The following is a 47,728-nucleotide window of genomic DNA, read 5'->3' as shown; positions in this document are numbered from 1 at the left end:
AGTAACGACCACCATGCTTTAAAAAAAATGATACAGATGGGTCGTTAGCTCAGTCGGTAGAGCAGTTGACTTTTAATCAATTGGTCGCTGGTTCGAATCCAGCACGACCCACCATCATTTAGCCTTATCCCAGGTCGTTTAGCTCAGCTGGGAGAGCACCTCCCTTACAAGGAGGGGGTCACTGGTTCGAGCCCAGTAACGACCACCATGACTTGCAAACAAGAAGGCCCGCTCTCCAGTGCGGGCCTTCTTGTTTTAGCTGCAGCTGGCTCCCTGTCTGGTGATCGCGATTTGTTGATGGGTTTGTGCGCGGCTTCTGGTTATAATTTTGGCCTTTCCAAGCGTTGATGGAACAGTCGCAATGAGCAATGCACTGAGCAGTGTCCCTCCGGTCATCGAGATGGACTATCCCTTTCCGGTCAAACCGGCTCCCCTGACTGCCGAACAGAAGGCGGCCCTGATCATCGAGATCAAGGCGCTGCTCGAGGCGCGTCAGGCCGTGCTGGTTGCCCACTACTACACGGATCCCGAGATCCAGGCGCTGGCCGAGGCCACCGGCGGTTTCGTCGGCGACTCCCTCGAGATGGCTCGCTTCGGTCGTGATCACGCCGCCCAGACCCTGATCGTGGCCGGTGTGCGCTTCATGGGGGAGACCTCCAAGATCCTGAGCCCCCACAAACGGGTGCTGATGCCGACCCTGGAGGCGGAGTGCTCCCTGGATCTGGGCTGCCCCATCGATAAATTCTCCGCCTTCTGCGATGCCCATCCCGACCATATAGTCGTGGTCTATGCCAATACCTCTGCGGCGGTGAAAGCCCGGGCCGACTGGGTGGTCACCTCCAGCATAGCGCTGGAGATAGTCGAGCACCTGGACAGCCAGGGCCACAAGATCATCTGGGGTCCGGACAGACACCTGGGTGCCTACATCGAGAAGAAGACGGGCGCCGAGATGCTGCGCTGGCAGGGTCACTGCATAGTCCATGACGAGTTCAAGGCCAAGGCCCTGCGCGAACTCAAGGCCCAGAACCCGGACGCGGCCGTGCTGGTGCACCCGGAGTCCCCGGCTTCCGTCATCGAACTGGCTGATGCGGTGGGTTCTACCAGCCAACTCATCAAGGCGGCCCGTGAGCTGCCCCAGCAGAAGCTGATAGTGGCGACCGATCGCGGCATCTTCTACAAGATGCAGCAGGCCTGCCCGGACAAGGAGATGGTGGAGGCACCGACCGGTGGTGATGGTGCCACCTGCCGCAGCTGCGCCCACTGTCCCTGGATGGCGATGAACGGTCTGGTTGCGATCAAGGAGGCACTGACCGATGGCGCCGAGCGTCACGAGATCCTGGTGGATGAGGAGTTGCGGGTGAAGGCGCTGATCCCGCTGGATCGCATGCTGAACTTCGCTGCCGAGCTCAAGCTCAAGACCCAGGGCAACGCCTGAGTGTGCGAAGCGTTGAATAGAAAGGCTGAATAGAAGAGGGCACCCGTTGGGGTGCCCTCTTTCGTTACGGGTTTCGCGAAGACAAAGATCAGATGATCACGGTAGAGAAGCTGTGCTCCTCATCCGGCGCGATAACGACGCCAGCCTCGGCCGTGATGGCCGCCTCGACGCAGAGCATGGTGCGGTAGCCATCGTCGCTCATGTCCGCCATGGCGGTGGCCCCTTCCAGCCAGGGGGTCCAGACCACGACGCTGTCGTTGTTGCCGCTCACCACTTTAGTGGTGCGATCGCCGTCCTTGACCATCACCATGGCCTCGGCTTGGTGGTAGACCCGATCAATGGCAGCTGTGAGCGTCAGAGCGCCCTGCTGCTGCCCATCCTGACCCGTCAGCTTGTCGGCATAAGGCTCACCCAGCCCGGTCACGCTGACGGCCTCTGGGCGGCTTATCTGCAGATAGGTGTGCAGGGCCGCATTGTAGGTGAGGGGCGTCTTGCCGGTGTTGCGGGTGGTCAACACCAGGGAGAGCTCCTTGCCCACCAGCACATCCAGCTCCAGCTCGAAGGCGTGGGGCCAGAGGGCGCGGCTGGCGTCGGTGTCGCGCAGAGACAGATGGACCAGGGTGCCATCCCCGTGATCGGAGACGCCATCCAGGGTCCACAGGCTGGTGCGGGCGAAGCCATGGGCCGGCTTGCCGCTGCCGACGCGAGCGGGGGAGGGGCCGAACCAGGGCCAGCACAGGGGGATGCCGCCCCGGATCGGCTTGCTGCCATCCAGCACGGCCTTGTCGCTGAGCCAGATCGAGGCGGGTTCGCCGTGGCGCTGATAGCTCAGTACATGGGCGCCAAACAGGCTGATCTCCGCCCTGGCATGCTCGTTGTCGATGGTCAGCAGAGGCTGGCCACCCGCGGGGTGACTGAGGGTACAGTGGGCTGTCAGAGTACGTGTCGGTTGCATGGAGACTCCTGTGCTCGCGCACATTCAAGAAAGAGGTCGGCAGATCCAGAATACAAAAAGGCGGCCAATGGCCGCCTTTTTTCAAGCTACGCGATTGCGCATCCCAAATTACTTGGAGATGTGAGCGATCAGGTCCAGAACCTTGCTGGAGTAGCCCATTTCGTTGTCGTACCAGGATACAACTTTAACGAATTTGTCGTTCAGTGCGATACCAGCCTTGGCATCGAACACTGAAGTCTGACGCTCACCCAGGAAGTCGGTGGAAACCACTTGATCTTCGGTGTAGCCCAGCACGCCCTTCATGGAGCCTTCGGAGGCTGCTTTCATGGCTGCGCAGATTTCTGCGTAGGTGGCAGCTTTCTTCAGGTTGACGGTCAGGTCAACAACGGACACGTCCGGAGTCGGTACGCGGAAAGCCATACCGGTCAGTTTGCCGTTCAGTTCCGGGATAACAACGCCAACAGCCTTGGCAGCACCGGTAGAGGACGGGATGATGTTCTGAGCCGCACCGCGGCCACCGCGCCAGTCTTTGGCAGACGGACCATCAACGGTCTTCTGGGTAGCAGTGGTAGCGTGGACAGTGGTCATCAGGCCGGATTCGATACCGAAGGTATCGTTCAGAACCTTGGCGATCGGGGCCAGGCAGTTGGTGGTGCAGGAAGCGTTGGAAACGATGTCCTGGCCAGCGTAGGTAGCGTCGTTAACACCCATGACGAACATAGGGGTAGCGTCTTTGGACGGACCGGTCAGTACGACTTTCTTGGCGCCGGCAGCGATGTGCTTGCGAGCAGTGGCGTCGTCCAGGAACAGACCGGTAGCTTCGGCAACAACGTCAACACCGATGGCATCCCATTTCAGGTTTGCCGGGTCACGCTCAGCGGTAACACGTACGGTTTTGCCGTTAACAACCAGGTTGCCGTCTTTAACTTCAACGGTACCGTTGAAACGACCGTGAGTTGAATCGTACTTCAGCATGTAAGCCATGTAGTCAACGTCGATCAGGTCGTTGATACCAACCACTTCGATGTCAGCACGCTCAGCGGCCAGACGGAACACGAAACGACCGATGCGGCCAAAACCGTTAATACCTACTTTGATAGTCATATTTGGTTACCTAACTGTTCAGTAGTCAAAGAAAATTCCGTTTGTAAATTTACTAGAACTCACCGGTGAGTCAACCAACAATCTGCGCGAAATTGCGCTATATCATGAAAAACTGTGAAATTTATTTTCGTTTTATGTAACTGGCTACCAACTTTTGTCGAATGCATCATCAGCGGATCCGGTCGCAGAGATCAACAATAGTGCCTGTTCGGTCACACAACCAGCCGGGGAGATATGTAAAAATGTGCGCGGTTTAGCATGGCCAAAGAGCCACTGTTCAAGTACCACCCATAAAAATTAATCACAAATAGTGTAGATAGAATCCACAGCGGGAATTCTCAAACTATGACCACCCTGATTGAACAGCTGGCTGCCGCAAAAGGTATCGCCAGTGAGTATGTTGATGCCTGGGGCCACCCGGCCCAGGTATCCGAAGAGAGCAAGGCCGCCATGCTGGGCGCCATGGGCTACCGCGTCGACGACGAGGCCGCCCTGACCGAACAGCTGGAGCAGGAGCACCGTCAGCACTGGTTGCGACCTCTGGATCCCGTGATGGTAGTGCGCAGTGGCGACCCCATCAGCCTCGAGGTTCGTCTGCCCATAGAGTTCGTCAACGACGCCCTCCACTGGCAGATAGTGCTGGAGCAGGGAGCCCTGTTGTCCGGCCAGCTGACCCCCATCGAAGGGGAACTGGTCGGCGTCGCCGAATTCGAGGAGATGGAGTGTCAGGCCTATAGGGTCGCGCTGGATGTGCAGCCGGAGCTCGGCTATCACCAGTTGGTGCTGCTGGAAGAGGGCAACGACGAGCCACTCGCCACCATGCGCCTCATAGTCGCGCCCAAGTCCTGCTACAAGCAGGCGCCCATCGCCAACGGCCGCAAGGTGTGGGGCCCGAGCGTGCAGCTCTACTGCCTGCGCAGCCGCCACAACTGGGGCATAGGTGATTTCAGCGACCTTGGCCAGCTGGTCGAGCAGGCCGCCGCCTGGGGAGCCCATTTCGTGGGGCTGAACCCCATCCATGCCCTCTATCCTGCGAATCCCGAGAGTGCCAGCCCCTACAGCCCCTCTTCCCGCCGCTGGCTCAACGTGGCCTACATCAATGTGGAAGCCGTGCCCGAGTTTCTGGCCAACGAGCGGCTCAAGGCCGATGTGGCGAGCCCGGCCTTCCAGCAGCATCTGGCCTCCCTGCGGGCCAAGGAGAACGTGGATTACACCGGCGTCATCGAGACCAAGATAGGCATGCTGCGCCAGGTGTTCGATGAGGCCAGGCTCAGCGCCGAGCGTCAGGCCGCCTTCGATGCCTTCGTGGCCGCCGGTGGCGACAGCCTGCAACAGCAGGCCGCCTTTGATGCCCTGCAGGCCCATTTCTATGGCAAGGGTGAGAACGCCTGGGGCTGGCCGGTCTGGCCGGATGCCTTCCGCGATTACCACAACCCGGAAGTGGCTGCCTGGATGCAGGATCACAGCCAGGATGTGAATTTCTACCTCTATCTGCAGTTCCTGGCCGATGAGCAGCTGGCGCAAGCCGATGCCCGCGCCAAGGCCGCCGGCATGGTGATGGGGATCTACCGGGATCTGGCGGTGGGCGTCTCCGAAGGCTCCACCGAGATCTGGGCCAACCGGGATCTCTACTGCCCGAAAGCCTCGGTCGGTGCGCCCCCCGACATCCTGGGCCCCCTCGGTCAGAACTGGGGTCTTCCCCCCATGAACCCGAACCAGCTGTTCGAGGCAGCCTATCAGCCCATGGTGGATCTGTTCCGCGCCAACATGCGTGCCTGCGGCGCGCTGCGCATCGACCATGTGATGGCCTTGCTGCGCCTGTGGTGGGTTCCGCCCGGAGCGTCCGCCGCCAAGGGCGCCTACATCTACTATCCGGTCAACGACCTGCTGGGGATACTTGCCCTCGAGTCCCACCGCAACCAGTGCCTGCTGATCGGTGAAGATCTCGGCACAGTGCCGGAAGGCATAGACGTCACGCTCAAAGAGAACGGCGTCCACTCCTACAAGGTGTTCTTCTTCGAGCGCTCCAAGGGGGACGGCGGTTTCATCTCCCCGGCGCACTACACCGAGCAGGCGATGTCGGCCCTGACCACCCACGACATGCCGACCCTGAAGGGCTTCTGGCATTGCGACGATCTGGCGCTGGGCCGCGAGCTGGGCCTGTACCCGGATGAAGAGGTACTCAAGACCCTGTATGCTGATCGCCACCAGGCCAAGCAGCGGATCCTTGACAGCCTGCATGCCCATGGGGTCATCTCTGGCAACATCAGCCATGACGTGAACTGGGTCGGGATGAACACCGAACTCAACCATGGCCTGCAACTGCACATGTCCCGCGGCAGCTGTGCCCTGTTCAGTACCCAGCTGGAAGACTGGCTGGAGATGGACAAGCCGGTCAACGTGCCGGGCACCAGTTACGAATACCCGAACTGGCGTCGCAAGCTTTCAAAGGATCTGGAAGATATTTTTGCCGATGAGGCGCTCAAGGCGCTGGCGGGCAAGATGAGCCAGGCCCGTGACGAGGCCAGTCGTTGAGCCCTTGCTGTCAACATGTGACTCACTTTCATCCGCTTCGGCCCAGGCCGGAGCGGATGTTCAGCCATGAAAGGAAATGTCGATGCCCGTTGAACGTTTGGTTGCCGCCCGCTGTGCCGATCCCTTCTCCCATCTAGGCCTGCTGGCCAATCCGGATGGGCCAGGCCTGAAACTGACGGCCTGGTTGCCGGATGCCCTCGAGGTCCGGGTCAGGGACCTCAAGTCAGGCAAGATAGTTGCCACCCTGACCGCCGCCGACGAAGCGGGCCTTTTTGAAACTGTTTTCACTCGCCGCAAGAATCCCTTCCCCTATCAGCTGATCGCCAGCTACCCCGATGCCAGTGCCGAATCCATCGACCCTTACCAATTCCAGGCTGCCGCCTGGGAAGGCTTGGCTGAGCTCAGCTTCCAGCCGGAAAACCTCTACCACACCCTGGGCGCGCAGCTGCGCACCGTGGAGCATCTCGGTCAGCAGGTGGCAGGGGTGCGCTTCGCCGTCTATGCGCCGAGCGCCACGGCGGTGAGCCTGATCGGCGATTTCAACTTCTGGGATGGGCGTCGCCACCCCATGCAGCGGAGCCAGTGCGGTCACTGGGTGCTGTTCGTGCCTGGCCTCAAGGCCGGGGACCGTTACAAGTTCGAACTGAAAGATCCGGCCGGCCATCGCCTGCCCCACAAGAGCGATCCGGTCGGCTTCTACTGCGAGCAGTACCCGTCGTTCGCCTCCGTCATCCACGACCACGAGCAGTACCAGTGGCAGGATGCCGCCTGGCGCGAGAGCCAGCGCAATGACAAGCGGGAGCAGCCGCTCTCCATCTACGAGCTGCACGTGGGCTCCTGGAAGCGTCATCCCAACGGGGACAGCCTGAACTGGCGCGAGCTGGCGGTGGAGCTGGTCAACTACGTCACCGAGATGGGCTACACCCATATCGAGCTGATGCCGGTCTCCGAGCACCCCTTCAGCGGCTCCTGGGGCTATCAGCCGGTGGGCATGTTCTCCCCCACCAGTCGCTACGGCAGTGCCGATGACTTCAAGCATTTCGTCGACGCCTGCCACCAGGCTGGCATAGGCGTCATTCTCGACTGGGTGCCTGCCCACTTCCCGGCCGATGCCCATGGTCTCGCCCGCTTCGACGGCACTCCGCTCTACGAGTACGAGGATCCGCGCCGTGGCTGGCACCCGGACTGGAACTCCTACATCTACGATTTCGGTCGCAACAACGTGCGCCAGTTCCTGGTGGCGAGCGCCCTGTTCTGGCTCGACAAGTTCCACATCGACGGTCTGCGGGTGGATGCGGTGGCCTCCATGCTCTATCTGGATTATTCCCGCAACGCCGGTGAGTGGGTGCCAAACGTCGACGGGGGCAACCACAACTACGAGGCCATCAGCCTCTTGAAGTGGACCAACGAGGAGGTATACGGCAAGTATCCCCACACCATGACCATAGCCGAGGAGTCCACCGCCTTTGCCGGTGTCTCCAAACCCACCTTCCTGGGTGGCCTCGGGTTTGGCTTCAAGTGGAACATGGGCTGGATGCACGACACCCTGAGCTACATGCAGAAGGAGCCTATCCACCGCCGTTATCACCACAACGAGATGACCTTCTCCATGGTCTATCACTATGACGAGAACTTCATCCTGGCCCTGTCCCACGACGAGGTGGTACACGGCAAGCACTCCCTGCTTTACAAGATGCCGGGTGACGAGTGGCAGCAGGCCGCGAACCTGCGGGCCTACATGGGCTTCATGTATGGCCATCCGGGCAAGAAGCTCAACTTCATGGGCACCGAAATCGCCCAGAGCAACGAGTGGAATCACGATGCCCAGTTGCCCTGGCACCTGCTGCAATTCCCCAAGCACGGCGGCCAGCAACGGCTGATCCGCGATCTCAACCGGCTCTATCGTCATGAAGCTGCCTTGTATCAGGCGGATTATGAGCAGAGCGGCTTCCGCTGGCTGGATCACAACGACGCCGACAACAGCATCTTCGCCTGGCTGCGCGCCGACAAGCAGGGGGCCAATCCTGTGATGATCGCCTCCAACTTCACCCCTGTGCCGCGCCTCGCCTATCGCCTCGGGGTGCCAGAGGCGGGCCGCTATGCCGTGGTGCTCAACACAGATAGCGAGCATTACTGGGGCAGCAACTATGATGTGGGTTTGACCTTAGTCGCCGAGCCGACCCCCTGGCAGGGGATGGCGCACAGCATAGTGCTGGACTTGCCGCCGCTCGCGACCTTGTTCATCAAACAGGAGTCCTGATGTTTGTAATGGAAAATGGGGTGGACTACCCGCTGGGGGCCCGGCTCGACGAGGCAGGCTGCCACTTCTGCGTCTGGGCCCCCCAATCGGACAAGGTGGAGCTCTGTCTGTTCGACGAGCAGGAGCAGGAGCTGGTCCGGCTGGCCCTGCCCGGTCGGCGCGGCCAATACAGATTCGGCTATGTGCGCGGGGTGAAGGCCGGTCAGCGTTACGGCTACCGGGTCCATGGCATGCCCCAGGAGGGCATGCTGTTCGACCCGGACAAGCTGCTGATCGACCCCTATGCCAGGGCACTCAGCCGGGCGACCCGTTGGAATGACGACCTCTATCAGGGGGACAGCGCGGCCATGGTGGCCAAGTCTGTGGTGGTGGACGATGCCTTCGACTGGCAGGGGGTCGGCAAGCCCGGGATCCCGCCCGAGCGGGTGGTGCTCTACGAGACCCACGTCAAGGGTTTCACCCGCCAGCATCCCGGGGTGCCCGAGGCGCTGCGGGGCACCTACCTCGGCATCAGTCATCCGCTGATGATAGAGCACCTGCTCTCTCTCGGGGTCACCTCGGTGCAGCTGATGCCGGTGGCTGCCTTCATGTCGGAGCCCCGCCTGGAGCAGCTTGGCCTCACCAACTACTGGGGCTACAACCCCATCGCCTTCTTCGCCCCCGAGCCGCGCTATGGCGCGGGGGAGGCGGTGACCGAGTTCAAGACCATGGTGCGCGAGCTGCACCGGGTCGGGCTCGAAGTGATACTGGATGTGGTCTACAACCATACCGCCGAATCTGGTGTCGACGGCCCCATGCTGTCCCTCAAGGGGTTCGACAACGCGGGTTACTACGCCTTCGAGACCGGGGCCCACGGCCCTGACTACCACCGCCATGCCAACGTCACCGGCTGCGGCAACAGCGTCAACCTGGATCACCCCAACAGCCTGCGACTGGTGCTCGATGCCCTGCGCTACTGGGTCACCGAGATGCAGGTGGACGGTTTCCGCTTCGATCTGGCGGTCACCCTGGCGCGGGAGGCGGGGGAGTTCGATCCCATGAGCGCCTTCTTCAAGGCCCTGCTGGCGGATCCCGTGCTGGCGCGGGTCAGGCTGATTGCCGAGCCCTGGGACATAGGCCCCTTCGGCTATCGCCTGGGCCAGTTCCCGAGCCAGTGGCTGGAGATCAACGACCGCTATCGCGACACCGTTCGCGCCTTCTGGCGCGGCGACGCGGGCAAGATGGGAGACTTCGCCACCCGGCTGGCGGGGTCGCGGGATCTCTTCCCGAAGAACTGGCGCTCCCCCCACACCAGCGTCAACTACCTCTGCTATCACGACGGCTTCACCCTGGAGGATCTGGTCTCCTACAACCAGCGCCACAACCAGGCCAACGGCGAAGACAACAGAGATGGCCACGGCAACAACCTCTCCTACAACCACGGGGTGGAGGGGCCGACCCTGGACCCCAGGGTCAACAACCTGCGCCAGCAGCAGAAGCGCAACCTCATTGCCACCCTGCTGCTCTCCCAGGGCACGCCGCACTTCCTGGCCGGGGACGAGATGGGCCGCAGCCAGCTTGGCAACAACAACGCCTACTGCCAGGACAACCAGATAAGCTGGGTCAACTGGCAGTTGCGCCCCGAGGATGAACGGCTGCTCGCCTTCACCCGCCAGATGATGGCGCTGCGGGCCGAGTCGGGGGTCTTCGCCAACCTGCAACTGAGTGACGACAGCTGGAACGGCGCCTCGACCAGTTGCCACAGCGTCAACTGGTATCACCCCGATGGCCATCAGCTCACCGATCAGGACTGGCACGCCCCCATGGGGCAGGCGTTCGCCATGGACATCGGCATGCTGGCGTGCGGCGGGGAGCGCTGGTACGTGCTGTTCAACGCCAGCGACTACGACATCCAGTTCCGCCTGCCGCCGCCGGGGGAAGGGCTGGAGTGGATCCAGACCATAGACACGGCCACCAACGACGGCCTGCCTTTCCTGCCGGACGACATCAAGCGGCAGGTGGCGGTGGGGCGTGCCCACTCCCTCAAATTGCTGGAGCGGGTTTCGCTGCCTGGGGTGGCGCTGGCCAAAGAAGGGGTGGTCGCCACGCCGGATGTTGCCGCCGTGTTGCCAACGGGATCACAGTTCCCGCTGGCGGGGTAGAGTCGGGGCGTGTGAGTGGGTATGCTGGGCGCCGTGATAAAAGGCAAGGAGTCAGTATGAAGGGCAACAATCCCGAGCAATGGCGCAGCAAGTTGAGTGCAGAGCAGTTTCACGTCTGCTGGGAGAAGGGCACAGAGCGCCCTTACAGCGGCGCTCTGCTGCACAATCGCAAGAGCGGTGACTACCTCTGCGTCTGCTGCAAGAGCGTACTGTTCCATGCGGATGCCAAGTTTGACTCCGGTTGCGGCTGGCCCTCCTTCGATCGGGCCATCGAGGGGACAGTGACCTACACAGAGGATCGCAGCCACGGCATGGCAAGGGTGGAGATCACCTGCAGCCAGTGCGGCTCCCACCTGGGTCATGTCTTCCCGGACGGGCCGACCGAGACAGGCCAGCGCTACTGCGTCAATAGCCTGAGTCTGGACTTCGAGCCCGATACCGACGCCTGAAAGCGTCAGAAATGAAAAATGGCGCCTCCGCTTGCGGAGGCGCCATTTTTTATGGGGTCCTGGTTGGCCCTCAGATCAGCAGTAGGCTGGCCCCCACCAGCAGGGCGGCGAGCGCCAGTATGGGCAGCCTGATGACGCGCAGCAGATAGAAGGCGACGGCGGCCAGCGCCAGATCGGCCGGTGCCAGCACGGCGCTCTGCCACACAGGCTGATAGAGGGCGGCCAGCAGCAGCCCCACCACGGCGGCGTTGATGCCGGCCACGGCCCCCGCCAGCCTGGGGTGGGCCAGCCAGCTCTGCCAGCAGGGGCCCAGGGCCCACAGCAGCAAAAAGCCCGGCAAAAATAGTGCGAGGGTTGCCAGCAGGGCGCCCGCCAGCGGCGTGGCGGGCAGCAGCTGGGCGCCGAGGTAGCTGGCCAGGGTGAACATGGGGCCGGGCACCAGCTGGGCCAGGCCGTAACCGGTCAGGAATTGCTGCTGGCTGAGGCTGTGGCCGACGCTCTCTTGCAACAGGGGCAGCACCACGTGGCCGCCGCCGAACACCAGGCTGCCCGCCCGATAGAAGTCGGCGACCAGCTGGCTGGCGGGACCCTGGGCCAGCAGCGGCAGGCCGACAAACAGCAGGGCAAACAGCAGCAGGGTCGGCCAGTGGGGGACGCGACGGGCTTGTGGCGCCGCAGGAGAGGCGCCGACCGCCTCCCGCTGGGCGCAGAGCAGGGCCGCCCCCAAAAGCATTCCCAGCTGGGTCAGCAGACCGGGCTGCCACCAGAGGGCGGCGGCGGTTGCCACCATGACTCCCTGTTGCAGCACCGTCTTGCAGAACTGGCGGCTCATGGTGAGCACGGCATCCGCCACCACCACCAGCGCCAATAGCTTGAGGCCGTGCAGGGCCCCATCCAGCCAGAGGTTATTGCCTAGCTGGCCCACGCCGATGGCGGCGGCCAGCAACAGCAGGAAGGAGGGCAGGGTGAAGCCGATGAAGGCGGCGAGCGCTCCCCCAAGGCCGGCCCGGTGGCGGCCGATGGCGAAGCCGAGCTGGCTGGAGGCAGGGCCGGGCAACAGCTGGCACAGGGCCAGCAGCTGGGCATACTCGGCCTGGCTGAGCCAGCCGAGGCGCTGGACAAAGGTGCGCTGGAAGTAGCCGATATGGGCGGCCGGCCCGCCGAAGCTGATGCAGCCCAGCCACAGAAATTGAAGGAATACCTGTCCCACCACTTACTCCCTGTCGTCATCGCAGATGGACAGGGATGATATGACAGAGTGATGACTTTTTTATGACATTTCGGGCTGGGTTGCTGGTAGCGGCAGATAGCAGCGTCCGGCCAGCCAGCAGGGGATGGGGATTAGGCCGGCTGGCCCGGTTGCGGCAGATAGCAGCGTCCCGCCAGCCAGCAGGGGATGGGGGTTAGGCCGGCTGGCCCGGCTGCGGCAGATAGCAGCGCCCGGCCAGCCAGCAGGGGATGGGGATTAGGTCGGCTGGCCCGGCTGTGGCAGATAGCAGCGTCCGGCCAGCCAGCAGGCGATGGGATTAGGTCGGCTGGCCTGGTTGCGGCAGATAGCAGCGCCCGGCCAGCCAGCAGGCGATGGACTGGCGGCTGGCATCGAAGTGGGGTTCGGGCAGCGCGTGGGGATCGCACCAGACCCAGCCCTCGCACTTGTCCGGCTCCAGCAGTTGCGGCTCGCCCTCCACCTCGGCCAGCAGGGTGACAGAGATGTAGTGCAGCCCGCTCTCGCGCCAGGTCTCCAGGTTGTTGGTGACGGCGATGACGCTGGGGTTGGTGATGAGAAAACCTGTCTCCTCGGCTACCTCCCGGATGGCCGCCGACTCGAAGCTCTCGCCAAGCTCCAGGTGGCCGCCGGCGATGGACCAGTAGGGGGCGTGGCTCCCCTTGCGCTTGCCAAGCAGCACCTGGCCCTGATGGTTGACGAGGATGACACCGACCCCGACGCGAGGATAGGGAGTGGACAATATGGAGAGCTCCTTGTTGTGGCTATGCAGGTGAACTGTTTGGTCAGGATGACACTGTTATCGAGCCCCGACGCGAGGATTGGGAGTGGACATTATGAAGAGCTCCTTGCTGTGGTTGTGCTGCCAGGGGTGACCCCCGGATGACTTATCGACCCCCGACGCCGGTACAGGGTGTGCTGGAGATGGGCAGGGCTCCTTGCCGACACGGCATAGCACCATAAAAAACGGGCCCACCTTAGGACGGATGGGCCCGTTTCGCAAGTTGCCGCTGGATGATCCCGGGGACACGGTAGCTTGCCGTTTCTCTATCTGCCAATCAGATGGCTATCGCGATATCACATCTGCTTGGCAGATGGTAAATACAAGGCCAGGGGCCCCACTGTGGCTGGCAGGCCGTCAGTCCAGCTTGATCTGCATCTTGCCGGCGCTATGCCCTCGGCTTGCCACTGTCGATAAAGGCCAGGGCCGGCCGCTTGTCAGCCCAGCTTGACCAGCATCTTGCCGGCGCTGTGCCCCTCGATTTGTGGCTGGTTGTCAGTCCAGCTTGATCTGCATCTTGCCGGCGCTGTGCCCCTCGATTTGTGGCTGGCCGTCAGCCCAGCTTGACCAGCATCTTGCCGGTGTTGCGGCCCTCGAACAGCCCGATAAAGGCCTGCGGCATGCTGGCCAGCCCCTCGCTGATGGTCTCCTCGGCCTGCAGGGCGCCAGCCTCGAAGGCGGGGATGGCCTCGGCCAGGAAGTCCCCGTAGTGCTGCCAGTGATCGGAGACCAGCAGCCCCTGCATCAGGATGCGCTTGCGGATCATCTGGGAGAGGTTGCGCGGGCCGCTCCCTTGGCCATTGCTGTTGTACTGCTCAATGAGGCCACACAGCACGATGCGCCCGTGCAGCGCCATGTTGTTGAGGGCTGCGTCCAGCAGGGCGCCCCCCACGTTCTCGAAATAGACCTGAATGCCTTCCGGGGCGAGGCGGGCCAGCTCGGCGTCGAGATCTGGCGTCTCCCTGTAGTTGATCACCGCATCGGCGCCCAGGGTCTTGAGATAGGCGACCTTGTCGGCTGATCCGGTGGAGCCGATCACCCGGGCACCGGCCCGCTTGGCGAGCTGCACCGCCATGGTGCCGACCGCGCCCGAGGCGGCCGAGACCAGCAGGGTCTCACCGGCTTGCAGGCGGGCGACCTTGTGCAAGCCCGCCCAGGCGGTCATGCCCGGCATGCCGAGGGCGCCGAGGAAGAGTTGGGACGGCAGCGCCGTGGCGGGCAATCGGGTCAGCTGATCCCCCTTGGCGACGAAGGCATCCCGCCAGCCCAGCATGCTGCTCACCTGGTCACCCACCTTGAAGTCGGGGTGACGGGAGGCCTGTACGGTGCCGATGGCGCCGCCGTCGAGGGGGCCGTTCAGGGGGAAGGGGGGCACATAGCTCTTGGCCTCGCTCATGCGACCACGCATGTAAGGGTCCACCGACAGCCACTGGTTGGCCACCTGCACCTCTCCCTCCTGAAGTGCGGGCAAGGGCACCTCCTTCAAGATGAAGTCGCTCTGGACGGGCAGGCCGGTCGGGCGACGGAGCAGTTGAATCTGATGGCTGATCGGGGTCATGGTCGTTCTCCAGCGGGGTAGGGGGTCGTCGGCGCGGCGCCAGCCAGTGGGCTGAGGCGGCGGCTCGGGCATTCTGTTTGTGTGCAAACTAAAATCAGGTTAATCCCGAAAAGACGGGGTGACAACTGTTTTGTGTGCAAATTATTCAGACCTCAGTTGTCCTGGGGTATACTGGCCCCAGTCGTCAGCGAGGTGCCCCATGAGTGAATTGAAAAAGCAGGTCTGTTTTGCCCTCTACAGCGCCTCCAATGCGGTGATGCGTGCCTATAGGCCGCTCTTGGACAAGCTGGATCTGACCTACACCCAGTACCTGGTGATGCTGTCGCTCTGGGCGCGGGACGAGGTCAGTCTCAAGGAGATTGGCCAGGAAACCGGCCTGGATGCGGGCACCCTGACCCCCATCGTCAAGCGGCTGGAGAGCAAGGGCTGGCTGACCCGCACCGTCTCCAGCGAAGACGAGCGGCAAAAATGCATCCGCCTGACCGAGGCGGGACGCCAGTTGCAGCAGGGGGTCAGGGAGTGCTGTCTGGCGGACAACTTGCGCAATCAGGTGGATCTGGCCGATGCCGAACTGGCCGAGCTCAAGCGACTCTGTGATCGCGTGGCGGCCCAGCTCGGGCGCTGAATCCTCTTCCCCTTGTCTGGAGCCATCCGATGAAACCCTGGTTACCCCTGTTTGCTCTGCTGCTAAGTAGCTGCGCCGGTGGCCCTCACTCCCCATCCGAGTTGCAGATCGACGATGCGGATGCCTGGCAGGCCCTCTGCAAGGATGGCGTCCGGGTTCGGGCCGTCACTGACGAGGGGATCTGCGCGGATCACCGCGGTTTGGCCATGTGGACGAATAAGCCAAGGGCGGTTCGAATGGCAGAGGAAGCCGCCAAATAGTGTGATCCAGACGCCATAAAATGACACAACCGGCCCCTTGGCCGGTTTTTTTCGCGATCTCGCCTGCACTTTGCGGCCTTGTTCATGGTGCACTCATGCTTCCCTTTCCATACTGGCCCCACAGTTTCATGAGAGGAGAGAGAGATGCAGTCATCCATCGTCGGGCTCTCCATTCTGTGGGGGCTGGCCAGTTTTGGTGTTCAGGGGGATTTCATCGAGAGCCGTGATTCCGTTGCGCCGTCCTGGCAAGCCGAGTCCAGAGTGGAGATGGAAGGTTATCTGATTGAGTCGCTCGGCGAAGATCGCTGGGTGTTCGACAACGGCAGCGAGAGTCTGCTGGTCTCCCTGCCCGAGGGGCAGTGGGTGTCAGAGGGCGAGCGGTTGCGACTGAGCGGTGAACCCCAGCAGGAGCAGGCCGGCTGGCTGTTGCAGGTGCAGGACGTCAGCCAGGTCGGTGTCTGACCCTGTCATTCCCTGACATCAGAGACGACAAAGAGGAGGCCTGGGCCTCCTCTTGCTTTTTGCGCCTCTGGCCCTCAGCCCGGGGGCCGGGCTGTCAGCCCAGGTGGTTGAGGGGCAGCGCCGTCTTGTGCTTGATGCGGCGCAGCACGAAGCTGGAGCGCACCCCGGTCACGCCGGAGATGTGGGTCAGCTTGTCCAGCAGGAAGTGCTGGTAGTGCTCCATATCCCGCACCACCACCTTGAGCTGGTAGTCGGCGTCGTTGCCGGTGATGAGGTCGCATTCGAGCACCTCTGGCAGATCCTGGATGGCCCGATCGAAGTTTTCGAACCGCTCCGGGGTGTGCCTGTCCATGGAGATGTGAATGTAGGCGGTGAGGGTGAGCCCCAGCTGGCGGGCGTTGAGCAGGGTGACGTGGGTATCGATGAGACCGGCATCCTCCAGCGCCTTGACCCGGCGCGAGCAGGGAGAGGGGGAGAGCCCGACCAGTTCGGCCAGCTCCAGGTTGCTGATGCGGCCATTCTCCTGCATCAACTCCAGAATATGCCTGTCTATGCGATCAAGTTTCAGCATTCTCCGTTCCTCATTGCAATTACTGATTCACTTTTCCTAGATTAAGGGTGAACTATTGCAAAAACAACTGAAAATACCTACTACTTCACAACCACTCACCGCACCGGCAGGAGTACCATGGTTTCATCTTCCGGTGGCAAGACAGATGCCCAACCAGGCCTCTGTGGTGAAGGACCTTACCGGGTCAACAACCCCATCAGCCGTCCGACCTTATCGGGAAACGACGGGCTGGAACGAGAGCATCCCCTCCCCGAAGGCAACAAAGCAGGCATCCCGGCGCCTGCTTTGTTGTTTTTGCGCTCCGGCATCCTCAGGCCTGCGGCGGCCGGATGCGATAGAGGCAGCGCCTGTCCCCGTCCAGCAGGTATTGCTCCCGCTCCACCCCGGCCGGTGCCAGCAACTGGCGAAACAGCGCCAGCTCGCTGCGGCAAAAGCCCCGGCAGGCCCGCGCCGCGGCGCAGATGGGGCAGTGACTCTCCCACCATAACCAGCTGCCATCCTCCTCCTGGCTCATGTCCGCCATATAGCCTTCCCGGCTGCGCAGATCCTTGAGCGCGGTCAGCCGATCCGCCAGCGCCGGCTGGGTCAGTCTGGCCTGATAACGGCTCAGCATCTGCTGCTCCCGCCGCGCTATCAGTTGATCCAGGCCGCTCTCGCCAAACAGCTGCTGCACGTCGTCGATAAGCTGCAGGGTCAGCTCGCTGTGGGTGTCGGGGAAGCGCTGCCAGGCCTGCTCTGTCAGGTGCCAGAGCCGTATCGGGCGACCTCGGCCCCGCGCCTCGTCGCTAAAGCCCACCCAGCCGTCTGCCTCCAGCGCCGTCAGATGCTGGCGGGCGCCCATGGAGGTCATCTGCAACTGCTCCCCCAGCGCGGCGGCACTCTGGGGGCCCTGAGTCTTCAGCAGATGGAGGATCTTGTCGGTACTGGCGTTCATGGGGTGGCTCCGGTTGTCGGCTCGGGTTCTCGACAGGCGTTCGCTGCGGGAAAGCCAGGGCGGCACTGGCGTTGATAGGGTCATTATGGGCAGCGGCCTCATTTAAATCAATAATTCACTTTACTTAATGCCGTTCTCTTCGCAGTATAAATAAACCAATAACTTTATTTAATGAGGCAAGGATGGAAGGGATCAAGGGACAGGCGACCCTCTGGGTATTGGTGATGACGGTGACCCTGGCGGTGGCGGGCTTCAGTCTGCCCTCACCTGTGCTGGCGCCGCTGATGCTGGATCCGGCCCAGGGCATGTTGACGCCACAAGCGTCTGACTGGAGTCGCAAGCTGTGGCTCGGGGTCATCATGGGGCTCTATCCGCTGTTTCAACTGCTGGGGGCCCCCTGGCTGGGCAAGCTGTCGGATCGTCATGGTCGCAAGCCGGTGCTGACCCTCTGCCTGGTCGGGGTGCTGGCGGGTTATGTGCTGATGGCCCTGGGGATCGCCTGGCGCTCCCTGCCGCTCTTGCTGCTGAGCCGGGTGGTGGAGGGCTTCTTCAACGGCGACATCGCCATAGTGCAGGCGATGGCGGCGGACATGAGCACCACCAGGACCAAGGCGCGCAACTTCGCCCGCATCAACATCGGCATGAACCTGGGCTGGGTGCTGGGCCCCATGATAGGGGGCTATGCCGCCGTGGTGTCCGGGGATTACAGCCTGGCGGCCTGGCTGGCGGTGGCCATGACGGTGGGCAACCTGCTGCTGGTGCTCTGGCTGCTGCCCAACCGGCCGCCGGTGCCCGCCGAGCAGGAGCTGGCCTCCCTCTCGACCCGCCAACTGCTGCTGCAACCTCGCCTGCTGCCCTACTTTGTGCTGACCCTGCTCAGCTACGGGGCCGTGCAGCTCTACTTCACCTACTTCAACGTCTGGTTGGTGGAGCGGCTGGCCTGGGGTCCGGTGCAGCTGGCGCAGGCCGCCGTGCTGGTGAGCGTGCCCATGATGCTGGGTTCCTGGCTGGGGGAGCAGCTTGCCCGCCACTGGCGCGGCAGCTCCCTTGGCATAGTCGGGCATCTGGTGATGGCGGCGGGCATGCTGATGTTCATTCTGCCGACCCAGTGGTGGGGGCTGGCGCTCACCTTCATTCCGGCCGGCATCGGCATGAGCCTGGGGGAGCTTGCCACCTCGGTGGCCATCTCCAACCGCAGCCATGCCAGCCAGCAGGGGCAGGCGATGGGGATCTACCGCGGCCTGGCGGTGGGCAGCGAGATCCTGGCGGTGGTGCTGGGCAGCCTGGCGCTGCTGGCAGGCACCGAGTGGCCCTTCTATCTGGCAGCGCTTTGCGGCGTGATTTGCGCCCTCGGTTTCTACGGGTTGCGCAGACGGGCGGACAGACGAAGTGCTGTGGCCGCCTGCGTCGAGCAGGGCTGAGGCGGCTGGATCACAGATCGGCGCCGGGGTGGCAGGCGGGGCTTGCATCCCGGCGCCGAGTTTGGGACGGTATGGCTCTTTGTCCCCTTTTACCCCATCGCCCGGCGAACCTGGCCAGCACAGGCCTTCATCATGCGCCCCGCGATACACAGTCTTTGGAGGTGATATGAGTCATTATCAAGCCATTGCGCTGGACGCGGGATTGTACGGTGCCGTATTCGTTTCGACATTCTTGGAGGTGATATGAGTCGTTTTCAGGCCATTGCTTTGGATATGGACGGTACCCTGCTGACCCGGGATCACAAGATCTCGTCCGCGACCCGGGCCGCCCTGGCCCAGGCCCGCGCCCACGGCATCAAGGTGCTGCTGGTGACGGGCCGCCACTTCATGACGGCCCGTCCCTTCCATCACGAGCTGGCCCTCGACACCCCCCTCATCTGCAGCAACGGCGCCTACCTCTATGATCCGGCTCAAGGCAGGATCCTGGCCGGGGATCCCCTGGCGGTGGCGCCGCTGACCGCCCTGCTGGCCGAGGTGCAGGCGCAACAGATGGGCGCCCTGTTCCACCTGGACGGGGGCATAGGCTATCTCGGCTGCGAGGAGCATGTGGGCCGGATGCGGCGCTGGTCGGCGAACCAGCCGGATCACCTCAAGGTCTCCCTGCTGCCCGCCGAGGATATCGACAGCTGGCTGCAAAAGCCCATCTGGAAGCTGGAGCTGTTCAATCAGGATCCCGGCCTGCTGCACCGCTTCGTGGGGGAGGTGGTGCAGAAACTGCCCTTCACCCAGGACTGGGCGGCGCCCTATGCGGTGGAGCTGGTGCAGCCCGGGTGCAGCAAGGGCAACCGGCTGGCCCAGTGGGCGGCGAGCGAGGGGATAGCGATGGAGAAAGTGGTGGCCTTTGGCGACAACAACAACGACATCAGCATGTTCGAGCAGGTGGGGCTGGCGGTGGCCATGGGCAACGCGGCGCCCCAGATCCAGGCCCATGCGGACAGGGTCACCGCCGATCACAACGAAGACGGCATAGCGCTGGCGCTGCAGCGCTGGGTCCTGCCCTCCTGAGCGGCAACAGAAAGGGGCCAGTGCGGCCCCTTGTTTGTCAGCTCCCGAAGGAGAACTGGATCACCCGGTCCGGGAAGCGGATCCGGTTGTAGTCACGGCGTACCCCCTCGTAGTGGCGGATGGCGCGCTCGCGCTGGGCCCGGTAGTAGTCCCGCTGCTTGCTGTCGCTCTCGCCCCGGATCTGCTGATCCAGCTGATAGATGGTCCGCTCGGTGCGCTCCAGCTCCTGTTGCAGCTCGCCGAGGCGCTGCTCCAGCAGGAACTCCTTGCGGCCGCGCTCGAACTGGGTGAGGAAGCTGGTGTCGTTGGGGCAGACCCCCAGGTATTCGTTCCCCTCCCGCCCCTTGCTGTAGGCAAGCTCCGGGATGCAATAGAGCTCGAGCCCCTTGGCGTAGCCGCGCTGCCACTCGTCTTCGTCCACCCTGAGGCCGTACTCCCCGCAGGTCTGCTTGTAGTCACGGGTGGCCGTCCGGGTCTTGCCCTGCTCCCCGTCCTGATAGCCCTGGTTGTACCAGCTCATGGCGCGGCACTCCTCCTCCGACAGGGAGCTGCACCCGGCGAGCAGCAGGGGGAGGGTCAACAGCAGGATCTTGGGGGACATGAAGGGGCTCCGACAGCAAGGATGGTGGGGCATTCTAGAAGAGGAAGCCCGCCCGGGACAAGCACCGGGCGAGGGGGCCGTATCATGATGTTTTTATCACTATTTTCAAGCCGTTGTGAACGGGCTTCCGGCGACCTTTTCTTGCCGGGGGAGGCAGGGTAAACTGCGCCTACTTTTAACTGGCACGTAACAAAAACAATGAAAGTCCTGACCGTCGATTATCGCTCCCCCGACGCGGCCGAGCGCTTCACCGAATCCCTGCGCACCACCGGCTTCGGGGTGCTGACCCATCACCCCATCCCGAAGGAGCTGGTGCAGTCCATCTATGACAACTGGTATCGCTTCTTCATGAGCGAGCAGAAGCAGGATTTCCTGTTCAACCGCGAGACCCAGGACGGCTACTTCCCGCCCTCGGTGTCCGAGGTGGCCAAGGGCAACACCCAGAAGGACATCAAGGAGTACTTCCACCTCTACCCCTGGGGCCAGATGCCGGAAGAGCTGAGGGCGCAGGCGATGGAGTACTACCGCCTCGCCAACGATCTGGCCGCCGAGCTGCTCTCCTGGGTGGAGCAATACACCCCGGCCGACATCGCCGCCCACTACAGCTGCCCGCTCTCCTCCATGATTGAAGAGAGCCAGAAGACCCTGCTGCGGGTGCTGCACTATCCGCCGTTCGACGGCACCGAAGCGCCGGGGGCCATCCGCGCCGCGGCCCATGAAGACATCAACCTGCTGACCATTTTGCCCGCCGCGAGCGAGCCCGGCCTGCAGGTGAAGGGCTCTGACGGGGAGTGGATGGACGTGCCCTGCGACTTTGGCACTCTCATCATCAACATAGGTGACATGCTGCAGGAGGCCTCCCACGGCTATTACCCCTCCACCACCCACCGCGTCATCAACCCGACCGGCGGCAGCGTCAGCAAGTCCCGCATCTCCTTGCCGCTCTTCCTGCACCCGCGCCCGGACGTGGTGCTCTCCGAGCGTCACACAGCCCAAAGCTACCTGATGGAGCGGCTGCGGGAGCTGGGGGTCATCTAGTCCCAAAACCCACACTCATGACAGCAAGAACCGGAGCAAAAACGCTCCGGTTTTTATTTTGTGGCACGATTGGTTGGTTATCCGAATTTTATTGGCAACTTGTGCCAATAAGGCAGTTTTAAGACGGATATTCGCCGAGTGATTGCGCGCCCCCGGGCGTACTCTGAGCGCCATTTCTCGGGCCCCGCTGGCGGGCCCCTCGATTGGAGTTCCCATGAAGCAGTCCCAATGGTCATCCCGGCTCGGTTATATCCTGGCCGCCGCAGGTTCGGCGGTCGGTCTCGGCGCCATCTGGAAGTTCCCCTATGTGACTGCCGCCAACGGTGGCGGCGCCTTCCTGCTGGTGTTCCTGCTGTTCAGCTTCACCCTGGGGGTGGCGGTGCTGATGGGGGAGACTCTGCTCGGCAGCCTGACCCGGCGCGGGGTGGTGGGGGCCTTCGATGAGTTGATGGGCAAGCGCTGGCGCTGGGTCGGCGCCATGGGGCTCTTGTGCAGCCTGCTCATCTTCAGCTTCTACAGCGTGGTGGGGGGCTGGACCCTGGGCTACACCGGCATGGCGCTGGCGGGTAGCCTGCAACAGGGGGATGGCGCTGCGCTGACCGCCCGCTTCAACGACTATGTGGGGGATCCGCTCTGGCCCGTGCTGACCCACCTGCTGTTCGCCGCCCTCACCTGGTGGTTCGTGCAGGGCGGGGTGCAGAAGGGGGTGGAGCGCACCCTGCGCTGGATGATGCCGGCCCTCTTCATCATGATCTTGCTGCTGGTGGCCTTCGGTCTCACCCTGCCCAATGCCATGGCCGGGGTGCGCCACTTCCTGATGCCGGACTTCAGCAAGCTCGGCATGTCAGGTGTGCTCGACGCCATGGGGTTGGCCTTCTTCTCCCTCTCCATCGGCCTTGGCATCCACACCACCTATGGCGCCTACCTGCCCTCCAGCGAAGGGGTGGGCCGCTCCAGTCTCTGGGTGGTGCTGCTGGCGAGCCTGATCGCCGTGCTGGCGGGCTTGATGATCTTCCCCGTGCTGGCGGCGACCGGCATAGATCCCGCCTCAGGCCCCGGCCTCACCTTCATGACAATGCCGGCGGTGTTCCAGCAACTGCCCTTCGGCCAGGGGTTGGCTGTGGTCTTCTTCGCCCTGCTGGTGGTGGCGGCGCTCTCGTCTTCCATCTCCCTGCTGGAGCACCTGCAGTGCTTCGTCTGCGAGAGCCTGGGCTGGTCGCGCCGTGCTGCCTGCAGCCTGATCACAGCCCTGGTGATGGCGGGGGGCATCCCGGTCAGCCTGTCGTTCGGCCCCTGGGCGCAGGTGACCCTGTTTGGCAAGAACATCTTCGAGCTTCTGGACTTCATCACTTCCAATCTGATGATGCCCCTGTTCGGGCTGGCGCTCACCCTGCTGCTGGGCTGGCAGCTGGGCCTGCGGGCCTTGCCCCAGGGGCTGGCACCGCACTGGCGCACCCTGCTGATGGGCTGCTGGCGCTGGCTGGCGCCCCTGCTCATCGGCGGCATCCTGGTGCGGGGTCTGCTGTAACCCCTGCCGCATGGGTGGGCCCCGGGCCCGCCCGTTACCCGGACCCGCCCGTTACCCGGGCCCGCCCGTTACCCGGGCACACAGAGCATCCTCGCTGGCAGGATTGACTGCCTCGAAAAATCCATGAAATAGAGGTTTGTCAAAATATTGATTCGCCAATCGACATTTGGGTTGGTAAATATTCTGTATTGCGGGCGAAAATGGACTATTGGCTGTCAACTTCTCTTGCCGTGGTTTAGGCTGTGGCTCCTTTTTTGCGCCCAGGTTACCCATAGCATGTCACCCCTCATCGCCCGGTTCGGCCGATTTTTCAGCTCGCAAGAGAGGTGACCCTGCACGCGCACTCAGTCTGAATGTTCATTGCAAAGGTCGCCCCCGGGCGGCCTTTTTGTTGCGACCCAGGTTGCACTTACCCATGGAGTATCGATTCGATGTTGTCTTCCCCGGAGGTTGTATGAGCCAGGTTCAGTGGTCTTCCCGTCTCGGTCATGTGCTGGCGGCGGCCGGCACGGCCATCGGCCTCGGCGCCATCTGGAAGTTTCCCTATGTGACCGCCACCAATGGCGGCGGCGCCTTCCTGCTGGTGTTCCTGCTGTTCAGCTTCACCCTGGGGGTGGCTGTGCTGGTGGGGGAGACCCTGCTCGGCAGCCGCAGCCAGCGCGGGGTGCTCGGCGCCTTCCACCGGCTGGTGGGACCGAACTGGCGCTGGATGGGTTACATGGGGATCCTCTGCGGCTTCTTCATCTACAGCTTCTACAGCGTGGTGGGGGGCTGGACCGTGGGCTATGCGGCGCTGGCGGTGATGGGCAAGCTCAACCTCGGCGAGGGTTCGGCGCTGACCGCCCTGTTCAACGGCTATGTCAGCCATCCCTGGTGGCCCGTGCTGACCCATCTGGTGTTTGCCGGGCTGACCTGGTGGTTCGTGCAGGGGGGCATCCAGAAAGGGGTGGAGCGGGCGCTGCGCTGGATGATGCCGGCCCTCTTCATCATGATGCTGCTGCTGGTGGGGGTGGGTCTCTCCATGCCGGGGGCCATGGTCGGGGTGCGTCAGCTGCTGCTGCCTGACTTCTCCATGCTGACCGGCCAGAGCGTGCTGGACGCCCTGGGGCTCGCCTTCTTCTCCCTCTCCATCGGCCTGGGAGTACACACCACCTACGGCGCCTACCTGCCCAATAGCGAGGGTGTGCTGCGCTCCGGTGTCTGGGTAGTGACCCTGGCGAGCCTTATCTCTGTGCTGGCTGGGCTGATGATATTCCCGGCGTTGGCCTCCACTGGCATAGACCCCACTGCCGGGCCAGGGCTCACCTTTATGACAATGCCCGCCGTGTTCAGCCACCTGCCGTTCGGTCAGGGGCTGGGGGTGGTCTTCTTCCTGCTGCTGCTGGTGGCGGCGCTCTCCTCTTCCATCTCCATGCTGGAGCACCTGGTGCGCTTCACCTGCGAGGAGTGGGGCTGGTCGCGCCGTGGCGCCTGCCGGGTGCTGACCCTGCTGATCATGGCCTCCGGCATTCCGGTCAGCCTGTCGTTCGGTCCCTGGGCCGACTACACCCTGTTTGGCAAGACGATTTTCGATCTGCTGGACTACCTCACCTCCAACCTGATGATGCCGCTATTCGGCCTGGTGCTGACCCTGCTGCTGGGCTGGCGACTGGGGGAGAGCATACTGCCCGAGGGGCTCTCCCCGGCCCTGCGTCTGTGCCTGCTCTGGTGCTGGCGGCTGGTGGCGCCGCTCTTGATCGCCGGTATCCTGGTGCGGGGTCTGATCTAGCCGTCGCCCTGTGGCGGATGCCGGAGTCCGGAGTCGGGCGGATCGAGTCGTAGATGAACACAGGGGTTGGCCACAGGCCAACCCCTGATCACATCTGGGGCGGGATCACTGCAGGCCGGGCCCTTTGGCGGAGAAGGGGCAGTCGCGCTGCTGGATCAGCAGATCTCCGGCCCCCGTTTCTCCCTGCCAGGCGAGCTCGAGCTGGCCGAGGCGACCGAGGTGGCGCAGCTCGAACTCGTAGCGCAGGCAGGGGTTGTCCGTGGGCAGCCGGGTCATTGTGGTTGGCAGGCGGTAGTCGTAGCGCAGCAGGGGACCGTTCTGCAGCTGGCTCTGGGCGGGCACCAGGCCCTCCGCCGTGGGGGAGGGGGCGCTCAGGTAGCGGCGCAGGGCCAGGGGGGCGTCTATGGCCTTCTGGTAGTGGAGCCCGTTCATGGCGGCCAGCTCCTCCTCCAGCCGCTGCAACTCCCCTTCCAGTCCACTCAGGGCCTGGCCAAGCTGCTGATGTGCGGGGGAGGCGCAGCCTCCCAGCAACAGGGTGATGAGCAGCAGGACGGGGCGGACGGGCAGCATGGTCACTCCTTCGGGGTCAGGGCCACTGACTATAGCAGGGGATTGGTGGGCGGCGCCGCGCGCAGCAGCCCGGCGAGGCGCTCCAGCCCCTCGGCGACCCGGGCGTCGGTGGCGGGCTGGCTCAGGCTCAGGCGCACCCCTTGCGGGGCGGCAAACTGGCCGGCGGCAAAGTGTTCTCCGCTCGCGACCCCGACGTCAAGGGCGTTGGCCGCCTCGGCGAACTCCTGACTGCGCCAGGGTTCGGGCAGCGGCAGCCAGGCGTGCATGGAGCCCGGCTGCCAGCGGGCCCCCGGCAGCAGGTGGCGCAGCAGCTCTCCCCGACGCGCCAGGACCCGTCTCTGCTGCTCGATGAGCGGCATGATCTGGTGCTGGCTCACCAGCTTGCAGGCCAGCTCGATGAGCAGGGGGCTCACCATCCAGCTCGACAGCCGCATCGCCTGGGCGAAGCCGTTGCGAAGGGCGGGGGGAGCCAGCACGAAGCCGACCCGCAGGCCGCCGCAGGCGATCTTGGCCAGGCTGCCGAGGTAGATGACCCGCTCCGGCGCCAGGTTGACCAGGGGCGGGAGCGAGACCTCGGGCAGCAGGCCGTTGACGTCATCCTCGACGATCAGCAGATCATGGCGGCGGGCGATGGCGACTATCTCCTCTCGCCGCGCCAGGCTCATGGTGGCCGTGGTGGGGTTCTGCAGGGTGGGGGTCAGGTAGAGCAGCTTGGCCCGCCGCTGGCGACAGGCGGCTTCTAGGGCGGCGGGGATCAGCCCCTCCTCGTCCATCGCCAGCCCCATCACCTGATTCTTCAGCTGGCGCGCATTGCCCAGCATGCCAGGGTAGCTGAGCCCCTCGCAGAAGATAGTCTCCCCCACGCAGCCGGTGGCCAGCAGGGCCAGCATGATGCCGTGCTGGGCGCCATGGCTGAACAGCAGCCTCTCCTCGCTCCCCCTGATGCCCTGCTCGGCGAGCCAGTCGACGAACAGCTGGCGCTGCGGGGCACGCCCGGCCTCCTTGTCATAGCCCAGCAACCCGTTGAGATCCCCGTCCGCCAGCTCGGTCAGCATGGGTTTGATGATGGCGGCCCTGTCCAGCTGCACCGGCAAGTTCTGCCACAGCTCGATGCGCTGATTGTCTTCGTTACGGATCACCCATTCGTTGGCGGGATCCGCCGCGGCCCTGACCCAGGTGCCATGACCCACCCTGGCCGCCAGCAGACCCCGCCGCTCGGCTTCGGTGTAGGCGCGGGTGATGGTACCCACAGTCACTCCCAGCCGGTCCGCCAGCGCCCTGTGGGTGGGCAGCCGGGTCTGGGGAGGCAGGGCGCCATCGGCAATGGCCTGCTCTATGGCCTTGACCAGTTTCAGGTAGAGGGGGCCCTCGAAGGGGGTGAGGTCGGGTGTCCAGATTGTCATGGTGACAATAAATCCATTGATCCAATATTGTCCCCAATATAGCGTGATATTCAGCCTGTTAACAACCCGATAGCTCACATTGTACCGATACAATGTGGCAAGAAAGGAGTCACCCCATGACCATTGAATGGTATGCCACCCTGTTTGGCTTCGCCCTGCTCACCTGCGGCACCCCGGGGCCCAACAATCTGATGTTGACGGCATCCGGTGCCAACTTCGGGGTGCGCCGCACCCTGCCGCATCTGATAGGTGTGGTGGTGGGCCAGCCGGTGCTGCAACTGGTGCTGGCGCTCGGTTTCTATCCGCTGTTCGAGCGCTGGCCCTTGCTCAAGCTGAGCCTGCAGGTGCTGGGCAGCCTTTATCTGCTGTGGCTGGCCTGGCGCATCGCCGTGGCCGGTGCCCCCGGCGATCCGGCGAGGCGCGCCCGCCCGCTGACCCTGCTGGAAGGCCTGGGCTTTCAGTTCCTCAACCCCAAGGCCTGGATGATGGGGATTTCCGCCATCAGTCTGTTCAGCCTGCCGGGGAGCGACTACTGGGCGAGTATGTGGGGCATCATGTCCGTCTTCCCCATGGCGGGGCTGCCGGTCTGCTTCGCCTGGGTGCTGTTCGGTCATCAGCTCAGCCGCTGGATCAACTCGGACAGAGGCTGGCGCCGTCTCAATGGCAGCCTGGGCGCGCTCACCGCCCTGTGCGTGGTGATGCTCTGGTATTAATGACCGCCTGATTATTCATGCAAAGAAAATGCATTGCTGACCTTGTCGTCAGGGCAGAGGCTCTGCATATTAGGAGGCTTGCCGTATCTGAATGAGGTTGAGATGGATCTGAACTGGTTGTTTCCCCTGGCGGGCTTTGCCCTGATCACCTGTGGCACCCCTGGCCCCAACAACATGCTGCTCACCAGCGCCGGGGCCGCTCAGGGGTTTCGCCGCTCCATCCCCCTGCTGGTGGGTGTGGTGGGGGGCATCAACCTGATGATCCTGGCCACGGCCCTGGGGCTGGGGGTGGTGTTCGAGAAGGTGCCGCTGCTGCACGACGGCCTCAAGCTGGTGGGCTCGGCCTACCTGCTCTGGCTGGCCTGGAAGGTGGCCACCGCCAGCGGCCCGGCGGATGGCAGTAGGCCGCTCATCCCGGCCCATCAGGGGGCCATGCTGCAGTTGCTCAACCCCAAGGCCTGGATGATGGCGCTCTCCGCCATCAGCGGCTTCACCCTGGCGGGGGAGGCTTACTGGCCGTCCGCCGGCTGGGTGCTCGGCATCTTCTTCGTGACCGGTCTCTATACCGGGGCCTTCTGGGTGCTGTTTGGTGCCCAGGTGCGCCGCCTCATCCGCACCGCCAGAGGCTGGCGTCGTTTTAACCTCGGCATGGGGATCGCCACGGCGGCCTGCGTGCTGATGATCTGGATTTAGGCCCTTGGCCTTACCTTCTGTCTTGTTGGCCCTTCGGGGCCTTTTTTGTCTGTGGGTGGCCGTCACCCGATGTGAAAAGGAGCGGTTATGAAATGTATCGGTCTGCTGGGTGGCATGAGCTGGGAGTCCACCGTCAGCTACTACCAGGCGCTCAACCGGGGCGTGCGGGCGCGGCTCGGCGGCCTGCACTCAGCGCGGGTGTTGCTCAATAGCGTCGATTTTGCCGAGATAGAGCGGCTGCAACATGCCGGTGACTGGCCCGCTACCGCCCGTCTGCTGGCGGCCGAGGCCCGCGCACTCCAGGCCGGTGGCGCCGATTTCCTGATGATAGGCACCAACACCATGCACAAGGTGGCCCCCGAGATCGAAGCCGCCATCGAGATCCCGCTGCTGCATATCGCCGACGCCACCGCCCGCCGTCTGCAAGCCGACGGGGTGACCCGGGTCGGCTTGCTCGGTACCCGCTTCACCATGGAGCAGGATTTCTACAAGGGACGGCTGCAAGAGCTGTTCGGGCTGGAGGTGCTGGTGCCGCAGGAGGCTGCGCGGGAGCGGGTGCACAGCATCATCTATGACGAGCTCTGCCTCGGCGACATTCGCGAGTCGTCCCGGGCCGAGTATCTGGCCATCATCGCCGAACTGGCCCGGGCCGGGGCTCAGGCGGTGATCCTCGGCTGCACCGAGATCGCCCTGCTGGTGGGGGAGTGTCAGGCCGCAGTGCCGCTCTACGACACCACCACCATTCACGCCGACGCCGCCGTGGCGTGGGCGCTGGAGTAGGGCAGAGAGAGAATCCCGTGGAGGTGCTCCGGCGCCTCCCTCTTCCTTTCTGCCCGTCATCCCCCAAATCCTGACTGTGAGTCAGCCTTCACTTCAGCAAGCCCATTGACGCTTTTATTGTCAAACGGCTCACATTTCCCTCTTTTGTCCCTTGAGTCTGGTGCGTCAGGCGCCTAGTTTTCGATCACTGAAACGATTCAGCTTTCACGAAAACCACTCACAAGAACAAGAGACACGAGGATAAAGCCATGTTGAAGAGACTCTCCATTGCCGTGCTGCTCGCCCTGGGCGCGAGCTCTGCTCAGGCCGCCGAATTCCTGCTGACCGATTCCCAGCAGGGGCTGGATGTGGGGGACTGGAAGATCACCAGCGACAAGCTGGGGATCAAGAGCCCGGTACCCTTCTCCATCGAGAAGAAGCGCCTGCACGGCGGGCGTCAGGAGGGGGTGGATCTGCTCATCGTCGACAACGGGGTGATGAAGATCACCCTGGTACCGACCCGTGGCATGGGGATCAAGGAGGTCAAGGGGGCCGATGTGCGCCTCGGCTGGGATTCCCCGGTCAAGGAGGTGGTCAACCCGGCCTTCATCGATCTGGAGAGCCGCGCCGGTCTCGGCTGGCTCGATGGCTTCAACGAGATGCTGGTACGTTGCGGCTATGAGTGGACAGGCCACCCCGGGGTGGATGACGACGGCCGCCTCAAGAGCCTGCACGGCCGGGTGCAGAACATACCGGCCTCAGTGGTCAGCGTGACAGTGGACGAGGAGCCGCCCTACGCCATCCACGTGCGGGGCCGGGTGGACGAGCGCACCTTCAAGATGAGCGAGCTGGTCACCTGGACCCAGCTGAGCGTAGTGCCCGGTCAGGCGGAGTTTGCCCTGCAGGACAAGCTGACCAACCACGCCGACTACGAGAACGAGTACCAGATCATCTATCACGGCAACTTCGGGGCGCCCATCCTGGAGGAGGGGGCGCGGGTCAGCACCCCGGTGAAGCAGATCTCCCCGTTCAACGACTACGCCAAGGCGGGGCTCAAGGGCTGGCAAACCTACCTGGGGCCGACCAAGGGCTTCGACGAGATGGTGTTCAACCTGGTGCCCTACAGCGATGCCGAGGGCAATACCCTGGCGGTGCTCAACAACAAAGCGGGCAATGTCGGGGTGGCTGTGGGTTACAACACGCACCAGCTGCCTGTGTTGACCCTCTGGAAGAACACCGATACCCGCGCCCAGGGCTATGTGACCGGCATAGAGCCCGGCACCAGCTATGCCTACAGCACCAAGTACCAGCGTCCGCTGGGGCTGGTTCCCAGGATCCAGCCGGGGGAGACCAAGACCTTCGATCTGACCTATCGCCTGCTGCGCAATGGGGAAGAGGTGAAGCAGGCCCTGGCCCAGGTGGAGAAGATCCAGGATGGTCGCCCCACAGAGCTGCGGGAGCAGCCCCTGGTCAAGCTGCCCTAAGTGGCAGGCAGACAGCAAAAAGCCGCTCCATGAGCGGCTTTTTCATGCCAGATGAGGGATCAGCCTAGGCTGTGCTCAGACATGGCTATACATGGCCTCGATCTCGCTCTGGTACTTGGATTCGATGATCTTGCGGCGCAGCTTCATGGTGGGGGTGATCTCCCCGAGCTCCATGGAGAAGGCGCTCGGCAGCAGGGTGAACTTCTTCACCTGCTCGAACTTGGCCAGCTCCTGTTGCAGATCCGCGATCCGAGCCTCGAAGAACTCCACCACCTTGGAGTGACGCAGCAGCTCCGTCTTGCACTGGTACTGCAGGTTGATGGAGCGAGCGTACTCCTCCAGGGACTCGAAGCAGGGGACTATCAGCGCCGAGACGAAGTGGCGGGCGTCGGCGACGATGGCGATCTGCTCGATGAAGCGATCCTTGCCCAGGGTCCCCTCCACCAGCTGCGGCGCCACGTACTTGCCGTTGGAGGTCTTCATCAGCTCCTTGAGGCGCTCGGTGAAGTAGATGTTGCCCTCGCCGTCCAGCTCGCCGGCATCGCCGGTGCGCAGGAAGCCATCGGCCGTCATCACTTCGGCCGTGGCCTCCGGCTTGTTGTAGTAGCCGCGCATCACTGTGGGTGAGCGCACCAGCAGCTCGTTGTTCTCGCCGAGTTTGACCTCTATGCCGTCCATGACGGTGCCGATGGATCCCAGCTTGAACTGGCTGTCCTCGTAGCAGCAGACGGTGGCCGTGGTCTCTGTCATGCCGTAGCCGTACTTGAGGTTGAGCCCCATGGCCTGGAAGAAGAGGTTGACGTCGTCCGCCAGGCGAGCGCCCGCCACCGGCAGGAAGCGGGTACGGCCGCCGAAGCGGGCACGCAGCTTGCGAAACACCAGGCGCTCGGCCAGGGCCAACTGCAGGTAGAGCAGGGGGTAGGCGGACTTGCCGGCCTGGCGGGTGGCGACCATCCGCTTGCCGACCCCGGTGGCCCAGCCGAACAGGGCGCGGCGCAGGCGCGGGGCCTGGGCCACCTTGGCCTGGATCATGGCGTAGGCCTTCTCGTAGAGGCGCGGCACGGCGCACATCACGGTCGGCTGCACCTCGCCAATCACCTCCATCACCTTCTGCGGGTCGCGGATATAGACGTTCTCGGCGCCGCAATAGAGCACGTAGTAGCTCCAGGCGCGCTCGAACACGTGGCTCAGCGGCAGCATGCAGAGGGACACATCCTGCTCGCCAAGATCCAGGCGGCGGTCGTGCATCTCGAAGCAGGCGGCGATGTTGTTGAAGTCGAGCATGACCCCCTTGGGTTCACCCGTGGTGCCCGAGGTGTAGATCAGGGTCAGCAGATCATCCATGCGGTAGTGCTGTTCACGCATCCGCAGTGCCAGCTCGCTCGGCTGATGGTTGCCGGAGGAGAGGAAGGTCTGGAAGTGGCTTGCCTGCTCGCAGCCGCGCAGATCGACTGTGCCGTCCAGGGTGACTATCTGGTTGATCTCGCCACTCTCGAGCAGCAGGAGCGCCTGATCGAACTGGGGCTGCTCCCCCACGAACAGCAGCTTGATGCCGGCGTCCTTCACTATGTAGCGCAACTGATCCAGGGTGCTGGTGGGGTAGATGGGCACGCTGACGCCGCGAGCGGCCAGGATGCCGAGATCGGCCTGGGTCCATTCCGGCATGTTGCGGGCATAGATGCCGACCATCTCGGTGGGCTGGTGGCCGGCGCGGATCAGCGCTTGGGCACAGTAGTCCATGGCCTGGCCCAGGGTACGCCAGCCGATGGCGCGCCACTGGCCATCCTGCTGGACGCGCAGGGCGGCCTTGTTGCCAAGGCGGGCAATACGCTCACGCATCACTCTAACCAGATGAAGCTGCGACATCTAAATCATCCTCAAGTAACAGTTGTGCGCCCGCAGGGGCACTAAAATCGGGGCTGGAGTTTAAACTCTAACATTACAGCTTACAAGTGTGCGCCATTTGTCCTGGATCACAAAGTCGTCAACTCGGGGAGAGTCAGGCATGATAAGGACGAGGGTCGGATTCATTCAGGGAGGTGCGCCATGGGGATCGGAGTCAAGAGTCTGCTGACGGGCATGTTGCTGCTGCTGGCGGGAGCCGGTGCACTCTGGTTTGTCCTTGGGGGATCCGAGGGGCAGGACAATCCCTGGCTGAGCGGGGCCGAGGGCTATGAGCAGGCGCAGCGGCTGGCGCTGAGGGAGGGATACCCATTGCTCTACGTGATAGAGCGCGCCAAATGCCGACGCTGCAAGGCGCTCGATAACGAGCTGTGGCGCGCCCCCGAGATGCAGTCCGCCCTGGCGGGGCTGGCCAAGGTGCGGCTCAACCCGGATGCGGGGGATGGCAGCGAGCACATACTGCGGCGTTTCCCGCAGGTGGCGACAGCGCCCGGCATCTATGTGCAGCGACCGGGGGAGCCGCTTAGGCCCATCAAGGTGGTGGTGGATATCCAGCAGATCTGGATGCCCGGCGTCACCTACGGGCGCGGCTTCTTCATGCCGCTCTCGGGGGCGGCCTTCGAGGCGGTGCTGAGGGTCACCCTCAGCCTGGAGGACCCCGCCATCGACAATGCCCCCCTGCCCTGAGGGGTGACCGGGGTGTCGGGATGAGGAGAGCGACAAGGGGACGGTATAGTCCCCTTGTCCATTGCGGGCGGCCTCCCGGCCCAAGCCGGGGGGATCAGCCGAAGTCGAACAGGCGGGACATCAGCACGGCGTCTTCCCGATCCTGGCCGGTGCCGTAGTAGTCGGCGCGGCGGCAATACTCGGCAAACCCCTCGCTCTCGTAGAGGCTGATGGCGGTGCGGTTGCCCGCCCGCACCTCCAGGAACCAGGCCTCGGCCCCCTTCCCCTTGCTGCGGACCAGATATTCTTTCAGTAGCGCCCGGCCCAGCCCCTTGCCCTGAAACTCGGGGTGCACGCAGATGTTCATCAGGGAGCTGTCTCCCGCCACCAGATCCGAGATATAGAAGCCGGCGGGGCGGCCCTCCACCAGCATCAGGCAATTGAGATAGCGTGGCCCGAAGCAGGAGAGCAGGTTGGCCTGGCTCCAGGGCTCCTGGTGGGCGGCCTGCTCTATGGGATAGATGGCATCGAAATCGGATTCGAGCAGGGGACGAAAGCTGGGCAAGAGGTCAGACATGGTTACTCCGGACGGGATTCGGACTTGCGACGGACGGCATGGTCATGCCATGGTCGTGGCTTCAAGGGATTTGGCGGGCGGACGCTTCAACCGGGCTGGTGCTGCCGGCACTGCTGCCACAGGGCGCGCTTGTGCGCCGCGCTGGGCTTGAGCGGGCAGACGAGGGCATGGGGCCAGCGCGGATCCGGGGCCGTCAGCCAGAGCAGGGGGGGCGTCATCCCCTCGGGCAGCTCGCCGAGCAAGGAGACCTCGTCCGTGCCTATGCCGAGGCACTGGCAGATATCCCCGAGCAGGGAGGGCGCGGGCAGCGCCTCGGCCTGCAGCCACAGCTTGCCGGTCGGCACCGCCACCGGCTGGCGTGGGGTCGCCGCATCCTCTGCCGCCAGGGTCACTGGCGGGTGCTGGGTTGCCGCATCCTCTGCCGCCATGTTTACCGGCGGCTGGGTTGCAGCAGCTTCTGCCGGTTTGCCTGGCAGGCCCCGGGCTCTCAGTTGCCAGAGGGGGATGCCCATCCTGGCCAGGATGCGCTGACGCAGTGGGTCCAGCAGGGGATCTTGCATGCGAAGGCTCACTCTTGATCTGCGTTGGGGTAAATTCTGATGCGCAGAGTACACTCTCGCAGGTTTTGCTGCACCCCCTTGCGTGCCGGGATTGTCCCGCCAGGGCCGTGCAGGATCCCGACCCCGACCGCGGGATGAACAGATTCAACAGACTATGACAGTGAGGCGGGGCCTGAGGCCGGACCCCGCAGACACTGATGACAATACCAGCTTCGGAACTGTGCCTATGCCGCCTTTAGCCCAGAATACTGTTCGTGCCACCCCCATCCATGAGCGCCTGCCACGGCTGCTGGCCGCCCTCGGGGAGGGGCTCTATGAGCGCCAGGACGCCCTGCGGCTCGGCCTGCTGGCGGCCTTGAGTGGCGAGAGCGTCTTCCTGCTGGGCCCACCCGGCATCGCCAAGAGCCTGATCGCGCGGCGCCTCAAGCTCGCCTTTCACGATGCCCGCCACTTCGAATATCTGATGACCCGCTTCAGCACGCCGGAGGAGGTGTTCGGCCCCCTCTCCATCCAGGCGCTAAAGGAGGATGGCAAGTACCTGAGGCTGACTCACGGCTACCTGCCGGAGGCCGAGGTGGTCTTCCTCGACGAGATCTGGAAGGCGGGCCCGGCCATCCTCAACACCCTGCTCACCGCCATCAACGAGCGGCAGTTCCGCAACGGCGACAGCCAGCACCCCATTCCCATGCGGCTGCTGGTGACCGCCTCCAACGAGTTGCCCGCCCCGGACAGCGGGCTGGAGGCGCTCTACGATCGCATGCTGGTGCGGATCTGGATGGACAGGGTGCAGGAGAAGTCCAACTTCCAGGCCATGCTGGCGAGCGATGGCCAATCCCACCAGAACCTGCCCCCCTCGGTGCAGATCCGGGGGGAGGAGTACGACGCCTGGCAGGAGGAGATCGAGCAGGTGCGCCTGCCCGACGCCTGCTTCGAGCTTATCTACCAGCTGCGCCAGCAGCTCGACAGCCAGCTGGGTCACGGCTGCTATGTGTCGGATCGGCGCTGGAAGAAGGCGGTCAGGCTCATCAAGGCGAGCGCCTTCTTCAACGGCCGCGACGAAGTGGCCCCGCTGGATCTGTTGCTGTTCAAGGATTGCCTCTGGCACGACGAGGCCTCCCGCACCGCCTTGCTGGAGATGATCGGCGAGTTCTCCCGCCTCTACGGCTACCAGCAGCTGGTGCTGACCCGCGAGCTGCTGGCCCTGCGCGAGCGCTTCAAGCAGTTGAGGGGGGTCGTCGCCCAGCGCCTCGCCTGCAAGGCGGTCAAGCGCAAGCAGTGGTTCGGCCGCCGCGCCCGCGGCACCGAGTTGCCGCTCGCCAACGCCAAACCCTTCGGCAAGCAGGTGCACTTCCAGCTGCTCACCCCGGCGCCCCTGGATGGCGGGGATCCCGAACGGCTGACCGAGACCCTCACCTTCGATCGCACCCTGCTCTCCCACTGGCACCCCAACGGTGAGGCACTGGTGGGCTGGCCCCTTGGCAACCCCAAGGAGGGGCACTACGAGCTGGTGCTGGACGAGCAGCTGCGGCTGCACGTGCTGGATGTCCAGCGCCAGCCCGTGCCCCTGGTGCTGGTGGAGCGAACCCCCATCCCCGAGGTGGTGACGGCCCCCTGGCAGGCCGAGCTAGGTGAGCTGGCGAGCCAGGTTGTCCGGGTGCAGCAGAGCCTCAAGGGCCAGCGCAGCCTGTTCGATCGTCACCAGCCCCATCTCTTTGTCGGGGAGCACTGGCTGCGCCAGGTGGAGGACAGCTTCTTCGTGCTGAACCGGGACTTGGAGCGGCTGGGCGAGGAGCTGCAGCAGTGGCGGGATCGCCTGCCCAGGCTGGATGCCTGATGCTCTCTGGACTGACATGGGACCAAGTGTTTGGCCGCCTGCCGTACCGGCAGCATGGCTTTGTGCGTCCCTTGCATAGGAAGTGCCCATGCTAGAGATCGGCATGATGGATCTGGGGCTCCTCATTGGTGAGGGGGAGCTGGCGGGGGAGATGGCGCTGCTGCTGGCGTCCACCCCCAAGATCTCCGAGTTCCTCAAACGCTCCCCGCTGCAGGGCAAGCTGCTGAAAAAACGCATCCAGCACTGGAGCGAGCAGCTCGGCGAGGAGATGCGCCACAAGCCGGTGCCGGTGGCCCTCGAACGAGAGTACCTGCTCTATCAGTCCCACAGATTGCTGCCTTTGCCCGAGCTGGTGGGGCGGCTGCCGGCCCTGCTGGAGGCGCTGGAGCAGCACAGCCCCTTCGCCGGGGATGCCCGCAGCCTGGTGCGCCAGATCATGGTGCAGCCGACCGAGGGGCTGCGTCAGCTGTTCGTGGAGAAGTGGCGGGCCAGCCTGGTGGGCAGCCTGCTGCAGTTGCAGCAGCAGATCGCCGAGGCGGAGCGGGAGAAGCAGCGCCAGGAGATAGAGGATCAGTTGCTGGCGAACCGGACCCTGGCCGATGCCCTGGATCCGCACCAGATCTCGGCGGGTGGACTCTGGGATCTGGCCCAGGGCAGCTGGCACAAGCGCAGCCTGGTGCTGGTGCAGCAATATGCCCGCATGCTGCAGCGCGAGCCCCTGCTGGGGGAGATAGCGGCCCTGCTGGGACGCAGCGAGCGGGATCGGCGGACCGACACCCGGACGCTGCCCCCTGTGCCGATGCACGAGCTGGAAGAGGTGCAGACCGACGACGTGCCTGACGATCTGGTGGGGGTGCACCCGGCCAGCGATCTGATGCGGCTGTTGCCGAGCGAGGCCGTGATGCTGGCCCTGCCGGAGCTGGAGCTGGAGTTCTATCGCCGCTATCTGGAGCGGCGCCTGCTGAGCTATCAGTCTCGCGGCACATTGCCGCGCCAGCGCCTGATGCAGCGCTCCCCGGAGCAGGGCGGGCAGGAGGTGCAACCGCGGGGCCCCTTCATCGTCTGCGTCGATACCTCGGGTTCCATGGGGGGCTATCCGGAGGAGTGCGCCAAGGCGCTCTTCCTGGCCCTGCTCAAGCTGGCGATGGACGAGAAGCGGGGCTGCTATCTAATGTTATTTTCCACCGAGGTGGCGACCCTGGAGATCACCGCAGACACGGGTCTGGACAAGGCGGAGCGCTTCCTCTCCATGAGTTTCCACGGCGGCACCGATCTGGTGCCCTGCCTGGATCAGGCGCTGGTGCAGCTGGAGCAACCGGACTTTGCCAAGGCCGACGTGCTGGTGATCTCTGACTTCATCGCCCAGAGTCTGCCCCATGCCCTGCTCGATCGGATGAACCGGCGGCGAGCGCAGCAGACCCGCTTCCACGCCGTCGCCATGTCCAGGCATGCCAAGTCGGCCATCCTGCGGGTGTTCGACAACAGCTGGTTGCTGGACTGCGGCCTGCGGGGCCGGTTGCTCAGGCGCTGGCAACGCAGCTAGGGGCAGGTCGGCGTCAGCCGCCTTGCCTGTGGTAGAGGCCCCGCTCGCTGACCTGATCCTGATCCAGCAGCGGCTGGCCGCTCGGCCTGGCGATATAGAATCCCCGTTTGCCGCTGCGCTTGACCCTGTACATGGCCTGATCGGCCCGGGCCAGCGCCGTGCTGAAATCATCCTGGGGCCGGATGGCCGCTATCCCCATGCTCATGCCCACGGCCGCCTCCCCATTGGACAGCTCGAACGGGGTGGCTATGGTGTCGACACACTGGCGGGCCAGGTGGCTGGTCCTGGGATCCTCGCTGGGCCAGGGCAGCAGCAGCACGAACTCATCCCCCCCGAGCCGACCCAGCCTGACCTCCTCGCCGCAGCAGTGACGCAGCCGCTGGCTGAGGGCCACCAGCAGCTCGTCCCCGGCGCGGTGGCCCAGGTTGTCGTTCACCTGCTTGAAGTCATCGAGATCGATGAAGCAGATGGCCCTGTGCTCCCCCGGGAACTGGCGGTGCATGGCGGTGCGATTGAGCAGGCCGGTGAGGGGATCCCGGTGGGCCAGCTGGGCCAGCTGCTGCTCGTACTCCTTCTCGTGGGTGATGTCGATGTGGGTGCCCATCACCCGCACGGCGTTGCCCTCTTCATCGCGCTCCACCACCCGGCCGCGGTCCAGCACCCAGGTGGTCTTGCCATCCTTGCCGATCATCCTGTGCATCACCTGATAGAAGGGGCTCTTGCCCTCCAGGTGGTCGAAGAAGGCCTGCAGCACCCGCTCCCTGTCTTCCGGGTGCAGATGCTCGCGCCAGATGTCGAAGTGGGCGGACAGCTCCTTGGGCTGATAGCCGAGCATGGATCCCCAGCGTCGGTTGAAGATGATGAGCTTGCCGGTGGGAACATGGTTCTGCCAGATGCACAGGCCTGTGCCGTCCATGGCGGCATCCAGCTTCTCCCGTGCGTCATCCGCGATGCGTTTGAGGCGCTCGTTCTCCAGCAACAACCTGTCGTAAGCCTCCCGCAGCTCCTCGTAGGTCATTCATCATCCCTTCCCTTGTGTCAGTTCGCTTATAGTCGATGCAGACTTTCCTTCTGTAAAGAATGAGATAGCGGGAGTGAGCGCTGACACGGCAATGCATGCCTTGGCTGTGCGCCCATGACAAGGAGGGATATGATTGGGGCGGTGGGCACGGCGTCCGGGCCATCGAACGGGGAGACTGAATCTGCATGAAGATCCTGACGGGCATTAGCCTGCTGTTATGGCTGGGAGTGACACCCGCCTTCGCTGTGTCTCCCCGGCTGACCGAGCCCGCGCTCTCCCTGGAGCTGCAGCAGCTGGAGGATGATGCCCCACCCCTGCAGGTGTTTCGCGACCGTGTCGCCGCCCTGGTTGCCCACCTCGATGACTACCCGCCCGAGGTGCAGGGGCGCATCGCCCGCCTGCAGTGCTGGGCCCAGCCGAGCGAGCGGGACGAGGAGTTCCTGCGCGCCGTGCAGTTTGCCGACAAGGCGTTGGCTGAGGTGAGGGGCCGCAAGGACAGGGTCACCGAGAGCGGTCTGCTCGCCTGTCGCGGTTATCATCAGCAACTGCTCGGCAACATGGACGAGGCGCGGCAGGACTACGACGCCGCCCTGACCCTGGCGCGCAGGCTGGGGGATGAGCGGCAGCGGGCCGACATCCTCAACTTGCGGGGGGAGATGTACTCCTACCAGGGGGAGCTGGCCGAGGGGCTGATGGAGCTGATCGATGCCCATCGCCGTTACGAGACCCTGGGGCTGGAGAGCAAGGGGCGCGAGGTGCTGGCCAGGATCGCCAATGCCTATCGCCGGATGGGACTCTTCGAGCGGGCCGAGGGCTATTTCCAGGAGCTGGAGCACGACTACCGGACGCTGGGGGATCAGGAGCGGCTGGTGGATATCCACACCCAGCAGGGGCTGCTCTATGTGGACACGGCAGAGTACGACAAGGCGCTGCCCCTGATGGTGGAGGCCGAGCGCTACTATGAGGCGCAGCGGCAGGACGGTGTGCTGGCCTGGAGCAGGATAGAGCTGGCCACCATATTGCTCAGGCAGGGCAAGACAGCGCAGGCCATGGCCAAGCTGGAACAGGCCGCCACCTTGCTGCATCAGGGGGAGGGGGCGGACAGCGTGACCCTGGGTCACTGGCACATCGTCATGGCCACCGTGCTGGATGCCATGGGCAAACCGGCCGAGGCGCTGCGGCACCTGGACGAGGCCGAGCCGATTTTTGCCCGGGAGCAGAACCTGCGCTTCCTCGCCTGGGTGCACGAGGTGCGCGCCCGGGTGCTGGAACATCAGGGGCGGATCGCGGAGGCCCTGGCCAGCCTCAAGGCCTTCGTGCAGACCCGTCATGCACTGGATCAGCGGCTGCGGGAGCAGCGGGCCCTGCAGATGCGCTTCGAGTTCGATCTGGCGCGCAAGGAGCTGGAGAACCAGACCCTCAGATCCAGCCAGCAGTTGCAGGCAGAAAAGCTCAAGCAGTTGCAGGAGCGGCGCTACTGGCAATATCTGGTGGTGGTCCTGTCGTTGCTGGTCATGGGGGTACTGGTGCTCCATCAGCGCAGCCGCACCCGCAAGATGCAGCACCTCGCCATGACGGACGAGCTGACGGGCATTCACAACCGGCGTCAGATCCAGGCCAAGGGGCGCAAATGGTTCAGCCAGGCGCGCGAGAGCGGCAAACCCCTGTGCGTGCTGCTGCTGGACATAGATCACTTCAAGAAGGTGAACGACCGGCTCGGCCACCAGGTGGGGGATCAGGTGCTGACCGCGGTGGCCCATTGCATCGAGGAGCAGGTGCGCAGCCTGGACAGGGTAGGGCGCAACGGAGGGGAGGAGTTTCTGGTGCTGCTGCCCGATACCGAGCTTGAGGAGGCGGCCGAGGTGGCGGAGCGGGTCAGGATTGCGGTCTCCCGCCTCGTCATCGAGGGAGTGCCTGAGGATCACCCCATCCACGTCAGCATCGGCTGTGCCGAGTACAGGGCAGAGGATGACAATCTCGGGGAGCTGATACGCCGGGCCGACGAGGCCATGTACGCAGCCAAGCTGGCGGGGCGCAACCGGGTGGTGAAGGCGGCCTGATCCCGAACCGGCCTTCTGCCCCCTCATGCCGGGCTGGGTATTTTTCACTCGCGCGGGTATAATGTCGCGCAATTTTGCTTTGACTCAGGCGAGAAGGCCCATGTAACGCAGCGCTCCTCCTTTTTCCACCTGCGGGTTCCATGACCCGGCTGCGTGGCGTCGTTGTGTGCATGGGAGCCCTGATCCCAAGGTGCTGTCCCGCATTTATTCCCACGGGGGCCAAGGCCGCCGCTCAATAGAAGAACGTCGAATTATGTCAGCTGAATTTCTGAGTGAAGTCTCCAAGAGACGCACTTTCGCGATCATCTCGCACCCGGATGCGGGTAAAACCACCATCACCGAAAAAGTCCTGCTGTTCGGACAGGCCATACAGCGCGCCGGTACCGTCAAGGGCCGTGGCTCGGGCCAGCACGCCAAATCCGACTGGATGGAGATGGAGAAGCAGCGTGGTATCTCCATCACCACGTCTGTGATGCAGTTCCCCTATGCGGACTGTCTGGTCAACCTGCTCGACACCCCGGGTCACGAGGACTTCTCCGAAGATACCTACCGTACCCTGACCGCGGTCGACTGCTGCCTGATGGTCATCGATGCCGCCAAGGGTGTCGAAGATCGGACCCGCAAGCTGATGGAAGTCACCCGGCTGCGGGACACCCCCATCCTCACCTTCATGAACAAGCTGGACCGCGAAGTGCGCGATCCCATGGAAGTGATGGACGAGGTGGAGCGCGAGCTGAAGATCATGTGCGCCCCCATCACCTGGCCCATCGGCTGCGGCAAGTCCTTCAAGGGGGTCTATCACCTCTACAAGGATGAGACCTATCTGTATCAGACTGGTCAGGGCCACACCATCCAGGAGAAGCGGGTGGTCAAGGGTCTGAACAACCCGGAACTGGACGCCGCCATAGGTGAAGATCTGGCTGCCCAGCTGCGCGGCGAACTGGAGCTGGTGCAGGGCGCCTCTCCCGAGTTCGATCACGAGGCCTTCATCGCCGGCGAGATGACCCCTGTGTTCTTCGGTACCGCCCTTGGCAACTTTGGCGTCGACCACATGCTGGACGGCCTGACCGACTGGGCGCCGTCCCCCATGCCGCGCAAGGCAGAGAGCCGCGAAGTGGTGGCGACCGAGGAGAAGTTCTCCGGCTTCGTGTTCAAGATCCAGGCGAACATGGATCCCAAGCACCGCGACCGTATCGCCTTTATGCGTATAGTGTCAGGGACTTACAGCAAGGGCATGAAGATGCGCCACGTGCGCATCGGCAAGGACGTGAACATCTCCGACGCCGTCACCTTCATGGCCGGTGACCGCGAGCAGGCCGTCGAAGCCTGCGCCGGTGACATCATAGGGTTGCACAACCACGGCACCATCCAGATCGGCGACACCTTCACCCAGGGTGAAGATCTCAAGTTCACCGGCATCCCGAACTTTGCCCCCGAACTGTTCCGCCGCATCCGCCTGCGCGACCCCCTCAAGCAGAAGCAGCTGCTCAAGGGGCTGGTGCAGCTCTCCGAAGAGGGCGCCGTGCAGGTGTTCCGTCCGCTTATCAGCAACGATCTCATCGTCGGTGCCGTCGGTGTGCTGCAGTTCGATGTTGTGGTCTCGCGCCTCAAGAGCGAGTACAACGTCGAGGCCATCTACGAGGCGGTCAACGTCTCCACCGCCCGCTGGGTGGAAGGGACAGACGTCAAGAAGTTCGAGGAGTTCAAGCGCAAGAACGAGGTCAACCTGGCCCTGGATGGCGGTGACAACCTCACCTACATAGCCCCGACCATGGTCAACCTGCGCCTGGCTCAGGAGCGTCACCCGGACGTTCAGTTCCGCCAGACCCGCGAGCATTGATAACTGCGTCTTTGCCTGCTGGCTGACAAAAAAGAGACCCCGCTTCGGCGGGGTCTCTTTTTTGTGTCGTTTAGCCTGATAAGGACATGCGCCGGGGGCTATGGTCCAGCCTATTGCCGGTAGCAAACGGCCCTCACCCTGGCCCTCTCCCGGAGGGAGAGGGAACCATCTGATGCCTACCCGAAAGAGAGCGGAATCCTGTTTTTCACCCTTCTCCCCTCGCGGGAGAAGGGCTGGGGATGAGGGGGCGCTCTACTCCAGATCCAGCACCATGCAGATCTCGCAGGCGTCGTGGCCGGTGCAACCCAGCGGGCCCGGCAGGTGCTCGAAGCCGAGCGACTCGTAGAGGCTGGTGGCTTCTCGCAGATCGGCGGTGGTCTCCAGATAGCAGCGCAGGTATCCGAGGGTGCGTGCCTCCGCCAGGGCCTGCAGCACCAGCCGCCGCCCCAGCCCCAGGCCGCGCAGGGCGGGCAGGAAGTACATCTTCTGCAGCTCGCAGGTCCCGGCTTCCCCCGCCAGGGGGGCTATGCCGCCGCCGCCGAGAATGGCGCCGTCCGGCCCCTCTATGACCCAATACCGGCTCTGCTCGCCCTGATAGGTCTCATGGAGGAAGTCGAGATTGGGATCCGCCACCCCGTAGCCCTTGTCGGCGGTGAGGCCGTACTCGGCGGAGACGGCCCGGATCACGGCGGCGATGGCGGCATTGTCCTCAGGCGCTATGGGCCTGATGCGATAGCCCTGCTGGCGGCGGGCGCGGGAGAGGGCGCTGCGATAGAGCCGCATGCCCTCCCAGAGCCGCTCGCGCTCCTCGGGGGCGAGCTGGGCCAGGGTCTCGGCCATGGCCTCATCCATCTGCCGGTGCAGATCGTGGAGTTGCGTGCATCCCTGATCGGTGAGGGTCGCCTGCTTGCTGCGCCCGTCCGAGGGGTGCGGCTGCCAGGCGATCAGCTCCCGCTCTGCGAGGCGGGCCAGGGGGCGGCTGGCATTGGACTTGTCGATGCGCAGCCGCTCGGCCAGTTGCTGATTGGTGGCGGGGCCGCTCTCCAGCTCGATGAGCAGGTGTGCCTCCAGGGGGCTGAGGGCCAAAGAGCCGCACTGCTGGGAGAGCATGCCGAGTTCGCGTACCAGTTCCCGTGACAGGGCGCGCAGGGGGCGGGGATCCATCTTGTGAGTGTCCTTCTGGTTGTTACCTTCAACCAATATAGCCAACTGGTTGTTGATGGCAACTACTTTCCGAGGCAAAAGACGGGCACAAAAAAGGGCCCGGGAGAGGGGCCCAAACATTGGAAACCCGCGCCAGGGCGCGGATCCCATCCTTGGTCAGGAACAAGCTGGCCGGGCAACGGCGGCCCGGCCTGTGTATGGCTCGGATCTGGCGGCTTGCACCAGCTTCGACAGCATGGTGCCGGCCACAGAGCTGTCTCAGGGCGCGGCGCGGTTTATACCAATTCCGCCAGCATGGCCTCCGAGTAGGGCACCAGGGGCTCGGCGGCCTTGAGCTTGCTCAGGTAATCCGGGTTGGCGATGAGGGGGCGACCGATGGCGACGAGGTCGAAGCGATCCGCCTTGATCGCCTCGGAGGCGGTCTCGGCACTGTAGTTGCCGACCCCCACCAGGTGGCCGTCGTAGTGGGCGCGCAGGTAGTCGGAGGCGCGGCCATCCAGGTAGTCGAAGGTGAGGCTGTCATCGAAGATGCCGAGGTGCAGATAGGCCAGGGCGCGCTTGTTCAGCTCGGCCAGCAGATGGTCGAACACGGCGCGATCTGCCGGGCTGCCCGCCAGATGGACATAGGCGCCGGGGGAGAGGCGCAGGCCCACCCGCTCGCTGCCGATGCGGGCGTTGATGGCGTCCACCACCTCCAGGGCGAAGCGGCTCATGTTCTCCGGGGTCTGGCCGTACTGGTCGGTGCGCAGGTTGCTCGAATGGTGCAGGAACTGGTCGATGAGGTAGCCGTTGGCACCGTGGATCTCCACACCATCAAAGCCCGCCTCTATGGCGTTGGCGGCGGCCTGGGCGTAATCCTCGACCAGCTGGCCAATCTCGGCCACCGTCAGGGCGCGGGGCACCTGATACACCAGCTCGCGCATGCGCGGCACAGTGCCTTCATGGGCGACTGCGGACGGTGCCAGCACCTCGGCATGGTGGAAGAAGGGGTGGGAGAGGCGACCCACGTGCCACAGCTGGGCGAAGATCTTGCCCCCCTTGGCGTGCACGGCCTCGGTGACCTGTTTCCAGCCTGCGATCTGCTCAGGGCTGTAGATACCCGGGGTGTTGGGATAGCCCTGGCCGTCCGGGCGAATGATGGTGGCCTCGGAGATGATGAGGCCTATGTCGGCGCGGCGGCCATAGTAGGCGGCCATCTGCTCGGTCGGCACCAGTCCCGGGCCCGCCATGCAGCGGGTGAGGGGGGCCATCATGAAGCGATTCGCGAGGGTGAGGGTGCCGTTGAGGCGGTAAGGTTGAAACAGGGTATCCATGCAGAGCGTCCTCAGGGGGTGATTCTTGAATGGGCATTCAAGACGTTTTTTGGTTTGTACGCAAGTCTTTTTTGAACAAGCATTCAACATGGATTGGTCTTGCCTGCCTGCTGGGGTAAACTTGCCGCCCTGTTCCCCGGTACGCCGGGTCCTTGCCAGCGGAGATCCCATGCGCAGTGCCGAATTTGATCGGGACCTTGTCCTGCGAAGCGCCATGGAGGCGTTTCGTGCCAGAGGCTATGCCAAGACCACCATGCAGGATCTGGTGGCGGCGACCGGGCTGCACCCGGGCAGTCTCTATGCCGCCTTTGGCAACAAGCGGGGGCTGCTGCTGGCGACGGTCGATCACTATGTGCAGGAGAAGGGCGCCCAGCGCCGTCGCTGCTTTGATCAGCCGAGCCCGCTGGCCGGGCTGAAGGCCTTCTTCACCCAGCTGGTGGACGATGCCCTGCAGGGCTCCTGCCTGCTGACCCGCACCCTGATGGAGCTGGCGGAGCAGGACGAAGAGCTGCACCTGCGCTTCAAGGTCATCTATGGCGAGCTGGAAAGCGACCTGGCGCAGCTGCTGCATCAGGCCAGCGAGCGGGGGGAGCTGGCCCCCGGGGGCGACATCCCCACCCTCACCGCCTTCTTGCAGGTCAACATCCAGGGGCTGGTGACCTTCGCCCAGTGCCACCCAGACCGCGCCCTGCTGGGTGCGGTCGTCGACCAGCTGATGGCGGCCCTGACCCCCAGGCGCTGAATCCGGTCAGGCCCAGGCCCTATATTTGTCCCCGCTGCTTGCCCCTGCCTGCCCCCTCTTCCATCTTGATGGTGAGGATATCGGCAGGAGGAAAGGGAATGACCAGAAAGGCAACGTCTCGGGCTATATTGGCGCACTTCACCACGCCACGGCTCTCCATTGCGCAGCGGTTCGCCGCCGGCAAGGCCCTGCGGGAACAGTTTCCTCGCGAAGCGCACTCCTGGCTGCCGCCCGCACCCTATGACAGGGATCCCATCGCCGTGCTCAAGGCCCAGGCCGCCACTCGCTTGAAGCAGCTGGTGCCGGTGCGCCATGCCAGGATGCAGGAGTCCCCCTTCGCCTTCCTGCGCGGTGCGGCCGCCATCATGGCGGGGGATCTCGTCGCCACCCCCCACTCCGGCCTCATGGTCCAGGCCTGTGGCGATATGCATGTCGCCAACATCGGCCTCTATGCGAGCGCCGAGCGCAACCTGGTGCTGGCCATCAACGACTTCGATGAGACCCATCTCGGCCCCTGGGAGTGGGATCTCAAGCGCCTGGCCGCCAGCGCCCTGGTGGCGGCCGAGTACCTGGGGGCCGACGCCGCCCGCCAGCGGGAGGCGGCCAGGATGATAGCGACCGGTTACCGCACCAAGCTGCGGGAATACGGCAAGATGGGCTTTATGAGGGTCTGGTACGATCACATCGAACAGGCCTCGGTGCTCGACGCCTTCTCCGTCGATGCCCATAGAAGGGTCAAGGCCACCTTCGCCAAGGCCCGCAGCCGCAATCACCTGCAGGTGCTCGGCAAGATGACGGATCTGGTAGACGATCAGCACAGGATCCGCGAGCTCCACCCCTTCGTCATCCGCGAGACCCACACCGAGGACGGGGAGGCCGTCTATGAGGTGCTCGGCGAGTTGCTGGAGGCCTATCTCGCCTCCCTGCCGGAGGACAGGCGCATACTGCTGCGCCGCTACAGGGTCGTGGACGTGGCGCGCAAGGTGGTGGGGGTGGGCAGCGTGGGCACCCGCTGCTGGGTGATCCTGCTGACCGGCGCCGACGATGACGATCCCCTCTTCTTGCAGGTCAAAGAAGCGCAACCCTCGGTGCTGGCCCCCTATTTCACCTCGGAAGACGACAGTGGCAACCAGGGGCGGCGGGTGGTGCGGGGCCAGCGGATGATCCAGGGATCGCCGGATATCTTCCTCGGCTGGTGCGATCTCAGGGGCCGTCACTTCTACGTGCGCCAGCTGCGGGACATGAAGGGGGGCATCGACATCACCCCTGGCATGGTCAAGCCCCGCCACTTCGTCGAGTATTGCCAGCTGTGCGGCTGGGCACTGGCGCTGGCCCATGCCAAGTCCGGGGATGCGGCCCAGATCGCCGGCTACCTCGGCAAGTCGGAGGTGATGGATGAGGCCATCGCCGACTTCGCCGTGGCCTATGGCCAGCGCACCCGGGAAGATCACGCCCTGCTGCTGGCCGCCATCGCCCGCGGGGAGCTGCCGGTCGCCTCAGAGGCCCGTTGAGCGCTTTCCCTCACCCTGGCCCTCTCCCGGAGGGAGAGGGAACCGATCGAGGATTTGTTGGGCGTTGTGGGTTGGTCATGCAGGTTGAGCCAAGATTTTTCCACAGACCAGGTATCCACTCCCTTCTCCCACTCCATTGCAAAAGAATGGGAGAAGGATTGGGGATGAGGGGGCCAGTCACTGCAATGACAGTCTGATAAACGCCAGTACCCCATCCATCTGGCCCAGCACCTCGTTATTCCACACCCTGATCACCCGAAACCCTTCGCCATTGAGATAGGCGGTTCTGGCCTCATCCTGTTGTTGACCTTCCGGCTGGTTATGTTGCGAGCCGTCGACCTCGATCACCAGCCGCTGTTCCAGGCAGATGAAGTCCACTGTGTAGGGCCCAATAGGGAACTGGCGGCGGAATTTGAGCCCCTCAAACCGGCGATTGCGCAGCTGAAACCAGAGCCTCTGTTCGGCCAGGGTCGCCTCGGCTCTCAGTCGCTTGGCAAAGAGGTGGGTTTTCATGGGATTGATCCAGAGCTGTTTGACTCACTAGGTATATCGCTGAGTTTGTTCTTCGCCGTTGTCCCTCACCCTAGCCCTCTCCCGGAGGGAGAGGGAATTGATCGAGGAGCTGGTCGAGACGAGGCTAGGCTGTGTTCTTAAAGT

At 63.9% G+C, this 47,728-nt stretch carries 41 protein-coding genes and 2 tRNA genes; 26 read left to right on the top strand and 17 right to left on the bottom strand.

All coding sequences use genetic code 11. From position 1 onward, the window contains the following. The first annotated feature begins 38 nt into the window (after positions 1 to 38). From G4923_RS17230 to nadA, 3 genes are all read left to right on the top strand, one after another. Positions 39 to 114, top strand: a tRNA-Lys gene (locus G4923_RS17230). 18 nt (positions 115 to 132) lie between these two features. Continuing rightward, positions 133 to 208, top strand: a tRNA-Val gene (locus G4923_RS17225). Between the two features lie 153 nt (positions 209 to 361). Beyond that, positions 362 to 1,435: a quinolinate synthase NadA gene (gene nadA / locus G4923_RS17220; protein WP_163137786.1), complete on the top strand. Its 1,074-nt coding sequence runs from the start codon at positions 362 to 364 to the stop codon at positions 1,433 to 1,435. An 88-nt stretch (positions 1,436 to 1,523) separates the two neighbouring features. Here nadA and G4923_RS17215 read toward each other — a convergent pair whose 3' ends face one another. Further along, complete coding sequence (locus G4923_RS17215; protein WP_163137785.1) at positions 1,524 to 2,390, bottom strand: D-hexose-6-phosphate mutarotase; 867 nt, start codon at positions 2,388 to 2,390, stop codon at positions 1,524 to 1,526. A 108-nt stretch (positions 2,391 to 2,498) separates the two neighbouring features. Continuing rightward, positions 2,499 to 3,494, bottom strand: coding sequence for a type I glyceraldehyde-3-phosphate dehydrogenase (gene gap / locus G4923_RS17210; protein ID WP_005313250.1), 996 nt, complete (start codon positions 3,492 to 3,494; stop codon positions 2,499 to 2,501). A 345-nt stretch (positions 3,495 to 3,839) separates the two neighbouring features. On the opposite strand from gap, the gene malQ reads away from it, so the two are divergent. The 4 genes from malQ to msrB all read left to right on the top strand — a co-directional run bounded on the left by malQ (position 3,840) and on the right by msrB (position 10,879). Next, on the top strand, positions 3,840 to 6,029 hold the full coding sequence (gene malQ / locus G4923_RS17205; RefSeq protein ID WP_163137784.1) for a 4-alpha-glucanotransferase: 2,190 nt from the start codon (positions 3,840 to 3,842) through the stop codon (positions 6,027 to 6,029). Positions 6,030 to 6,111: 82 nt separating this feature from the next. Then, positions 6,112 to 8,289, top strand: coding sequence for a 1,4-alpha-glucan branching protein GlgB (glgB, locus tag G4923_RS17200; RefSeq protein ID WP_163137783.1), 2,178 nt, complete (start codon positions 6,112 to 6,114; stop codon positions 8,287 to 8,289). Then, complete coding sequence (gene glgX, locus G4923_RS17195) at positions 8,289 to 10,430, top strand: glycogen debranching protein GlgX (RefSeq protein WP_163137782.1); 2,142 nt, start codon at positions 8,289 to 8,291, stop codon at positions 10,428 to 10,430. The genes glgB and glgX overlap by 1 nt, the downstream gene beginning before the upstream one ends. Positions 10,431 to 10,486: 56 nt before the next feature. After that, the gene (msrB, locus tag G4923_RS17190; protein WP_111913281.1) at positions 10,487 to 10,879 is read left to right on the top strand and encodes a peptide-methionine (R)-S-oxide reductase MsrB; all 393 of its coding nucleotides are present in this window, start codon (positions 10,487 to 10,489) and stop codon (positions 10,877 to 10,879) included. Positions 10,880 to 10,949: 70 nt separating this feature from the next. Here the strand turns inward: msrB and chrA are convergent, their stop codons facing one another. The 3 genes from chrA to G4923_RS17175 all read right to left on the bottom strand — a co-directional run bounded on the left by chrA (position 10,950) and on the right by G4923_RS17175 (position 14,443). Continuing rightward, positions 10,950 to 12,089: a chromate efflux transporter gene (gene chrA / locus G4923_RS17185; RefSeq protein WP_163137781.1), complete on the bottom strand. Its 1,140-nt coding sequence runs from the start codon at positions 12,087 to 12,089 to the stop codon at positions 10,950 to 10,952. Between the two features lie 316 nt (positions 12,090 to 12,405). After that, positions 12,406 to 12,846, bottom strand: a complete 441-nt coding sequence (locus G4923_RS17180; RefSeq protein ID WP_163137780.1) for a nucleotide triphosphate diphosphatase NUDT15 — start codon at positions 12,844 to 12,846, stop codon at positions 12,406 to 12,408. Positions 12,847 to 13,438: 592 nt separating this feature from the next. Continuing rightward, the gene (locus G4923_RS17175; RefSeq protein WP_163137779.1) at positions 13,439 to 14,443 is read right to left on the bottom strand and encodes an NADP-dependent oxidoreductase; all 1,005 of its coding nucleotides are present in this window, start codon (positions 14,441 to 14,443) and stop codon (positions 13,439 to 13,441) included. A gap of 199 nt (positions 14,444 to 14,642) precedes the next feature. Here G4923_RS17175 and G4923_RS17170 point away from each other — a divergent pair, with 199 nt between their 5' ends. From G4923_RS17170 to G4923_RS17160, 3 genes are all read left to right on the top strand, one after another. Continuing rightward, entirely contained in the window at positions 14,643 to 15,068 is a 426-nt protein-coding gene (locus tag G4923_RS17170; RefSeq protein ID WP_162519291.1) for a MarR family winged helix-turn-helix transcriptional regulator, read from the top strand. A 29-nt stretch (positions 15,069 to 15,097) separates the two neighbouring features. Beyond that, positions 15,098 to 15,328 carry a hypothetical protein gene (locus tag G4923_RS21300; RefSeq protein ID WP_163137778.1) on the top strand — a complete coding sequence of 77 codons (231 nt, stop codon included), beginning with the start codon at positions 15,098 to 15,100 and terminating at the stop codon, positions 15,326 to 15,328. Positions 15,329 to 15,472: 144 nt separating this feature from the next. Next, positions 15,473 to 15,790, top strand: coding sequence for a single stranded DNA-binding domain-containing protein (locus tag G4923_RS17160; protein ID WP_005324594.1), 318 nt, complete (start codon positions 15,473 to 15,475; stop codon positions 15,788 to 15,790). Between the two features lie 94 nt (positions 15,791 to 15,884). On the opposite strand, the gene G4923_RS17155 is transcribed toward G4923_RS17160, so the two are convergent. Continuing rightward, positions 15,885 to 16,361 carry an Lrp/AsnC family transcriptional regulator gene (locus G4923_RS17155; protein WP_025325819.1) on the bottom strand — a complete coding sequence of 159 codons (477 nt, stop codon included), beginning with the start codon at positions 16,359 to 16,361 and terminating at the stop codon, positions 15,885 to 15,887. 310 nt (positions 16,362 to 16,671) lie between these two features. Then, complete coding sequence (locus G4923_RS17150) at positions 16,672 to 17,295, bottom strand: helix-turn-helix transcriptional regulator (RefSeq protein ID WP_163137777.1); 624 nt, start codon at positions 17,293 to 17,295, stop codon at positions 16,672 to 16,674. Between the two features lie 182 nt (positions 17,296 to 17,477). On the opposite strand from G4923_RS17150, the gene G4923_RS17145 reads away from it, so the two are divergent. Together G4923_RS17145 and G4923_RS17140 are read left to right on the top strand one after the other, a co-directional pair. Continuing rightward, positions 17,478 to 18,716 (top strand): MFS transporter, encoded by a 1,239-nt coding sequence (locus G4923_RS17145; protein WP_163137776.1) that lies wholly within the window; start codon positions 17,478 to 17,480, stop codon positions 18,714 to 18,716. Positions 18,717 to 18,959: 243 nt separating this feature from the next. Continuing rightward, positions 18,960 to 19,781 carry a Cof-type HAD-IIB family hydrolase gene (locus tag G4923_RS17140; protein WP_025325822.1) on the top strand — a complete coding sequence of 274 codons (822 nt, stop codon included), beginning with the start codon at positions 18,960 to 18,962 and terminating at the stop codon, positions 19,779 to 19,781. Positions 19,782 to 19,818: 37 nt separating this feature from the next. Here the strand turns inward: G4923_RS17140 and G4923_RS17135 are convergent, their stop codons facing one another. Beyond that, complete coding sequence (locus G4923_RS17135; RefSeq protein ID WP_106884903.1) at positions 19,819 to 20,382, bottom strand: DUF2799 domain-containing protein; 564 nt, start codon at positions 20,380 to 20,382, stop codon at positions 19,819 to 19,821. Positions 20,383 to 20,580: 198 nt separating this feature from the next. Between G4923_RS17135 and G4923_RS17130 the strand changes: the two genes are divergently transcribed. From G4923_RS17130 to G4923_RS17120, 3 genes are all read left to right on the top strand, one after another. After that, positions 20,581 to 21,420: an isopenicillin N synthase family dioxygenase gene (locus G4923_RS17130; RefSeq protein ID WP_163137775.1), complete on the top strand. Its 840-nt coding sequence runs from the start codon at positions 20,581 to 20,583 to the stop codon at positions 21,418 to 21,420. A gap of 214 nt (positions 21,421 to 21,634) precedes the next feature. After that, positions 21,635 to 22,948: a sodium-dependent transporter gene (locus G4923_RS17125; protein ID WP_163137774.1), complete on the top strand. Its 1,314-nt coding sequence runs from the start codon at positions 21,635 to 21,637 to the stop codon at positions 22,946 to 22,948. A 454-nt stretch (positions 22,949 to 23,402) separates the two neighbouring features. Further along, positions 23,403 to 24,716: a sodium-dependent transporter gene (locus tag G4923_RS17120; RefSeq protein WP_163137773.1), complete on the top strand. Its 1,314-nt coding sequence runs from the start codon at positions 23,403 to 23,405 to the stop codon at positions 24,714 to 24,716. Positions 24,717 to 24,821: 105 nt separating this feature from the next. Here the strand turns inward: G4923_RS17120 and G4923_RS17115 are convergent, their stop codons facing one another. Next, the gene (locus G4923_RS17115; protein ID WP_163137772.1) at positions 24,822 to 25,286 is read right to left on the bottom strand and encodes a hypothetical protein; all 465 of its coding nucleotides are present in this window, start codon (positions 25,284 to 25,286) and stop codon (positions 24,822 to 24,824) included. Between the two features lie 29 nt (positions 25,287 to 25,315). After that, positions 25,316 to 26,689, bottom strand: a complete 1,374-nt coding sequence (locus tag G4923_RS17110) for an aminotransferase-like domain-containing protein (protein ID WP_163137771.1) — start codon at positions 26,687 to 26,689, stop codon at positions 25,316 to 25,318. Positions 26,690 to 26,805: 116 nt separating this feature from the next. Between G4923_RS17110 and G4923_RS17105 the strand changes: the two genes are divergently transcribed. From G4923_RS17105 to G4923_RS17090, 4 genes are all read left to right on the top strand, one after another. Continuing rightward, the gene (locus G4923_RS17105) at positions 26,806 to 27,402 is read left to right on the top strand and encodes a LysE family translocator (RefSeq protein WP_106884898.1); all 597 of its coding nucleotides are present in this window, start codon (positions 26,806 to 26,808) and stop codon (positions 27,400 to 27,402) included. A gap of 102 nt (positions 27,403 to 27,504) precedes the next feature. After that, positions 27,505 to 28,095 carry a LysE family translocator gene (locus tag G4923_RS17100; protein WP_139743762.1) on the top strand — a complete coding sequence of 197 codons (591 nt, stop codon included), beginning with the start codon at positions 27,505 to 27,507 and terminating at the stop codon, positions 28,093 to 28,095. Between the two features lie 87 nt (positions 28,096 to 28,182). Next, positions 28,183 to 28,875: an aspartate/glutamate racemase family protein gene (locus G4923_RS17095; RefSeq protein WP_163137770.1), complete on the top strand. Its 693-nt coding sequence runs from the start codon at positions 28,183 to 28,185 to the stop codon at positions 28,873 to 28,875. A 248-nt stretch (positions 28,876 to 29,123) separates the two neighbouring features. Beyond that, positions 29,124 to 30,338 carry an aldose 1-epimerase family protein gene (locus G4923_RS17090; protein ID WP_163137769.1) on the top strand — a complete coding sequence of 405 codons (1,215 nt, stop codon included), beginning with the start codon at positions 29,124 to 29,126 and terminating at the stop codon, positions 30,336 to 30,338. A gap of 75 nt (positions 30,339 to 30,413) precedes the next feature. Here the strand turns inward: G4923_RS17090 and G4923_RS17085 are convergent, their stop codons facing one another. After that, entirely contained in the window at positions 30,414 to 32,204 is a 1,791-nt protein-coding gene (locus G4923_RS17085) for an AMP-dependent synthetase/ligase (RefSeq protein WP_163137768.1), read from the bottom strand. Between the two features lie 180 nt (positions 32,205 to 32,384). Here G4923_RS17085 and G4923_RS17080 point away from each other — a divergent pair, with 180 nt between their 5' ends. Further along, positions 32,385 to 32,927 carry a thioredoxin domain-containing protein gene (locus G4923_RS17080; RefSeq protein WP_163137767.1) on the top strand — a complete coding sequence of 181 codons (543 nt, stop codon included), beginning with the start codon at positions 32,385 to 32,387 and terminating at the stop codon, positions 32,925 to 32,927. 94 nt (positions 32,928 to 33,021) lie between these two features. Here G4923_RS17080 and rimI read toward each other — a convergent pair whose 3' ends face one another. Continuing rightward, positions 33,022 to 33,471 (bottom strand): ribosomal protein S18-alanine N-acetyltransferase, encoded by a 450-nt coding sequence (rimI, locus tag G4923_RS17075; RefSeq protein ID WP_163137789.1) that lies wholly within the window; start codon positions 33,469 to 33,471, stop codon positions 33,022 to 33,024. A gap of 98 nt (positions 33,472 to 33,569) precedes the next feature. Continuing rightward, a complete protein-coding gene (locus G4923_RS17070; RefSeq protein WP_240455365.1) occupies positions 33,570 to 34,043 on the bottom strand; it encodes a DNA polymerase III subunit psi in 474 nt (157 codons plus the stop codon). A gap of 226 nt (positions 34,044 to 34,269) precedes the next feature. On the opposite strand from G4923_RS17070, the gene G4923_RS17065 reads away from it, so the two are divergent. Together G4923_RS17065 and viaA are read left to right on the top strand one after the other, a co-directional pair. Continuing rightward, positions 34,270 to 35,877: an ATPase RavA domain-containing protein gene (locus tag G4923_RS17065; protein WP_163137766.1), complete on the top strand. Its 1,608-nt coding sequence runs from the start codon at positions 34,270 to 34,272 to the stop codon at positions 35,875 to 35,877. 88 nt (positions 35,878 to 35,965) lie between these two features. Continuing rightward, positions 35,966 to 37,420 (top strand): ATPase RavA stimulator ViaA, encoded by a 1,455-nt coding sequence (viaA, locus tag G4923_RS17060; protein WP_163137765.1) that lies wholly within the window; start codon positions 35,966 to 35,968, stop codon positions 37,418 to 37,420. 13 nt (positions 37,421 to 37,433) lie between these two features. On the opposite strand, the gene G4923_RS17055 is transcribed toward viaA, so the two are convergent. Beyond that, complete coding sequence (locus G4923_RS17055; RefSeq protein ID WP_163137764.1) at positions 37,434 to 38,438, bottom strand: sensor domain-containing diguanylate cyclase; 1,005 nt, start codon at positions 38,436 to 38,438, stop codon at positions 37,434 to 37,436. 188 nt (positions 38,439 to 38,626) lie between these two features. On the opposite strand from G4923_RS17055, the gene G4923_RS17050 reads away from it, so the two are divergent. Both G4923_RS17050 and prfC read left to right on the top strand, forming a co-directional pair. Next, a complete protein-coding gene (locus G4923_RS17050) occupies positions 38,627 to 40,501 on the top strand; it encodes a GGDEF domain-containing protein (protein WP_205597196.1) in 1,875 nt (624 codons plus the stop codon). A 250-nt stretch (positions 40,502 to 40,751) separates the two neighbouring features. Beyond that, the gene (gene prfC, locus G4923_RS17045; protein ID WP_106887777.1) at positions 40,752 to 42,341 is read left to right on the top strand and encodes a peptide chain release factor 3; all 1,590 of its coding nucleotides are present in this window, start codon (positions 40,752 to 40,754) and stop codon (positions 42,339 to 42,341) included. Positions 42,342 to 42,593: 252 nt separating this feature from the next. Here the strand turns inward: prfC and G4923_RS17040 are convergent, their stop codons facing one another. Together G4923_RS17040 and G4923_RS17035 are read right to left on the bottom strand one after the other, a co-directional pair. Next, positions 42,594 to 43,505 (bottom strand): GNAT family N-acetyltransferase, encoded by a 912-nt coding sequence (locus tag G4923_RS17040; protein WP_163137763.1) that lies wholly within the window; start codon positions 43,503 to 43,505, stop codon positions 42,594 to 42,596. Positions 43,506 to 43,780: 275 nt separating this feature from the next. Beyond that, complete coding sequence (locus G4923_RS17035) at positions 43,781 to 44,818, bottom strand: alkene reductase (RefSeq protein ID WP_163137762.1); 1,038 nt, start codon at positions 44,816 to 44,818, stop codon at positions 43,781 to 43,783. A 169-nt stretch (positions 44,819 to 44,987) separates the two neighbouring features. Between G4923_RS17035 and G4923_RS17030 the strand changes: the two genes are divergently transcribed. Further along, positions 44,988 to 45,560: a TetR/AcrR family transcriptional regulator gene (locus tag G4923_RS17030; protein WP_163137761.1), complete on the top strand. Its 573-nt coding sequence runs from the start codon at positions 44,988 to 44,990 to the stop codon at positions 45,558 to 45,560. A 98-nt stretch (positions 45,561 to 45,658) separates the two neighbouring features. After that, entirely contained in the window at positions 45,659 to 47,071 is a 1,413-nt protein-coding gene (locus tag G4923_RS17025) for a DUF2252 domain-containing protein (RefSeq protein ID WP_139743753.1), read from the top strand. A 177-nt stretch (positions 47,072 to 47,248) separates the two neighbouring features. Here the strand turns inward: G4923_RS17025 and G4923_RS17020 are convergent, their stop codons facing one another. Then, a complete protein-coding gene (locus tag G4923_RS17020; RefSeq protein ID WP_106884885.1) occupies positions 47,249 to 47,584 on the bottom strand; it encodes an endonuclease domain-containing protein in 336 nt (111 codons plus the stop codon). Positions 47,585 to 47,728 lie beyond the last annotated feature (144 nt).

It is taken from the genome of Aeromonas rivipollensis, from assembly GCF_010974825.1.
Lineage (GTDB): Bacteria > Pseudomonadota > Gammaproteobacteria > Enterobacterales > Aeromonadaceae > Aeromonas > Aeromonas rivipollensis.
This window is presented reverse-complemented; position numbering and strand designations above follow the sequence as displayed.

Excerpts from the sequence above, each read along its gene's own strand:
- nadA (WP_163137786.1), top strand. The coding sequence starts at position 362 with ATGAGCAATGCACTGAGCAGTGTCCCTCCGGTCATCGAGATGGACTAT.
- G4923_RS17215 (WP_163137785.1), bottom strand. The coding sequence starts at position 2,390 with ATGCAACCGACACGTACTCTGACAGCCCACTGTACCCTCAGTCACCCC.
- gap (WP_005313250.1), bottom strand. The coding sequence starts at position 3,494 with ATGACTATCAAAGTAGGTATTAACGGTTTTGGCCGCATCGGTCGTTTC.
- malQ (WP_163137784.1), top strand. The coding sequence starts at position 3,840 with ATGACCACCCTGATTGAACAGCTGGCTGCCGCAAAAGGTATCGCCAGT.
- glgB (WP_163137783.1), top strand. The coding sequence starts at position 6,112 with ATGCCCGTTGAACGTTTGGTTGCCGCCCGCTGTGCCGATCCCTTCTCC.
- glgX (WP_163137782.1), top strand. The coding sequence starts at position 8,289 with ATGTTTGTAATGGAAAATGGGGTGGACTACCCGCTGGGGGCCCGGCTC.
- msrB (WP_111913281.1), top strand. The coding sequence starts at position 10,487 with ATGAAGGGCAACAATCCCGAGCAATGGCGCAGCAAGTTGAGTGCAGAG.
- G4923_RS17175 (WP_163137779.1), bottom strand. The coding sequence starts at position 14,443 with ATGACCCCGATCAGCCATCAGATTCAACTGCTCCGTCGCCCGACCGGC.
- G4923_RS17170 (WP_162519291.1), top strand. The coding sequence starts at position 14,643 with ATGAGTGAATTGAAAAAGCAGGTCTGTTTTGCCCTCTACAGCGCCTCC.
- G4923_RS21300 (WP_163137778.1), top strand. The coding sequence starts at position 15,098 with ATGAAACCCTGGTTACCCCTGTTTGCTCTGCTGCTAAGTAGCTGCGCC.
- G4923_RS17160 (WP_005324594.1), top strand. The coding sequence starts at position 15,473 with ATGCAGTCATCCATCGTCGGGCTCTCCATTCTGTGGGGGCTGGCCAGT.
- G4923_RS17155 (WP_025325819.1), bottom strand. The coding sequence starts at position 16,361 with ATGCTGAAACTTGATCGCATAGACAGGCATATTCTGGAGTTGATGCAG.
- G4923_RS17150 (WP_163137777.1), bottom strand. The coding sequence starts at position 17,295 with ATGAACGCCAGTACCGACAAGATCCTCCATCTGCTGAAGACTCAGGGC.
- G4923_RS17145 (WP_163137776.1), top strand. The coding sequence starts at position 17,478 with ATGGAAGGGATCAAGGGACAGGCGACCCTCTGGGTATTGGTGATGACG.
- G4923_RS17140 (WP_025325822.1), top strand. The coding sequence starts at position 18,960 with ATGAGTCGTTTTCAGGCCATTGCTTTGGATATGGACGGTACCCTGCTG.
- G4923_RS17135 (WP_106884903.1), bottom strand. The coding sequence starts at position 20,382 with ATGTCCCCCAAGATCCTGCTGTTGACCCTCCCCCTGCTGCTCGCCGGG.
- G4923_RS17130 (WP_163137775.1), top strand. The coding sequence starts at position 20,581 with ATGAAAGTCCTGACCGTCGATTATCGCTCCCCCGACGCGGCCGAGCGC.
- G4923_RS17125 (WP_163137774.1), top strand. The coding sequence starts at position 21,635 with ATGAAGCAGTCCCAATGGTCATCCCGGCTCGGTTATATCCTGGCCGCC.
- G4923_RS17120 (WP_163137773.1), top strand. The coding sequence starts at position 23,403 with ATGAGCCAGGTTCAGTGGTCTTCCCGTCTCGGTCATGTGCTGGCGGCG.
- G4923_RS17115 (WP_163137772.1), bottom strand. The coding sequence starts at position 25,286 with ATGCTGCCCGTCCGCCCCGTCCTGCTGCTCATCACCCTGTTGCTGGGA.
- G4923_RS17110 (WP_163137771.1), bottom strand. The coding sequence starts at position 26,689 with ATGACAATCTGGACACCCGACCTCACCCCCTTCGAGGGCCCCCTCTAC.
- G4923_RS17105 (WP_106884898.1), top strand. The coding sequence starts at position 26,806 with ATGACCATTGAATGGTATGCCACCCTGTTTGGCTTCGCCCTGCTCACC.
- G4923_RS17100 (WP_139743762.1), top strand. The coding sequence starts at position 27,505 with ATGGATCTGAACTGGTTGTTTCCCCTGGCGGGCTTTGCCCTGATCACC.
- G4923_RS17095 (WP_163137770.1), top strand. The coding sequence starts at position 28,183 with ATGAAATGTATCGGTCTGCTGGGTGGCATGAGCTGGGAGTCCACCGTC.
- G4923_RS17090 (WP_163137769.1), top strand. The coding sequence starts at position 29,124 with ATGTTGAAGAGACTCTCCATTGCCGTGCTGCTCGCCCTGGGCGCGAGC.
- G4923_RS17085 (WP_163137768.1), bottom strand. The coding sequence starts at position 32,204 with ATGTCGCAGCTTCATCTGGTTAGAGTGATGCGTGAGCGTATTGCCCGC.
- G4923_RS17080 (WP_163137767.1), top strand. The coding sequence starts at position 32,385 with ATGGGGATCGGAGTCAAGAGTCTGCTGACGGGCATGTTGCTGCTGCTG.
- G4923_RS17070 (WP_240455365.1), bottom strand. The coding sequence starts at position 34,043 with ATGCAAGATCCCCTGCTGGACCCACTGCGTCAGCGCATCCTGGCCAGG.
- G4923_RS17065 (WP_163137766.1), top strand. The coding sequence starts at position 34,270 with ATGCCGCCTTTAGCCCAGAATACTGTTCGTGCCACCCCCATCCATGAG.
- viaA (WP_163137765.1), top strand. The coding sequence starts at position 35,966 with ATGCTAGAGATCGGCATGATGGATCTGGGGCTCCTCATTGGTGAGGGG.
- G4923_RS17055 (WP_163137764.1), bottom strand. The coding sequence starts at position 38,438 with ATGACCTACGAGGAGCTGCGGGAGGCTTACGACAGGTTGTTGCTGGAG.
- G4923_RS17050 (WP_205597196.1), top strand. The coding sequence starts at position 38,627 with ATGAAGATCCTGACGGGCATTAGCCTGCTGTTATGGCTGGGAGTGACA.
- G4923_RS17040 (WP_163137763.1), bottom strand. The coding sequence starts at position 43,505 with ATGGATCCCCGCCCCCTGCGCGCCCTGTCACGGGAACTGGTACGCGAA.
- G4923_RS17035 (WP_163137762.1), bottom strand. The coding sequence starts at position 44,818 with ATGGATACCCTGTTTCAACCTTACCGCCTCAACGGCACCCTCACCCTC.
- G4923_RS17030 (WP_163137761.1), top strand. The coding sequence starts at position 44,988 with ATGCGCAGTGCCGAATTTGATCGGGACCTTGTCCTGCGAAGCGCCATG.
- G4923_RS17025 (WP_139743753.1), top strand. The coding sequence starts at position 45,659 with ATGACCAGAAAGGCAACGTCTCGGGCTATATTGGCGCACTTCACCACG.
- G4923_RS17020 (WP_106884885.1), bottom strand. The coding sequence starts at position 47,584 with ATGAAAACCCACCTCTTTGCCAAGCGACTGAGAGCCGAGGCGACCCTG.